Raw genomic sequence first — 57,671 nt, forward strand, 5'->3', positions numbered from 1 at the left:
TGAAGAGTCTGTCGAACATGTTGAACTTTAAGTTAAGATTAATTGGCTAATTTTATCATATTTTAACTTAATTAGAGGACATTTTACCTTGCAATGTTCTAAACTAATAAGGTCTTTTATTTCAAGAAAATAACTAAACTATGTCTGATAAAACACCTGTAGGCTTAGATTTAGAACAACAACTCGATAATGTACTTGCCTTCATAACCCAACCAGACACTGGTGGGGAGCCAGCAAAAAGTACAGACTCTGTTGAAAATGTACTAAATAAAGCTTTGTATTACTTAAAAAATGATCAGCCCCCTTTAGCAGCCAAATGGATGCGCCTTGCAGCGATGGCAGCGAATCAAAGAGCGCAATTTTATATGGGGCTATTTTTTATTAAAGGACAAGGTGTGCCCCATAGCGTTTTTCACGGTGCAGTATGGTTAACTCTGGCAAGTAGCCAAGGCTATGAACCAGCAACAGCGGCACTTAACGATTTGCGTAAGCACATCAGCACACGCCGCTTACATGATGCACAAAGCTATGCAGCTACCCTATATGAACAAATCCACCAGCAACAGTTTGCTCATTTGATTCCCCCGAGAACCTGACGCCATTTAACAGGCGTCAGCTTCTACAACACATTAATGCTGTCTTGTCAGTTTACTCTCAAATATGATGAGGCCAGCACCAATAAGACACCGATAAACTCAAGCCACACATGGCCTTTGTGGGGCTTGATAATAGGTGTTTTTGAAGTATGACTATACAAATGCCATCCAGTTCATCACCTTTCACTACATCATATGATTTGTACTCATAGAACGTTGTATTGAATAGCTTTTCTTGGTGCCCTAAATAAAACATGGCACAACCTAGCGCACTTAACAGCACGGCAACATAAAAGTAGATATACGAGATACGAGATACGAGATACGAGATACGAGATACGAGATACGAGATACGAGATACGAGATACGAGATACGAGATACGAGATACGAGATACGAGATACGAGATACGAGATACGAGATACGAGATACGTTGTCAGTATAAGGAAATAGTAAGGTGTAACGTAAAGATTTATTTAATCATCTGCTTGAGGAAAACAAATGGCGGAGTGGACGGGACTCGAACCCGCGACCCCCGGCGTGACAGGCCGGTATTCTAACCAACTGAACTACCACTCCGCAGTGGTATGTGCATGGGGTAATGCACTTAATTTGTTTATGACATCAAATGGCGGAGTGGACGGGACTCGAACCCGCGACCCCCGGCGTGACAGGCCGGTATTCTAACCAACTGAACTACCACTCCGCAGAGATATCATTGTTATTACTTAATTTGTTGGCGGAGTGGACGGGACTCGAACCCGCGACCCCCGGCGTGACAGGCCGGTATTCTAACCAACTGAACTACCACTCCGCGATACAAATTTTGTAATAAAATAGCGTTTAAATAGTGGCGGAGTGGACGGGACTCGAACCCGCGACCCCCGGCGTGACAGGCCGGTATTCTAACCAACTGAACTACCACTCCGCAGTATCTAAATGCTATTTATTTTTCCTATTGGCGGAGTGGACGGGACTCGAACCCGCGACCCCCGGCGTGACAGGCCGGTATTCTAACCAACTGAACTACCACTCCGCAAAGGAAAATGTTTTACAACCATAAGTTGTGTAAGTAATTGGCGGAGTGGACGGGACTCGAACCCGCGACCCCCGGCGTGACAGGCCGGTATTCTAACCAACTGAACTACCACTCCAGCGTATACTTACAGATTGTCGAAAATTGGCGGAGTGGACGGGACTCGAACCCGCGACCCCCGGCGTGACAGGCCGGTATTCTAACCAACTGAACTACCACTCCACATTTTCGTTGCTGAGAGAGTCTCCCCTGACAGCGGCGTGAATAATACGAATCACCCTCTAGTTCGTCAAGGGCTTTTTTGTTTTTTTACAGGTTTTTTAGTCATCTGACATCGAAAGGTTTAAAATTTCACCTGATTTATCATTTTTTGAGCCATTTTTGCCAACTTCTTTTTCACCGGCTGTCTGTTCGTCATTACTCGTTTGGTTTTTTTTCTTTAAAAATGGCAAAGAAAATTTAAATTTAAGCGGTTTCTTTTGTACAAAAACTCGAATTGCTAGCCAGCCTAACAACAAGACGGTTAAATTTCCAACAACAATTAACGTTATCATCAACATCGTTGACGCTCTTTGCTCTTCTTCGAGGATTCGTTGTTGCTCAGCTTGTGCTTCTAAATCAATTTCAGGGCGAACAATTTCAGGTACAACTTCGATTGGCCTATCAATCTCAAATTTATAGGTGGGCAATGTAGCCATAAATTCTCGATCATTTATATTGCTACCAAATACTGACAACTCAACACTGTATCGCCCCCAGTCATAATTTTTAATAGCGAGCTGACGTGTCTGAGATCCCTTCGCATCCATAGAAAACATCTGCTCTTCATTATTTGGGTAATAGATTTTCCCTTGGACTAATACCGTTTCAGGTTTAATCACCTCAGGATTAAGAGTTATAGTGAGCAAATGGTCATCTGCTTCATGCTCAGCCAGTGTCATCTCGTAACTAAATGGCGGTTCATGAATAACGATAGGTTTTTGTACTACTGTGCGTTTAAGGATAGGTGTTTCTATATAAAGTTCTGGTTGCCATTCTCCAGCCGGAAAGGATAACTGAAATTCACCCGTAAAGACGCCATCAAGAGGCCGCTCATCAAAGCCCCGCCCATCATCTTTAAAGTCGGTTATACTTTGCGTCCCCGCTCCAAAGTTAGCATAGTCACTATTATTTGTACTTACAAAGTCGACATGTAAGCTAATAACATCTCTAAATTGCCCGACTTCTATTGGCTCGCCATCGTTGAGTACACGCCCTGTCAGTTTTATTGTTTCACCACGAAATAATACAGGGGGAAGTGGATCCACGCTTAACTCAATTTCCCCCATCACAATAATCCGACTATCAGGTAAAATACTGCCAACAACCTGCCAAGGCCCAGGCATTGGATTTGCTATGGTGATTAGGTCATAGGTCATCTCATCATGCCAATCCAAATCATCATTGTTCAATGACTCGGTCACATGGTACTTGCTACCATCGGGTCTAACTAATACAACCGCGGGGGTTCCTCTTTCACGAAAGAAGAGTAAGGTAATTTTTTCGACTTTGTGATCAATGCGAAAACGATTTTCTAGCAGGGGGATCTCATTTTGAATCCCATCTCGTTCCAATGGCGTTATTTTATCTTGTTCCGCGCATATACCCATTAAGGGCAACGTACATAGCAATCCCGCTAGAAATAATTTTTTCATTTTATTACCTTATTCTGCCCGCCATAAACACTCACCGCCTTTAGCGACCAAGTCTAAACGTTCTTCATGAGCGGCATGTTCTTGCTCTGTAGCTCTTAATACAACTAAAGGGGCTCTGTCAGCACTTAAGCGTCTAATCCCCCCAGTTTGTTGCTCAGAACCTTCATCTTTATTCTGATTTAAGTTTAACTTAACTTGACCCCCTGTCATTGCTAAGTAAACATCCGCTAGGATCTCAGAATCCAGTAATGCGCCGTGTAAAGTACGTTTTGAGTTATCAATATCGTAACGACGGCAAAGTGCATCAAGGTTATTCTTTTGACCAGGGTGCAAGTCACGCGCCATTTTTAATGTATCAAGTACACTACATACATCGGCAGTATTCGGAAAACCTTGATTTAACAATGCAAACTCATTGTCCATGTGGCCGATATCGAACGCTGCGTTATGAATAACAAGCTCTGCACCACGAATATACTCTAAAAACTCATGGGCAATTTGGTGGTACAAAGGTTTATCACGCAAAAATTCATTGGTGATACCATGTACGTCTATTGCTTCTTCTTCTATTTCACGTTGCGGATTGATATACACATGAAAGTTGTTGCCAGTAAGACGGCGATTTACAAGTTCAACACAACCGATCTCAATGATGCGGTGGCCTTGCTTTGGGTCAATACCCGTGGTTTCTGTATCTAAAACTATTTGTCTATGTGCCATATCGTCTTAAGCCTGACTCTGGTATCTTTCTATATTCACTTTATTGTACACAATATCAAGGTAAAACAGTGCAGAAAACCGTAGAGATTTACACCGATGGATCATGTTTAGGAAATCCAGGGCCTGGAGGGTATGGCATCGTGATGCGATACAACGGCCACGAGAAGCAATTAAGTCAAGGCTATACCCTAACAACAAATAATCGGATGGAAATGCTCGCAGCTATCGTTGCACTAGAAACCCTCACCCGCTCTTGTCACGTCATTCTGACGACCGATAGCCAATATGTGAAACAAGGTATTGAGTCATGGGTTGAAAATTGGAAAAAACGTGGCTGGAAAACCGCGGCTAAAAAACCAGTTAAGAATGTCGATTTATGGAAACGACTCGATGCTGCCTGCCAACAACACAGCGTAGAATGGCGTTGGGTAAAAGGCCATAGCGGCAATAAATACAATGAGATTGTTGACGATCTTGCCCGCGAAGCAGCTGGCAGCGATCAATTACTTGAAGACACAGGTTACGACGGTAATTAAAGCCCCTTGAAATAAACTTGGCGCAGGTCGTTTTATATTTTTGTTATATGTTATAAGATTTGGCTATAAAGAAATATAAAGGATTCATTATGGCTCTGCGCATTCACTCTTTTTTTCATCAACAAAGTGCCACCCTCTGCTACTTAGTATGTTGCGAAAGCACTAAAAATTGCTTATTGATTGATACGCCAGCTGATTTTGATATGCCAAGTGGTGAATTAAGTTTTACCACCGCCAATGAGATCATCAGCTATATAAAGACCGAGCAGCTGACATTGCAATGGCTCCTTGAAACCCATGCCCATGCAGACCATATCACTGCAGCAAGTTATATAAAGCAGCAATTACAAGACACACATCCTTGTAAGCTCGGCACGGGTGAAGGCATCACTCAAGTGCAACAGCACTTTAGCCAGCTTTATAATCTTGATATGCCATGTAATGGTGAACCTTTTGATGTCTTATTTGCTGATAAAGCACAATTTCAGTTAGGTGATTACACGGTAGATGTGATTGCCACACCGGGCCACACCCCTGACAGCGTGTGTTTTCACATTGATGGCAATGTATTTGTTGGTGATACTTTCTTTATGCCAGACAGTGGCACAGCCCGTTGTGATTTCCCCGGCGGTAGCGCGAGTGAGCTATATGATTCACTACAACGAATTTTAGCGTTTCCTGACGATACGCTACTTTGGATGTGTCATGACTACCAACCTGATGGGCGCCCGCTGGCGAACAAAACCACGGTTAAAGAGCAGCGCGAGCAAAACATTCATTTAAAAGGCGATAAGCAACGTTTTATTGAAACTCGGGAAGGCCGCGATGCAACCTTAGCAGTACCAAAGCTGTTGCACCCTTCTATTCAATTAAATATTCGTGCAGGTCAGTACCCTAGCAAAACAGATAAGCAACACTATTTAGCCATCCCGCTCACAGTGCTGCTTTGATGTTTGCCTGAGCCCAGCTCCTTTTACCGGCGAAAATTGCGGCCTTGCATGCCATTTAGGTTTAATTGGTGTAAGCGGGGCCACACGTTTTCGAGCCACCAGCAAATACACACTGCCCATTGGCTTTAAATATTGTTGACCAAAACTTCGCCACGCAGCAAAACGCGATAAACGATTGCCTCTTGCAAGCGATGAATGGATAAATCGCTCATCCGAAATAATTTCAAAACCCAATAGATTCAACCAATCTTTTACTCGCGATGGTGTGAAAAAGCGCCCTGTCCACGGTAGCTTTTGGCGGCTAAAAGGTAATAACTGCGCCAAGCCACACAAGCTAAACGGATTAAAGCCTGTGATCACGATGTAACCACCGGGGATCAAAGTACGATGCGCTTCACGTAAGATATGGTGCGGATCAGAATGATATTCTAAGCAATGCGATAATATGCAAGCATCAACACTGTGCTCATAAAAAGGCAGCTCATCGACATCAGCAATTACACCGGTAAATAACCCCTGCTCTGCGACACAAACTTGATGCTTAATAGGACTTTCACTGGTGGCCAGCTCGCCACTTAAATTACCAAGTTTAAGCATGTGATAGCCAAACATACGTGGCAGCCATGGCGTTAGCTTACGTTCAATTTCAGCACGTAAATAGTCACCATGAGGGAACTGCTGCCAAGAGTATGGCTTAGGACCTTCTTGAAAACTAAGGGCTGGTTTCATTTTCTGAGCTCGTTATACTGTGTGTTAACTGTCACTTTATAGAGCAATTAAACATGGTGCAAGTTAAAGCAATTAAAGCCTTTTCTGATAATTACATTTGGTGTATCAGCAATGAAGCTGAGCAAACAGCCTGGGTCGTCGACCCCGGTCAAGCTGAACCCGTTTTAAACTATTTAAGCGAACATAACTTAACACTTCGCGGTATTTTGATAACCCATCATCACTATGATCACACCGATGGCGTGGCAGCACTGGTAAAAGCATTTCGTGATATTCCCGTTTACGGACCACAACACAGCCCTTTTAAAGGCATTACTCATGGTGTATCCGAGATAGATAAAGTCACTGTGTATGATTACACCTTTACCGTGCTTGCGACACCTGGCCATACCCTAGACCATGTTTGTTACATTAATGACGAATTAAGCTTTACTGGCGATACCTTATTTAGTGCTGGCTGCGGACGATTATTTGAAGGCAGCGCTGAGCAAATGTGGCACTCGCTCTGTAAATTAAGAGCTCTGCCCGATGAGTGTAAAATCTACTGCACTCATGAATACACGCAGGCTAACTTAGCTTTTGCAAAGGCCGTTGAACCAAATAACGAATACCTTCTCAGCTACAGTGATAAAGTAGATAGACTGCGAGAAAGCGGCAAAATAAGCTTGCCAACTCGATTAGGTGTTGAAAAACAAATAAATCCATTTTTACGTAGCAATATAGCAACAATCACCGATGAGCTTCCTGATGAGCTAAAAATTAATTTGGATCTGAATGAACCTTGGCAACGCTTTGCAGGTCTCAGAGCCTGGAAAGATAACTTTTAAAAAAACGTAAACGCCGGTAGTTACAATTTTGTATATTGAGATCAGCATCTTGCAATAATAAGCTGACATAAACTGGTCATAAAGTGGCAATATGTTCTCAGAGCAGGTAATATTCGCCGAGTTTTTTTACCTGATGTATGGGTATATATGTATAAGTCTCCTTTAGTTTTATCACTTGCGCTGATTTTAAGTGGCTGTCAATTAACAGCTTCTGATTCAGCAAGTACAGATGTTGCAAGCAATAATGTTGAGCAACAATTAGACGGCGCAAGTCCGAGCGATATCAATGATGCATTGATGATCAACGCTCAATATCAACAATTAACCGATATTGATGAGCCGCCTCCTGTATTTGATGATGTATGGGAACGTATTCGTTATCAGCTTTCGATTGATGTGCCACAAAACCGCCCAGTTGTTGCTGAGCGTAACTATTATGCGCGTCATCAGGCCTATTTAGATCGCATCTCTAAGCGTGCTGAGCCTTACTTATACTTTATTGTAGAAGAAGTCGAAAAGCGTCAAATGCCTATCGAAATTGCGCTTTTACCCATTGTTGAAAGTGCCTTTGACCCCTTTGGTTATTCACACCGCAGTGCTTCTGGCATCTGGCAATTTATGCCACAAACCGGTGAGCGTTTCGATTTAAAACAAAACTGGTGGTACGACGGTCGCCGTGACATTGTGCAATCGACGCGTGCAGCGCTTGATTACTTATCATATTTACACAAGACCTTGGAAGGTGATTGGTTAAATGCTATTGCCGCCTATAACTCAGGTGAAGGTCGTTTACTGCGTGCAATTAAAAAGAACCGCAAAAAACACTTACCTACCGATTTTTGGTCACTTGATTTACCGAGAGAAACCACTTCGTATGTACCAAAGCTCTTGGCTCTGTCTGATCTTGTAAAACGCAGTGACGAATTTGGTGTGAAATGGCAACCGATTATCAACGCGCAAGTAGTTGAAGCCGTTAATATCGGTAGCCAAATTGATTTAGCACTTGCCGCTGATATGGCTGATATTAGCTTAACTGAGCTGTACCGCTTAAACCCAGGCTTTAATCGCTGGGCAACGGATCCAAACGGTCCGCATTTTTTATTATTACCCTCTGATAAAGTTGAGTCTTTTACTGAGAAACTAGCAAAAACAGAGCAAAAAGATCGCCTACGTTGGCAGCAATATGTGGTTGCCCGTGGTGATAGCTTATCAGTGATAGCGAAAAAGTTTTCAACGAGCGCAAGCGCGATAAAAACGCTGAATAAGCTTTCATCAAATACTATTCGTGTTGGTCAGCAGTTACTTGTGCCACTCAGTGACGGTGAAATCAATAGCCAGCATTTACCAAAATCAGTACGTATGGCAGCGAATAAAGCAACACGTAAAAAGCTGAGTCATAAAGTCGCCAGTGGCGATACACTGTGGGATATCAGCCGTGAGTATGATGTGACCATTGCAGAGCTTGCAACATGGAATAAACTGAAAAAAGATTCAGTACTGCGTGTTGGTCACAAACTCACTGTATATAAACAAGAAAAGTCACAACTTGCTGCTACACAAAGCAAAGAACGCACCATTACTTATAAAGTGCGTCGTGGTGACTCGTTAGCGCGAATTGCTGCCAAGTTTAATGTTTCTGTAGAAGATATTGTTAAGTGGAACTCATTAGCAGGGCAAAAATACATTCAACCTGGGCAAAAACTTAAGTTAAAGGTTGATGTACGAAGCGCTTAATTGCTTCATCTAATATCAAAAAAAAGAGCGCCGAATGGCGCTCTTTGTCTCTCTCATTTAGTATTTGTGCTTCAAAGCCCACAAATGTAGTAACTCATTGGCAATGGTCGCTGCTGCAATCGCCGTTAACTCGCTTTGGTCATAGGATGGTGAGACTTCAACCACATCCATACCGACCATATTAATCCCTTTCAATGCTCGAAGTACTTTAAGTACTTTATCACTAGTTAAGCCACCACACACTGGTGTGCCTGTCCCTGGAGCGAATGCTGGATCAAGGCAGTCAATATCAAAGGTTAAATACACAGGTAAGTCACCCACGCGCGCTTTGATTTGCTCAGCGATATCTTGTGCAGGTAAATCATTTGCAGCCATTGCGTCAATCACTGCAAACTCATGTTTGCTCTGATCAAAGTCAGTACGAATACCGATTTGAATGCTGTGATCAACATCAATCAGCCCTTCCATCGGCGCATGATAAAACATGGTGCCGTGATCATAACGCGAACCATTGCTGTAAGTATCTGTGTGGGCATCAAAATGCACTAATGCCATTTTACCGTGTTGCTTAGCATGGGCACGCAGTAGCGGCAAAGTCACAAAGTGGTCGCCACCTAAACCTAATAATGTTTTACCTTGGCGAAGAATTTGCTCAGCGGCTAACTCTAACTGCGCTGTAAAATATTCAGGGTCGCCTACTGGGTAAGTAAAATCGCCTGCATCAGCTAATTTTAAACGCTCAAACAATGGAAACGTCCACGGGTACTTGGTTTCTTCCCATGCTAGGTGCACTGAGGCACGACGAATTGCGTCAGGGCCTAAACGTGCACCAGGGCGACCTGAGGTCGCCAAATCAAAGGGTAAACCTAACACCACTACATCGGCATCGATTGCTGTGATGTTCTGCACCATCGGCTGACGTAAAAACGTCATGCCGTTTGAATATAATGAATGATCTGTATGGTCAAACAATGTCGACATTGCTTATAACTCTTCTAAATAAGTGTAACCATTTAAGCCAGTTTGCAGCTCATCTAATACGCTTTGCTGTTCAGTTTCTGGTAGTTTTGCCGCCACCAGCTGGGCGTAAGATTGCTGGAAGCTTTCTACATCTAAATGTACGTAACGCATCATGTCAGCAACGGTATCACCTTCGTTGATTTCGGTGATTTGCGCTTGACCTTGCTCATCCATTTTCACAATTGCACTGTGCGTGTCGCCAAATAGGTTGTGCATATCACCTAAAATTTCTTGGTAAGCACCGACTAAGAAAAAGCCCATTAAATACGGTTTTTCTTCGCTAAATGCTGGCACAGGTAATGTGCTTTCAATACCTTGACCGTCTACATAATGCTCCATAGCACCGTCTGAATCGCAAGTAATATCAAGTAAAACGGCGCGTTTTTGTGGTGCTTCTGTTAAACCACTTAATGGTAGAACAGGAAACACTTGGTCAATACCCCATGCATCCGGTAATGACTGGAATAATGAAAAGTTCACAAAAAACTTATCTGCTAAACGCGCATTTAATTCATCAATAATCGGGCGATGAAAACGATTTTTGTTATCCATATGTTTGTTAAGTTCATAACATACACGTAAGTTAACTTGCTCCGCCCATGCTCGCTCTGTTAAATCTAACAAACCAAGTGCAAACTGATTATGTGCTTCGGCTAAATCGCCTTGGCTATCGTGATAAATTTCGATTAATGCACGGTCGTCATTGTCATCACTTAACTGTTGCCATGATGTCCACATGTTTTTTAATAATAGTGGTGCATCAGCGGCTGGCGCTTGAATGTCTTCTGGTACATAGCTTTCGGTGCCGATAACATTCGAAATCAATACAGCATGGTGCGCTGTTAACGCACGACCTGACTCAGAAATAATGCGCGGCATTGGCTGCTCATATAACTTACAGGTATCACCAATGGTGTATACGATGTTATTAGCGTATTCACTTAGGCTGTAGTTCATTGAGTTATGTGACTGGCTACGAGTACCGTCATAATCTACCGCTAAACCGCCACCCACATCTAAGCAATCAATTTGTGCACCTAACTTGCGTAACTCACAGTAAAAACGCGCAGCTTCACTCACACCTAAACGAACATCGCGGATGTTTGCCATTTGCGAGCCTAAGTGAAAGTGTACAAGTTGGATCAGATCGAGTTGATCAGACGCTTTTAAGCGATTAACCACACTGAGTACTTGCGATGCCGACAAACCAAATTTTGATTTTTCGCCACCACTTGCTTGCCACTTGCCCTTACCTTGCGACGCTAAACGTACACGAATACCAATGCGTGGCTTTACGTTTAACTCTTTAGCTTGGCTAAGTACCATGTCTAGCTCAGACAGTTTTTCGAGAACAATGTAAACCTTGTGGCCTAGCTTTTCGCCAATCAGTGCTAAACGAATGTATTCTTGGTCTTTGTAGCCATTACACACAATGACAGCACTGGTTTTTTCTGCCATTGCTAATACAGTCAATAGCTCAGGTTTACTGCCCGCTTCTAGACCCAATTGCTTCTTTTCAATATCAGCTTGGCTTGCAACAATTTCTTCAACAACTTCACGCTGTTGGTTTACTTTAATTGGGTAAACAAGCAAATAGTCTTTCGGATAACCATAATTTTCAATCGCCGTGTTAAATGCCTGACATAAGCTATGTACACGATGATGTAAAATTTGTGGAAAACGAACCAACGCAGGCAAGCTTAAGCCTTTGTCTTGTAATTGCTGTGCGATATCGATTAGTGCAATGGTTTGCTCTGGGGCATGGGCCTTTGGCGCAACATACACATCACCTTGATCATTAATACCAAAGAAACCTTGGCTCCAATGACGAACATTGTAACTCGTGCGAGCTTGTTCTAGTGATGTTGTCTCTTTCATCTATCTTTCTCTTTTATTTTAGTAGTGCCGAATTCGGCAAGGGTTGTTGCCGCGCATTAAAAGAAAAATAGTGATTCAAGTCCAACAAGAATTTTTACTCGTAACGAGTGATTTTTGATGTGTAAATTAAATGGTAAACCCACTTAAGGTGAGCCTTAGTAGTGGGTTAAAATGACAAGTAGCTGTAAAAATTTACTGATTAAGGCCTAATTCCATAAATAAACTTTGTGGATTTTCGCTGTAATTACCAAATGGACCACATCGACTAAAGCCTAAGTTTTCATACAAATTAATTGATTCTGTTTGTTTAGGGCCTGTTTCAAGTCGAATAAGGGGAATTTGTTGCTCACCGGCATAATGCAATAAAATTTGCATAATACGGCGAGATAATCCCTTTCCTCGATAGCTTGGTTTTACGTATAAACGACGAATCTCACCATATGGCGGATTCCCCTCTTGCATCACGATTGCGCCACACGCCACAATACCATCATCATTTTTTAACCCTATCGCATATACATTTGGCTCAGCGAGCTCTTCAACACTTAATGATTGAGCTGTGGCGACTGGATATAAAGAGTTTATAAGTCGGTCTATATCGGAAAACACGTGTACTACGTCAGGATCATGTGGATTTAAATCGACTAACTGCATAAAACTCCCATTTTCAAGATGTCGTTTTTGTTAATTATGTTAACAATAGTATAGGATCCTCAACTGATCCTCTAGTGCTGTTTTCATTATTCGTTTTTATAGGTACTTTCAGACCCTGCATCGTACCGCTTAGTTCAACACAACATCACTTAAAAACACTTTGTTACGGAAAAGGGCTGTTCAAACACGTTGAAAATCTTATACTGCTGACAATAAGTAATTATATGAGGTTATCTCGTGCAGTTTACTCAAGGTATGGAATACTTTTTTTCTGGCTTTAAACTTATTAGCCAAAAAGGGCTAAAACGTTTTGTACTTATTCCTTTATTAATCAATATTGTGCTTTTTGGTAGTTCATTATTTTTTTTATATGGCTGGCTAACTGACGGCTTCGCTTATATGAATTCACTACTTCCAGAATGGCTAAGTTGGTTAGAGTGGTTAATGTGGCCGATTGCCCTATTGGTTATTTTATTTAGCTATAGCATGCTCTTTACCGTTATTACTAACTTTATTGCTGCGCCATTTAATGGTTTACTCAGTGAAAAAGTTGAGCTGTATTTAACCGGTCAAAAAGTCAATGATGATGGCATTCTAGATACAATGAAAGATGTGCCACGCATGCTTGGCCGAGAATGGACAAAGCTTTGCTATTATCTACCAAGAGCGATAGGATTTTTCATTTTATTATGGATTTTACCTGTTATAGGTCAATTGCTTTGGATACTTTTTACCTGCTGGATGTACGCGGTTCAGTATGAGGATTATGCATTCGACAATCATAAAGTAAGCTTTAAAGATATGAAGGATGATTTAAAAGAAAAGCAAACGCTCTCTTACGGCTTTGGCTTGGCGGTTATGATTCTAACAGCCATCCCTTTTATTAACTTAATTGTTATGCCCGTCGCTGTGTGCGGTGGCACGCGCTTGTGGGTTGAAAATTACCGCAGCAAATATCGCCATTAACCCGCACTAAAAAGCCAGTGGATATGAACCCTACTGGCTTTTTAAAACACTGTAATGCAACTTTACAGATAAAGGCTCTGACAGCGCAAAATCAGCCCGCGGCTCTTCAAACTTTGTTATGACTGCCTCATAACGACTCTGCCCCATGATCACTTCAAAAGGCTGCTCAAGCTTGGTGATAATTTCAATGTCGGCGTGCTTATTTTCTAACTGTATTAAGCCATCCTCTCGACTGCGAACCAGCAAAAATTGGGCCCCCATTTCAAAAACGAGTCTCGCTTTATGGGCTTTTCTGTTCTGCGCTCGCCACTGCCCTTGCTGATAGATAGTACTTAGCTCTGTAACACCATCAGGCTCGTAGAGTCGCTCTTTTTTTATCTCACACGTATCGCAGCCTTTTATACGCTCAGCCTGCCAGTTAACTGGATAATCGTTATAATTCAAGCGTGTTGTCATCTGCCAGTGCGAATTATTTGCAGGGCCACACGCTTGCAAACTCACCAAGATAATTGCAAAAATCAGTCTCTTCATTGCTCAGCAGCCGCTTTTCTCACAGCTTGAATTTCATCGAGTATAAACAATGGCGGCGCTTCTTCTTTAATAATCCGCTGACGAATAGACGTGTTTGCGTTATTCACAGTGTTTAACTCTGTGAAATCTAAACCAAATCGATTACCAGAGAAATAACTGTAAAAACGAAGATCTATTAATGACCACTCATCAACATCGTTTAATATACTCGTGCTTGCATCGTCATTGGTATCCTGACTAAGTGTTTCTGTCAGGTTAAGATTACAATTATAATCGACAGCAACAGAACCTGGGTAACCCAAGCCATTAGCTTCTTCGATGGAGGTTTCATCCAAAGGTGCACCTAAACCATGCGAAAAAGACATAACAAAATTTTCAGGAGAACCCAATGGGCCATTCACTAACTCAGACGTTTCTACGCCACAATTTGGATTTGTTCTGTATCGACTTGAGTAATAGCGATCTCCTTCATTGTTGCCAATGGTTGGTAAGCCCCGAAGTTGATATAAGTAGTTCATAATACTTAAGTGGTTTGGCTTGTAGTTAATACTGTTATTGCCACCATGCTCTAGCCCAAGATTATGTCCAAGCTCATGCATTATCGTTGAAGCTTGATAGTTATATGTCAGATTACGTGAGGCTTCATTATCAAGCGAGAGGCCCCAATTTCCAAATGTTATCATTAAATCATTGCCATTCACTTCAGCCAGCCCTGCTGGACCAACACTCCCATCCTCATTAAGGCTGCTTGCCATTAACATATAATGAAAAATAGGTTTGCGGCGCATATCAAAATTAGCCATTTTATAATGGAATAAACCTTCTACACCTGCATTGAAATTATAAGGTGTATAGGGACGGAATATAACTTGTTCACCGCCACCTAAATCATGATTTTCAACTGATATACCTGTTGCTTGGTGATATAAATCACCGACATCAAAGTGAACAACAATATTCTCAGCGGCAAATGACGAGATAACTTTTTCAAGGGCTATCCTTTGCGGAATAATGCCTGCATCACTACTGTCCATATAGTCTACTTCAACAAAAAGATCTTTTTGATTAACTCTCGCTCCCCAATCATATAATGGAAGTCCCGCAAAGCTTGAGCCTGGCAGCTCTGCACAATCGGGTATACCGTCTTGATCAAGGTCGTCTTCACACGTTAAATCATTAGCACCAGCAGGTGTTGTGAAAAGGCTGTAAATCCAATCTGAAGGGCTGTCTGTATCTGTACTGTCTTTGTCACGCTTAATACTTGAGCCAGTGATATTATTTATACTTGGGGCTGCGCCAGTTGACCAATGCGCTGGCGAAGTTGGCTCAGTCGTATCATTGCCAAATCTGACAAAATCGATGGTGCTTGTTTCATCACCCGAGAGAAGTTCAACAAACCCATTTACAAACCAATATGGACGAATCGTAGAGCCAGCTTCACCAATAAATGCGATGTATTTATTTTGCTCTGCTGCATCATGAAAAAGCTCGTCTCCAAAGCGACCATGGATAACCGCATACTCACCAACCTCTATTAGTTGATTAGGTAAGTTAAACATTGTTGATGAGGTTATACTTCCATCACTCGAATTTCGGCTCTTTGTTCTAACCTTATAATCGGCTAAATTGATATCACTGCCAGTGCCATTGTAGACTTCAAACCAAGGAGCATCGGTTCCAAATCGGATTGCAACCACCTCCGTAATTACTAAATCACCACTGCCAGTGCTAAATTCAGTTATTTCTTGCGCATTGATGGCAGTATCATCAAAATTGACTAAATCTTCAGTTACTCTCAATTTATACGTTCTATTTTGCTGTAGTGCTGGTGAAAACGTCACGCCATTAAAATAGGTATTGGTATCTGACTCTGGGCCTGACAAATTTAAAGAGGTTATTGCTAAGCAAGAGCTAAAGTCATCATCCGATAATTGCAACGAGCCTACACACCCCCCTGCCGTTTCATTCACTGATAAGCTGCTCGTTTTCATCACATCAGAAAAATCAATCGACAAACTTGCGTTTACGCTCACAGCTTGGCTGTTATTTTGCGGATTAACATTGATAATTGTCGCAGCAGTACTATCTATAATTGCTACATTGATCGTTGCTTGTGTAGTGGCGATGCCATCCGACACACTCACGCTAATGGGTGCCTGTGAAATACGATTAATCGCAGATACATACTGGTAAGTAAAACTCGCTTCATCAACAACGGTTATCGTTGCACCATCAAGGTCTGATGCAAAACTCACCGTCAGCTCGTCATTATCTGGATCTTGTACGTTAAGCGTGAACTCAGTGCTTTGGTTAAACTCTGAGACAAAGTTAGTATCGTTAAGGATTGGTGCTTTATTAACATTCACAATCATAAAAGTGACCGACAGCTCAGACGATGCTCCCCTATCATCCGTTGCTGTAACTAAAAACTCAACTTCACTCGTACTGGGTACTTCAGGTGCTGTAAAATTTATTATCTGGCCATTTTGTGTAAAGTTAATAACAGGGCCACGCAGCTGCTGCCATTCAATCGATACAATACTGCCGTCACTATCTTCTGCACTTACTTGGATTGATGCTTCACTCAATTCAGTAATATCAGCTATCGGTTCACTACTAATTACAGGTGCCGCATTGGTATCATTTTGAATATTAATCGTATAGTTTGCCGAGGCTGAGGCCCCATCATTATCAGTTACCATCACCTGAAAAGTAATTGTCGTATCACTTTCAACATCTGGCGCAGTAAAGTTAAGTACAGCAGCATTAAAAGTGAAAATGCTAGTTGGGCCTTGTGTTTGCGACCAACTGTAATTTGCAATAGTGCCATCTGAGTCTGTGGCAGTTGCGCTAAGGGAACTTATTTGCCCTTCTTGGAGGTTTTGCTCTCCCGAAATTGAAACCTGAGGAGATTGATTGGTTGTGGGAGCTGGGGTAGTTGGCGTATCACTATCACCACCGCCGCCCCCGCAGGCTGTTAAGAAAATGGGAAATAAAACATACAAGCAGAGCGTTAATCGTTTATTACCCATTTTCTATCCTCTCTTTAACTGTATAAGCTTTGCGGCACCTTTATGACATTTAAATGTACAGTCACTTCTTCACGATCGTGATACAGATGCTTCGCTTGGAGTTCATAACTTACGCCGTATTTTTCAAGCTCTTCTTTAATCAACTTCAAGCATTCATAGACACTGTCAAAGCGCTTTTTCATTGGTAATTTCAGATTAAAAATAAGCTCTTTTGCGTAGGCATTTACCGCCCAATCAATCATAAGATTAGTAACTTTTACTGGCTTTTCCACCATATCGCAAACTAACCAGCTAATATTCCGCTTTTCGGGACGATACTTAAAACCATCAACACGGAAATGTTTAACTTGTCCCGTTTCCATTAGTTCATCATTCATTGGCCCATTATCGATAGCACTCACAAACATGCCTCGACGTACTAATTGATAGGTCCAACCACCTGGGCAAGCACCTAAATCAACACCTCGCATCCCCGCTTGCACACGATCCTCAGCTTCATGAGGTGGAATAAATACATTAAACGCTTCATCTAACTTGAGTGTAGAACGGCTTGGTGCATCACTTGGCATCCGTAAACGTGGTATCCCCATAAAAAAGGGCGAGTTATTGAATGTATATGAATAACCAACGTAAGCAGAATCATTTGTTAAAAACGCAACATGCATAACAGGCTTTTTATCTGCCAGCTCGCGTGTCACCTTCGAGCGCTTTTCAAGTGTTTTTTTAAGGGGAGTAGATATCTTCTTACAAAATTTAGACAGCTCTTTCCCTTCATTGGTATCGGGCGTTTCTACGCGTAAGTCTCCACATTCAGGAAAATCAACAGCAGCATCAACAATGGCACTAACACGATCTTCAAGTGGCATATTATCCACTAAGATGCCAGTAAACCATTGACGCGCAAAAACCATATTTTTGAAATCTACTTTTTTAATGATTTCATCGCCGTGGCTAGCATCAAAACATTCGTAAACAACAATCCCTGTATTTGGTTTCGTTTTTACGTAACCTGCAAATCCTTGTTCAGCAGCTTGAAAAGTAATTTCAGCAGCGGCATCATTTTCAAAACCACTGCGACAATAAATAACTACACTCGACATAGATAACCCTTAAAACTTATATCGTGCGGCTTGAACTAACAAAATAGCCCAACCAATAATAAAACAAACGCCGCCAATCGGGGTGATAGGGCCAAGCCATTTCATGCCCGTTAATGCGAGTAAATACAAACTACCGCTAAATAACACTGTACCCGCGATAAAAAAGCCACCAGCCCAATTTAAGTTCATACCCCACTTTATTAATATCGCAATGGCAATTAAAGCAAGACCATGTACCATTTGGTACTCAGCAGCCGTTTTAAAAATCCCAATTGCGTATTCTGAAACACGGCTTTTTAAACCATGTGCAGCAAAGGCACCAAGCATCACCGAAAGCATGCAAAATAAGCTGCCAATCATTAAATAGAGTTTGATCATTGCTCATCTCCTGCCACTAAATTCATAATAAACTGTGCTGCATAATCCGCAGCTTGTTGTAAATTTTCTTGTTCTGTAATACCACTTTTTTTACGTGGCTTTAATGAGTGGTCGCCATCTTTGAGAAATTTAATTTCTGGCGGGTTAACCATTTCAAGCTCAGCGAGTTCTTGCTGGTTACCAAACGTGTCTCGCTCTCCCTGCAGCACTAAAAACGGGCATGGTACATCTGCAAAATGTTCTGTGCGAAGTTTTTCAGGTTTACCCGGTGGGTGAAACGGGTAACCAAAAGCCACAACACCAGAGACTTTTGGAATGTTCTGTTCGGTGCACAGCATTGAAGCCATTCTGCCTCCCATCGATTTGCCACCAATAAATAGCGGCAATTCAGGCTGACGCTCAGCTAAAACTTCTGCAAAATATGCAAGCAGCTTGGGGGCACGATCCGGCGGTCTACGTTTGCCAGTCTCTTTAGCAATTTGCATGTATTGAAAATCAAATAACGCGACATCAATACCTTGTTGACTAATTAGCTTCGCCATTGTTTGCATAAATTCGCTATCACTGCCCGCACCGGCACCATGAGCAAATATAAATTGTGCGCAGGCTTTACTGCCTGTGCTTTTAAACCACTGCAACATGTTAATACTCTTGTTCTTGCTCAACTAAGCTCAGCATCCAATCTTTAAATGAGACAATTTTGCCGAGCTCTGTTTGAGATTCTCTTATAACTAAATAATAGGCATTTTTACTAACGATAGAGTGACTAAATGGAATAACCAAACGCCCTGCATCAATATCTGGTTTTGCAAGTACACTATTACCTATAGCTACACCTTGACCATGAACCGCTGCCTGTAAAACCATTGATGAGTGACTAAAGATCGGGCCCTGATTAACTTGCACATTACGTACCCCTGCCGTTTTCATCCATGTCTTCCAATTTTTACGAGTCGTATCATGAAGCAATGTATGATTTGCCAAATCACTTGGTTGATCAAGTGGCTTAGGGCCAGTTAAAAGCAGTGGGCTGCATAGAGGCACAAGGTATTCAGTATGAAGTTTATAGGTTTGCACTCCACTCCAGTGGCCACGACCGTAGTAGATAGCAATATCAACATCATCCGACAGAGAGTTCTCGTCTTGATCTTGTGCTTTAATCCGTACATCTATCTCAGGGTGTAACTCATTAAATAAACTAAGCCTTGGTACCAACCATTGAATAGCAAAACTTGGTGTCAAACTTACCGTAAGCGACCCTTTGGCCCCTCGTGCTAGTAGTTTCTCTGTTGCATCAATAAGTTGAGTAAAGATTTCTTTAATATCCAAGAAGTAGCCTTGGCCTTCTTCTGTTAAGAGTAAAGAGCGATTTTTACGGAGGAAGAGTTTTAAACCTAAATGTTCTTCAAGCGTTTTAATTTGATGACTGACTGCAGCTTGCGTTACATAGAGCTCTTCCGCAGCTTTGGTGAAGCTTAAATGGCGTGCAGCAGCTTCGAATGCTTTTAGTGCATTTAATGGAGGTAAACGACGAGACATAAACACCAAGCTTAGAATTAGTTTTTCTTATGCATCGATTATAGCGACACAAATAAAAAAAGGCGACCATAGTCGCCTTCTCATCAACTAATTAAATATTACAGGTCATTGGCACTGGTATCTAATGGTGCAAAGCTTTTAATAAGCTCATCCACAGCTTTCATTTGTGTTAAGTAGCCTTCTAGCTTACTTAATGCAAGTGCACAAGGGCCATCACATTTTGCTTCATTAGGATTAGGGTGCGCTTCAATGAAAAGACCCGCAAGACCGAGTGCCATGCCACTACGCGCAAGCTCTGCCGCCTGAGCACGACGCCCATCCGCCGAGTCAGCTCGACCACCAGGGCGCTGTAATGCATGCGTCGCATCAAAAATAACTGGCGCCATTGGCTTCATATCATCCATGCCAAGCATATCAACCACTAGGTTGTTATAGCCAAAGCTAGTGCCGCGCTCGCACAAGGCAACATTGTTATTACCCGCATCATTAAATTTCTTAATGATATGGCGCATTTCATGCGGTGCTAAAAACTGTGGTTTTTTCACATTGATAATGGCACCTGTTTTTGCCATTGCAACAACTAGGTCAGTTTGGCGGGCAAGGAATGCTGGTAACTGAATAATATCAACAACCTCAGCAACGGGTGCTGCTTGATGTGGTTCGTGTACATCAGTAATAAGTGGCACATTGAAAGTAGATTTAATCTCTTCAAAGATTTTTAAGCCTTCTTCCATACCTGGACCACGGTATGAATTAATTGACGAGCGATTCGCTTTATCAAAAGACGCTTTAAATACATATGGAATGTTCAGCTTTGAAGTTACTTCAACATAATGCTCAGCAATACGCATTGCTAAATCACGTGATTCAAGTACATTCATACCACCAAACAACACAAATGGTTTGTTGTTTGCTAATTCAATCTCGTTAATTTTAATTAACTGGTTGTTCATTTCTATTCCTTAAGGTGAAACAGCTTGTAGCATTAAACCACAAATATAAGCCATGTAAGTACCTACACCATAGCCCAAAACCGCAAGTAACACACCAACCGGTGCCAGCGATGGATGGAACGCAGAGGCAACCACAGGTGCTGATGCAGCACCACCAACATTAGCTTGTGAACCCACAGCCATATAAAACAGCGGTGCTTTGATTAATTTAGCCACAATCAACATCAAGCTTGCATGTGTTAGCATCCAAATCACACCTAGTACAAAGTACATAGGCGAGTCAAAAATGGCGGTAATATTCATGTGTAAACCAATTGAAGCAACAAGAATATATAAAAAGCTTGATGCAACCTTTGAGGCGCCAAATGCTTCAATATGACGTACTTTAGTAAACGATAGACTAATCCCGATAGTGGTCGAGATAACGATTAACCAAAAGAACTTACTATTTAAACTATACTCCTGTGCCCAAGGGAAGTTAGCACCGAAGTACGGTCCTAAAAAGTCAGCACAAAAATGCGCTAGGCCTGTAATACCAAAGGCTATGGCGATAATCGTCATATAATCATTAAGCGTAGGCATGCGCGCATGCTCAGCGTGATACTTTTCTACGCGCTCTTTTAAATCTTCAATTGCACGCGTATCTGCGCCAGTTTTAGCATCAATTGCCTTATGGTTTGCAGCCATTAATAACAGTACGGCCATCCATAAGTTCGCCACAATAACATCAACAGTCACCATAGCTGAGAAGATATCACCGCCTACTTCAAACATCTCTTTCATAGAGGCTTGGTTAGCACCGCCACCAATCCAGCTACCCGCAATGGTTGTCATGCCACGCCATACGGCATCAGGGCCATGCCCGCCAACCGCTTCAGGGTAAACTGCACTCATCACTAAAATAGCAAGAGGTCCGCCAATAACGATACCCATGGTCCCCGTTAAAAACATAATCAATGCTTTCGGACCAAGGTTAATAATAGCCTTTAGGTCGATACTGATGGTTAATAAAATTAAACAGGCTGGAAGTAAGTAACGAGATGCTACGTAGTAAACGTTTGATGAATGACCATCAACAATACCAAAGGTATTTAATAATGATGGTAAAAAGTAGCAAAGCAGTAAAGCGGGTACGTATTTATAAAATTTTTGACACGCTGCGTTGTTGCTATGCGAGGTTTTAAAAACAAACCCCAAAATAACGGCGAGTAAACCAAGTACGACTGCGTCATTGGTAATTAGCGCACTGTGGGCGTCAGTCATAAGTGTTCCTTAAAACTAGTGGTGTGTATTATTGTTGTCTTCTATTTCAGCAATTTGGTGCTGAATAATATCGATAGCGGGATCATCGGGGCATTCATTAACAAAATACTGTAGATCATCTCTGGCCATTTTTGGGCAATCTAACTGATTAAGTAGATAGCCACGGTCACGACGCTCATAAGGGTCATCGCCTAATAATTCCATCAGCATGTCAACGCAATGCAGCGCATGACCAAATTTACTTTCGCTAATGAATGACCATTTTTGCTGAGCTAAATAAAGTTTATATATCTCTTCATCAAACACCAGTTCAAGCGGCTCTTGCTCATCGCCATTCTCTTCACTGGCATTTTCAGGAATGATATACCAACTTTGCTGCCCTGTACTTGGCTCAATGAGATAACCTTCTTCATCACTTATGGCAACATGCACCTGCACTTCACCTTGACCTAAGGTCACCGAAGCATCCAAGTTAGCATGTTGTAATAAGTGACACAGTAAAATAGCCAGTGTTGTTTGCGTGCCACTACGCATGGTAATGGTATAACTAAAGCTGTTTAAAGTGTATTCAGGCACTTTTAAGCTAGAAGCACTGAAAAGCCATTGCTGATAAAAGGTATCAAGAAGTTTATCTAAGCGTTCATGAGGCTCTTTATGTTCAACACAAAGCACTGAAACCGCATGCTCAAATTCATTGAGTAATTTATAACAAGCCGTTAAATCTACTTGCGTATCCCACTTTAATTCGGCATCAATACAACGATAAAGCACTTTAGAAGAAAATGCATCGTAGGCCTCATCTTGATAGGATTCATTTTGATCTTCAAACCAAGGGGTGGTCATTTATACTGCTACATCTCTTTCAAAAACGAGGTGCTAGTTTACCTACTTTTACCCTAAGTTACCAATACTGAACGATGAGATATAAAAAAGCGGTACGACGGCACTCGCCATCAAAATACCGCTCAGAGATTCTTAGAGAAGAAGTGCAGTTTTAGCCGAAGCTAAGTAACCGATTGCTAATAAAATGAAGGTAGTTATAGCAAGCAATACTACTTTCGCACTCTGTGCGCTTTGCTTTGCAGCCACAACACCCAGTACGATATAAGCAATAACAAGTATAATTTTTTCTAATAACCATGATTGCTCTAATGGATTAAATCCTGCCATTACGATTAAAGCAATTGCCGAAACAAGCAATAGTGTATCAATACTATGACTTCCTATGAACACGACTTTATTTTTTGCTAGTGCGCCCGTTTTTAAACGTGAGAAAGAACGAACGTAGAATAATACAATACTCAACACGGCAAATAACATGTGAGTATGCTTTACTGCTAAATAATCCATATGCCCCAATACTACTTTTTTAATTAATCTGGATAACGTACGAGTACGTCTTCTATTTCTTTAACGCGTTGATTAAACACTTCTATTAACTTAGGGTCAAATTGTTTGCCCTGTTGTGCATTAATTTCCTTTACAACATCCTCAAGTGACCAAGGCTCTTTGTAACAGCGTTTATGGCGTAGTGCATCATATACATCAGCTAAGGCAACAATACGCCCTGCAATAGGAATGTCCTCACCTTTCAAGCCTTTAGGGTAACCGGTACCATCCCAACGTTCATGGTGAGACAATGCAATCACTGCGCCTGTATTGACAATTTCTCTCGATGAGTCCTTTAAGATAAGATGCCCTTTTTCAGCATGCTGCTGCATAATAGCCCACTCTTCATCCGTGAGCGGACCTGGTTTATTTAAAATGGCATCAGGAATACCCACTTTACCCACATCATGAAGCGGTGCGGCTAAGCGAATAAGTTCAGCTTCGCGTTTAGGTAAGCCATAACCTAAAGCGAGCTCATAACAAATATGCGAAACACGTTTTACATGGTTACCTGTTTCAGTTGAACGTTGCTCTAATGCTTCACTAAGTCTGAACACCAGCTCTTGCTGAGTTGCTTCTATTTCCGCTTGTAGCTGTACATTCTCATACGCCAATTGAACATTTTGCGAGAATATTTCAATTAAATGGCGCTGTGTGTCAGTTAAATGTTTTGGAATACCTGAGATAAACAACATTGAATTGTGGTTAAACTCACTACTGCAATACGCAAATAAATAATTCTCGCGATAAACAATCGTTTTATCTCTCAAAGCTTGTTGGCAGGCATTGAGCTGTTCATCATTGAGCACTTCTTCAATCGCTTTACCTTCACTGCGCTCAAACTCTCCTCGGCCTGAAAAAACCACTAGCTTTTTTTGATTATCAAGGGGGTTACTAGCAACTAAACTTGTCGCATACATGGCTTGCTCAACAGTGCCTAGCAAGGATGTAAGTTGCTGCATTACACCTTCAATGAAGTGCTCTAACGAATGGGTTGAAAAAATATCGCGCGACGCTTTAATTATTTTTTCAAGACCTTGACGTGATTGTTCAATAGATAAAATATCGCGATAAGAGCGTAAGCTCGACATCACCACCGTAAAAAGCTTCTGTGCGGTAAGTTCTGTTTTTGATTTATAATCGTTAATGTCATAGTTAACGATAACTTGTCGTTCAGGTGCTTGGCCTGGTTGACCTGTTCGCAAAATGATACGAATATGATTATTCTTCGCAGTTTCACGGATATACTTAGCGACTTTAAGACCCGCATCATCCGTTTCCATCACAACATCAAGTAAAACAATAGCAGCATCAGGGTGTTGTTCAATAACTTGCTTAGCCTCTTCTCCTGAATAGGCACTGATAAACTCAAGACGTTTGTCTTGGAATTCAAAGTCACTGAGTGCAAGCTTTGTTACGGCATGTACTTCTGGTTCATCATCAACAACGATGACTTTCCAACTACCTTGAACCACTTCATTCACTTCATCAAGTGCTTCATCCGAAAACAAAAATTCATCCATTGTTTGGGATCCTCAAAGGCTATGTATGCCCAGCAAAGCTTTCTATTTATGAGCCCACTGCGCTAACGTTACACGGTCATTACCGCCAAGATCTTTTACTGTAAGTATATGGCTATACGACATTTGTGCAAAAAATTCTTGGACTTTCACACTTTGTTGGTAACCATGTTCAATTAAAAGATAGCCATTTGTTGTCAAATAGTCACGCGCGATAGTAATAATTTGTTTAATATCAGCCATGCCGTCGTCATCGGCCACTAATGCAGACAGCGGCTCAAAGCGCACATCACCTTGGCTTAAGTGCTCATCATCGTGTTCGATATAGGGGGGATTGCTGACAATTAAGTTAAATTTTTCTTTTTTTACCGCACTAAACCAATTGCTCAAAGCAAAAGTGGCGTTGTTAATATCGAGTTGCTGTTGGTTTTCTTGGGCTAATGCGACGGCATCAGCCACTCTATCTACCCCTGTCACCTGCCAATTTGGCATTTCGCTGGCCAGCGCAAGTGCTATGGCTCCTGTGCCTGTGCCCAAATCAAGCACGTTTGCATTAACAGGTAAGTCAAGACCTAGCGCATATTCAACTAACGTTTCGGTATCAGGGCGTGGAATCAAGGTTGTTGGGTTTACCTTAAGTGGAAGGCTCCAAAATTCACGAAAACCGACAATATGAGCGACAGGTTCACCCTTTAAGCGGCGTTGGCATGCCTGTTCAAAATCAAGCTGTTGCTGTTCAGTAAGGTGTTTTTCTGGCCAGGTGAATAAGTAGCTACGAGGTTTATTTAGGATGGATAATAACAGGACCTGGGCGTCTAATTTTGCACTGTCGCTGCTAGGCGTTAGTAACGCCGTCGCAGCAACAACTGCTTGCTCTATGCTTTGTGGCACGATTATTCATCGCCCATCGCAGCAAGTAAGTCAGCTTGATGTTCTTGCATAAGTGGTTCGATTACACTGCCTAAATCACCTGCAACCACTTCATTCAAACGATAAAGAGTTAAGTTAATACGGTGATCGGTAATACGACCCTGCGGGTAGTTATAAGTACGAATACGCTCAGAACGGTCACCACTACCCACTAGATTACGACGCTCTGATGCTTCAGCAGCTTGGCGTTTTTCATCTTCAGCTTGTTGTAAACGTGCACCAAGCACAGACATCGCTTTGGCACGGTTTTTATGCTGTGAACGCTCATCCTGACACTCAACAACTACACCTGTTGGGATGTGAGTAATACGAATTGCTGAGTCAGTTTTATTTACGTGCTGACCACCGGCACCCGATGCACGGAACGTATCAACTTTGATATCTGCAGGGTTAATCTCAATTGCTTCTGCTTCAGGAATTTCAGCCATAACTGCAACTGTACAAGCTGATGTGTGAACACGGCCTTGCGACTCAGTCTCTGGTACACGTTGTACACGGTGTGCGCCTGATTCGAACTTCAGCTGACCATACACACCTTCACCAGAGATATGCGCAATGACTTCTTTATAACCGCCGTGCTCACCTTCGTTAGTACTTACTACTTCTACTTTCCACTTTTTGGTTTCAGCGTAACGGCTGTACATACGGAATAAGTCACCAGCGAAGATAGCGGCTTCATCACCACCGGTCCCCGCACGAACCTCTAAATAGACGTTATTATTGTCTTTAGGGTCTTTTGGTAGCATTAGAATTTGGATTTCGTCTTCTAATGCCGTTATTTGTGCTTTTGCTTCTTTATATTCTTCTTGCGCCATTTCACGCATATCAGGGTCTGAATCTTTTAGCATTTCTTCAGCTGTTGCTACATCATCCTGTGCTTGCTGATACGCTAAAAACGCTTTAACAATTTCTTCTAACTCTGAATACTCTTTAGATAAGGTACGAAAGCGATTTTGATCGCTGATCACAGAGGGGTCGCTTAGTAGCGCTTGCACTTCCTCATAACGCTCAACTAAGGTTTCTAATTTTCTATAAACAGACTCTTTCATTTAACGACTATTCCTGATCAATACCTAACATTTTCTTTAATTGACTTAACTCAGCAGCTTCGCCATTTTTTGCTGCATCTTGAATGGCACGGGTAGGTGCGTGCATCAAGCGGTTGGTCAGTTTATTTGCCAACTCGAGTATCACTTTTTCTGCCTCTTTACCTGTTTGCAACTGGCTAAGCGCCCTTTCAACAAGTTCAGATTTTATATCTTGGACGTCATTACGATAATGACGAATTAAATCCACTGAATCCAGTGAACGCAGCCACATAACGAACTCATTCGTACGTGCACTGATAATGTCTTGTGCCTGTTCGGCTGCTTGCTCACGAGCCGCGATATTCTCGCTTACTATGGCTTGTAAGTCATCAACTGAATATAAATAAGCTGCATCAAGTTCGCCTACTTGGCTTTCGATATCACGTGGAACGGCAATATCAATAAATAGCATAGGTTTGTGGCGGCGCTTTTTAAGTGCTTGTTCCACGACACCCTTACCAATAATTGGTAGCGTGCTGGCGGTGGAACTTATAACAATATCTGCATCATGTAACCGCTCCGGTAGCTGAGCCAACGCGATAACATCTGCATTGACCTCTGCTGCTAAGCTCTTCGCTCGCTCAATAGTACGATTCGCTACGGTTATTTTTTGTGGGTCATTTTGATATAAATGCTTGGCAACAAGCTCTATAGTTTCGCCCGCACCGATAAGCAGTACATTGGTTTTATCGAGTTTACCGTAAATATGTTTAGCTAGATTAACAGCGGCATAGGCAACCGAAACTGCACTGGCACCAATGTCCGTTTCAGTTCGAACTTGTTTCGCTACCGAAAAGGTTTTTTGGAATAAACGATCGAAGGTTACGCCAATAGCATCGTGTGTTTTGGCGTTATGATAAGCCTGTTTAATTTGCCCCAGAATTTGCGGCTCACCTAGCACCAAAGAATCAAGACCACACGACACTCGCATTAAATGATTAATTGCTTTATCACCTTCGTGGTAATAAGTATTATTGCTCAGTTCATGTTCATCCAAACCATGAAAACCTGCTAACCAACGTAACAAGGTTTGGGAATTACGCTCAGCAAGGCTACAATAGATTTCGGTTCTGTTGCAGGTCGAAACAATAACCGCTTCATTAAAATGCGCATGACCGCTTAATTGCTGTAACGCCTCAGCCATTTGCTCAGGTGAAAACGCGACTTTTTCACGTAATTCTACGGATGCGGTTTTGTGATTTATACCAAGTGCTACGATGGTCATATGTACCAAATATTGCTAAGCCCAGCTGTAAAGGCGTTAATTTTACCAAAAATCAGCGGAATATGGAAAGTAAGGAACGACATTTGATTAAACAATATTTGATTTTATTCATGTTTTTTTTATTTATCAGCGGTTGTGCGCAAAAAATGTCAACCGTTGATTACATTTATCCTGACTGGAAAAGCCGTTTAGAACAACAAGCTCAGTGGCAAGTACAGGGAAAAATGGCATTTATTAGTACAGAGCAGCGCCAATCTGCTAATTTAAATTGGCAACATGATGAGCTATACAGTGACATGGTACTCACCAGTTTTATTGGCACGCGTATTTTGTCTTTAAAACAAAATGCGCAAGGGGCCGAACTTGAATATGACGGTGATGTTTATACCGATCGTGATGCCGCTATGTTGTTATACCGTTTAACTGGCTTTTCGATTCCATTAGATAACGCCGCAAAGTGGCTAAAAGGCACTGTCGAAAACGACCAAGCCAGCTATGACGAGCAAGGCCGATTAAAAAATCTTATTTGGCAAGCACACAATGGCCAACAGTGGCAAATAACCTATTCAGATTACATTAAACAAGATGGCTATTGGCTTCCTGTAAAGTTAAGCCTTAAAAACCAAAAAATCCGTATCAAAATTCAACTTAATGATTGGCAGTTAAATTAATCATGACGCAAGTATCAACCGCCCCGCTAACGTTAATAGCGCCTGCAAAACTTAATTTATTTCTTCATATAAATGCGCGTCGTGATGACGGCTACCATGAGTTAGAAACCTTATTTACCTTTTTAGAATTTGGTGATGATTTAACGTTTACAGTGACCCATGACCCAGATATCAAAGTGACGGGTGATACAAACGGCATTGCATTAACAGACAACCTTATATATAAAGCGGCTCTCTTGTTACAACAACACTGTCGTTGCCAGCAAGGTGTTACTATCAAACTGTTAAAACGTTTGCCAATGGGCGGCGGTGTTGGTGGTGGCTCTTCCGATGCCGCCACAACTTTACTTGCGCTTAATAGATTATGGGACTGTCATTTATCTTTACACGAGTTAGCAAATTTAGGCGTGACCTTAGGCGCTGATGTCCCTGTGTTTATTAATGGCCACACCGCAATTGCGCACGGCATTGGTGAGCAACTTCATAACGTCGAGTTACCAAAGCGTTGGTATTGTGTGATCCACCCAGGGGAGCATGTAAGCACCGCGAAAATTTTTACTCACCCCGATTTAAAACGCGATACACCGAAACTAAAAGCAGACTGGCAAACAGAAAATTTACGCAATGATTGTGAGGCTTTAGTTAAAAAGCTCTGCCCCGAGGTTGAAAAAGCCCTGCAGTGGTTGCTAAAATACGCCCCGTCAAAGATGACTGGTACAGGCGCTTGCTGCTTTGCTGAGTTTTCAACCGAGGCACAAGCACAGCAAGTTTTAGCCGAATTACCAGAAAAATGGACAGGTTTTGTTGCAAGTAGTGCTACAATTTCTCCTGCTCATACAGCTTTAAATGCTCACTTTGAAATGAAGTAACGTACAAGTAAATGTTAACCTGCTTTGGTGCCTACCATAGCCTGTTAGTCCCAAAATTCAGTGCCTGAGGAACCCTACCGTGCCTGACATGAAGCTCTTCGCTGGTAACGCAACACCTGAGCTAGCTCAAAAAGTTGCAAAACGTTTGTATATTGAATTAGGCGATGCTGTTGTTGGCCGTTTTAGTGACGGTGAGATCAGTGTTCAAATTAATGAAAATGTTCGTGGTTCTGACGTTTTCATTGTTCAATCAACCTGTAACCCCACTAACGATAACCTGATGGAACTTATCGTTATGGTTGATGCCCTACGTCGTGCATCCGCTGGACGTATTACCGCAGTTATTCCTTATTTTGGTTATTCGCGTCAGGACCGCCGTGTGCGCTCTGCTCGTGTACCAATCACAGCTAAAGTAGTTGCAGATTTCTTATCAAGTGTTGGTGTTGACCGCGTATTAACTGTTGACCTACACGCAGAACAAATCCAAGGTTTCTTCGACGTACCGGTTGATAACGTGTTCGGTAGCCCTGTGCTATTAGAAGACATGAAAGAGCGCGACTTCGAAGACGTCGTGGTTGTTTCTCCTGATATCGGTGGTGTTGTTCGTGCTCGTGCAATCGCGAAGCTATTAAATGACACTGACCTTGCTATCATCGATAAACGTCGCCCACAAGCAAACGTATCACAAGTAATGCATATTATTGGTGACGTTGAAGGTCGTGACTGTATCATCGTTGATGACATGATTGATACGGGCGGTACTTTATGTAAAGCAGCTGCGGCGCTTAAAGAGCATGGTGCAAAACGTGTTTTTGCTTATGCAACCCACCCAGTTCTTTCAGGTAATGCAGCACAGAACATTCGTGAATCAGTTATTGACGAAGTGATTGTTACTGACTCAATACCACTTACTGACGAGCTTAAAGCACTTGATAACATCAAAGTACTTACGCTTGCAGATATGCTTGCTGAAACAATTCGTCGTATCAGCAACGAAGAATCAATCTCTGCGATGTTTGAGCATTAATCAACAGCGCATGATATTGAAAAAAGCACCATTTGGTGCTTTTTTTGTAGCCGTTATTTATTTTCCCCACAAGGGGTGGTATGATAGCGCGCCTTTTGGCTAGGGACCTTGGTCGCAAAGGCCCTACGACTATTAATTATTGGAGACATTATGTCAACTTATACATACAATGCAGAATTACGTACAGAAACAGGTACTGGTGCGAGCCGCCGCCTACGCCGTGAAGATAAAGTTCCTGCAATCCTTTACGGTGCTGACAAAGAAGCTGCATCTATCGTTCTTGCACACAAAGATATGATCAAAGCGCAAGAAGACGAAGGTTTCTACACGCACATCCTTACTTTAAACATCGGTGGCGAGTCAGTTGAAGCTATCCTTAAAGATATTCAACGTCACCCATTCAAGCCTAAGATCACTCACTTAGACTTCCAACGTGTAGATGCTTCTCACAAACTTCACACAAAAGTGCCAGTACACTTCATCGGTGAAGAGAAAGTAACTAAAGCAGGTAACACTGTTGTTCACCAATTAACTGAAATCGAAATCACGTGTCTTCCTAAGTCACTTCCTGAGTTCGTTGAAGTTAACGTTGCAGATTTAGTAGCTGGTGATTCAATCCACCTTTCTGACCTTAAGCTTCCTTCAGGTGTTTCATCTGTTGAGCTTGCTAAAGGTGCAGATCACGATCAGTCAGTTGTTACTGTTAAAGCTAACAAAGCTGCTCCTGCTGAAGAAGCTTCAGAAGACGCTGCAGAATAATTTTTAAGGTGTACACACCTTGAATTCTATTCAAATGCTTGTGGGCCTGGCTAATCCAGGCCCCGAATACGCAAACACACGCCATAATGCAGGTGCTTGGTTCATCGAAGAACTCGCTGCACGTTATAACTGCACTCTCAAACATGATCCTAAATATCACGGCCTCACTGGCAAAGTGATTATTCAAGGCCAAGAATTTAAACTACTGATCCCTACAACTTATATGAATTTAAGTGGTAAATCGGTGAGTAGTCTCGCTAATTTCTTTAAAATTCCTGTTGAAAACATTCTCGTTGCTCACGACGAAATGGACTTAGAACCAGGCATTGCTAAACTAAAAAAAGGTGGCGGCCACGGTGGTCACAATGGTTTAAAAGATATTATTGCGAAAATGGCAAACCAAAAAGATTTTATGCGCCTTCGTATTGGCATTGGACACCCTGGTCACCGAGAAATGGTAACAGGTTGGGTGCTAGGCAAAGCTGCGAAAGACGATCAAGAAAAAATGGATGCCGCAATCGACGAAGCAGTTCGTTGCATGGAAATTCTTGCAAAAGATGGTGTGTTAAAAGCACAAAACAGACTACATTCATTTAAACCTTAATCCGTTTTAATGAAATTACACAAGGTATCTTACTATGGGTTTTAAATGTGGCATCGTTGGCTTGCCAAACGTTGGTAAATCAACATTATTTAATGCACTAACTAAAGCGGGAATCGAAGCCGCTAACTTCCCTTTCTGTACTATTGAACCAAATACGGGTGTGGTGCCAGTTCCTGATGCGCGCTTAAATGCACTAGCTGAAATCGTAAATCCACAACGCATTTTACCAACAACGATGGAGTTCGTTGATATTGCAGGCCTTGTAAAAGGCGCTTCAAAAGGTGAAGGTCTAGGTAACCAGTTCCTTGCGAATATTCGTGAAACAGATGCAATTGGTCATGTTGTTCGTTGTTTTGAAGACGAAAATATCGTCCATGTTGCTGGTACTATCGATCCAGCTGACGATATTGATGTTATTAACACCGAATTAGTACTTGCAGATATGGATAGCGCAGATAAAGCGCTTGTTCGTAATGCCAAGAAAGCAAAAGGCGGCGATAAAGACGCGAAAGAGCAAAATGCTGTACTTGAGAAAGTAAAAGCGCATCTGGATGAAGGTTTAACATTACGTTCTTTAGAACTCACTAAAGAAGAAAAAGCGGCAATTAAAACGCTTAACTTTTTAACAATCAAACCAACGATGTACATTGCGAATGTAGCAGAAGATGGTTTTGAAAATAACCCTTACCTAGATAAAGTACGTGAAATTGCCGCTGCTGAAGACGCTGTTGTAATTCCTGTTTGTGCTGCTATCGAATCTGAGTTATCTGAACTTGAAGAAGAAGATAAATTAGAATTTATGGCTGACCTAGGTTTAGAAGAACCTGGCCTTAACTTAGTGATCCGTGGTGGTTACGAGTTACTTAAATTACAAACCTACTTTACTGCAGGTGTAAAAGAAGTACGCGCATGGACCATTCCAGTAGGTGCGACGGCACCACAAGCTGCTGGTAAAATCCACACAGACTTCGAACGTGGCTTTATCCGTGCTCAAACTATCGCTTTTGACGATTATATTGAGTTCAAAGGCGAAAGCGGTGCAAAAGAAGCTGGTAAAATGCGTCAAGAAGGTAAAGAGTACATCGTTAAAGACGGTGATGTCATGAACTTCTTATTTAACGTATAAGTTCTTAAGCAACTCTATTTAAAAGGCTCGTTATTACGAGCTTTTTTATTTTCTGGGTTTACATCACGATACGCATGCTATTTTTAGCACTGCAATAGCGCCATTTTATCTCCCTACTCTTCTACCCTATATAGCTGTAAATGCATTTATGAGTTAGAAAAACTCTCAACAAAATAGTTTTTAAATTTATAAACTTAATTTTTGTATGAAAATCAAACAGATTAAAAATGAGCTTTTATTAACAATAATACGTAACATACTTTTAGAGTCGTCTTTGACCGACAAAAAAACAGCAATTTAAGTAAAATTTAACCTGTTAGCTTAATTTTAATGCAAACAAACCCTGTTAAGTGTTTTTTTGCAAAAAAGGTGTTGACGGATTTAGGTCATATCAGCATAATACGCCCCGCACTCAGCGATGAAGTGTTAACAAAAAAAGATGGCTAAGTAGCTCAGTTGGTTAGAGCACATCACTCATAATGATGGGGTCACAGGTTCAAATCCCGTCTTAGCCACCATTCTTTTTGTTGCTCAATGAAGAGTTTAAAATAACTACCAGTACTTTAAGTACGAATGATGCGACAGTGGTGGAATTGGCCAATGTCTTGATTAAGACGCTGGATTTAGGTTCCTTTACTGCAAACGCAAAAGGTATGCGGGAGTGGCGGAATTGGTAGACGCGCTGGATTTAGGTTCCAGTAACTTCGGTTGTGAGAGTTCAAGTCTCTCCTTCCGCACCATGTTCTTGATAAGAACTCAAACTATCAAGCTTTTGTTGGGATATCGCCAAGCGGTAAGGCAGCAGGTTTTGATCCTGCCATTCCCAGGTTCAAATCCTGGTATCCCAGCCACAATGGCTAAGTAGCTCAGTTGGTTAGAGCACATCACTCATAATGATGGGGTCACAGGTTCAAATCCCGTCTTAGCCACCATTCTTTCTTTAGAATGGCTCTGCAGGAGTTAAAGCTGCCCTCAATGAAGAGTTTAAAATAACTACCAGTACTTTTAGTACGAATGATGCGGGAGTGGCGGAATTGGCCGATGTCTTGATTAAGACGCTGGATTTAGGTTCCCTTACTACAAACGCGAAAGGTATGCGGGAGTGGCGGAATTGGTAGACGCGCTGGATTTAGGTTCCAGTAACTTCGGTTGTGAGAGTTCAAGTCTCTCCTTCCGCACCATGTTCTTGATAAGAACTCAAACTATCAAGCTTTTGTTGGGATATCGCCAAGCGGTAAGGCAGCAGGTTTTGATCCTGCCATTCCCAGGTTCAAATCCTGGTATCCCAGCCACTTTCTCAAAGTGACAAAGAATACTCAATGAAGAGTCTAAAATAACTACCAGTACTTTATGTACGAATGATGCGGGAGTGGCGGAATTGGTAGACGCGCTGGATTTAGGTTCCAGTAACTTCGGTTGTGAGAGTTCAAGTCTCTCCTTCCGCACCATGTTCTTAAGTAGAACTAAAACTCTTCAAGTTTAGCGTTGGGATATCGCCAAGCGGTAAGGCAGCAGGTTTTGATCCTGCCATTCCCAGGTTCAAATCCTGGTATCCCAGCCAACTACTTCCCTGTCTAATTTCTAATTTCTAATTTCTAATTTCTAATTTCTAATTTCTAATTTCTAATTTCTAATTTCTCCAAAATTTAATTCATTTTTATTTAGCACAAAAAAACGGGCTAATTTTCATTAACCCGTGTTTAGTCTCTATCACTATGTGATTAACTTAATGTCCCGCTAATCGCATATTTTAAAACCCAGTTCTTTGCAGGGCCTGTGTTATTAGCAAGCTTTAAAAACTTACTGCGCACCCAGCTCAGTGGTTTTATCTCGTTTGAAAAACCAAAGTAACATGCATCCATCATGCTCATCATCAGTAAATTAGCGTGGCGGCGTTTTTTCTCGTAGCGTTTTAATAACGCTTGCTGACCCACATCAGGTTGATCTGCCAAAATATCTGCCAGTGCAACGACATCTTGAAAGCCTAAGTTCACACCTTGCCCAGCGAGCGGGTTAATTGTGTGCGCCGAGTCACCGACTAAAACTAAACGGCCGTGCGAATAATCATTGGCGTGTTGGCGTGCAAGTGGAAAAACAGCATGCTCAAGTAACTCAAAGTCGCCCGGTAGTTCAGGGAAATGCGCAATGAGCTTTGCTTTAAGTTGCTCATTCGACAATGTTTGCCACTGCTTTAAAACCGCAGCATCGTGATAACAAATTAAATTTGCATAAGGCGCCTGCATCGGTAAAAACGCGACTGGTCCGGTTGGCGTAAATTGTTGCCACGTTTTTACTTGCTGCGGGGCATCCAATTTGATTAACACGCCCATGCAATGCTGACCATATTGCCAACCCGTTACACCTAAGCCAGCTTTAGTTCGTAATTGTGACTGTCCACCGTCTGCTGCAACAACTAAATCGGCAGTATATTGGGTGTCACCAGACTGTAAGGTGATTGAATCAGCCGTTTGAGTAATATCCGTGATGGCTGAAGTTTGCTCTATCACTTCGATGTTGTACTTGGCGAATTGCTGCCAGAGACTTGCTTGAATTAAATTATTTTCGATTAAATGACCTAAATGCGTTTCGCCAATCTCATGGCAATCAAACAATAAATTCTCGCCTTGCTGCTGGTAGGCCTCTAGTTGTTGATAAGGTGCAATACGATTTTGTCTTAGTAACGGCATGGCACCGAGATCATCAAGTAAATTTTCTGAAAAACGATTAATAGCCGAAATGCGAATATCGACCTTATCTGAGCTAAGAATATGATCAGCATCGATAAGATGCTTTTCAATAACGGTGACATCCCTACCCTGCTTGGCCAGTTTTACAGCAGTAGCAGCACCTACCATGCCACCACCGACAACAATTACCTTATTTTTATTCATTTAGCATTCGCTCATTTGGCTATTTAAATACGCTGCAAATTGTAACGTAATTCAATAATCAGTGTCAGTGCATTTACTGCTTAAGAATTTCAAAACAGTGACTTGTTTGATTTCACACCACAAAGATAAAAACTATACTTGGATCTGTGCGGGTATCCAGCTAAAATACGCGTCCTTTAAGTCGGCATACTTGCCACTTAATCCTGTTTCTAACACATTTTTGTGTCACTACCGAATTGAAAACGAGGCTATATTTCAATGAGTAAAAAGCTGCATATTAAAACCTGGGGTTGTCAGATGAACGAGTACGACTCTCAGAAAATGGCTGATCTACTAGATGCGACTAACGGCTATCAGTTAACTGAAGAAGCTGAGGACGCTGACGTGATCTTACTCAATACCTGTTCAATCCGTGAAAAGGCACAAGAAAAAGTATTCCATCAGCTTGGCCGTTGGAAGCTATTAAAAGACGACAAACCAGAGTTAATCATTGGTGTTGGTGGTTGTGTTGCATCGCAAGAAGGTGACTCAATTCGCCAACGTGCGCCGTTTGTTGATGTAATTTTTGGCCCGCAAACATTACACCGCTTACCAGAAATGATTAAGCAAGTGCAAAGTGGTGACAGCAGCTCGGTAGTTGACGTTTCATTCCCTGAGATTGAAAAGTTCGATCGTTTACCTGAGCCAAAAGCGGAAGGCCCAACTGCATTCGTATCAATTATGGAAGGTTGCTCTAAATACTGTACATTCTGCGTAGTACCTTACACGCGTGGTGAAGAAGTAAGCCGCCCACTTGATGACGTATTACTTGAAGTTGCACAACTTGCAGAGCAAGGTGTTCGTGAAGTGAACCTACTTGGTCAAAACGTAAATGCCTATCGCGGTGAAACTCACGACGGTGAAATTTGTTACTTCTCTGATCTATTACGTTATGTGGCAGCGATTGACGGTATTGACCGTATTCGTTACACCACCTCGCACCCTGTTGAGTTTACGCCAGATATCATTGATGCGTATGCAGACGTGCCTGAGCTTGTTGATCACCTACACTTACCTGTACAAAGTGGTTCAGACCGCATTCTTAACCTTATGAAACGTGGCCATACTGCAATCGAGTACAAATCGACAATTCGTAAGTTACGTAAAATTCGCCCTAACCTAAGCATGTCATCAGATTTCATCATTGGTTTTCCTGGCGAAAGTAAAGCGGACTTTGAAGCAACCATGAACCTTATCAATGATATTGGTTTTGATATGAGCTTTAGTTTTATCTACAGTGCGCGCCCTGGTACGCCTGCTGCTGATTTACCTGATGATGTATCAGAGCAAGAGAAAAAAGAACGTTTATACCTGTTACAAAATCGTATTACGCAAATGGCGCAGCAAATCAGCCGTCAAATGTTTGATACAGAACAACGTATTTTAGTTGAAGGCCCTTCTAAGAAGAACCCAATGGAATTACGTGGTCGTACAGAGAACAACCGAGTTGTAAATTTTGAAGGTCCACACTCTGTGATCGGTCAATTCGTTGATGTACGTATTACTGAAGCATTGCCAAATTCTTTACGTGGTGAATTAATTCGTACAGAATCAGAGATGAACTTACGCCGTGATGTGGCACCATCATCTATTTTAAGTAAGGCAGCCGAGGCAGAAGCTGCACAAGCCCCTAACGAAATTGGCGTTGCTACTTTCGTCCCGTAGGGGAAAATTTGGTGCAGGCACCGCCTGCACCCATCAATAGGAAGCTATTTTGAGTAATCAATTAAAAACTTTAGAGATTTATTTAGAACCCGCCGACAATAAACGCCTTTCATCTTTATGTGGTCCGTTTGACGAAAATATCAAACAAATTGAGCGCCGATTAGGTGTAGAAATTGCTCATCGCGATAATTTTTTCAGAGTCACTGGTAAGCTTCACTGTGCTGCTGCGAGTGTCGAAATCTTAAAAAACCTTTATGTTGATACTCAACCTGTACGTGGCCAAATTGGTGAGATAGAACCTGAAGCGGTTCATTTAGCAATTAGCGAATCAAATGCCCTAGAGCAAGATGAAAATCCAGGCGTTTATGGCAAAGACATGGTGATTAAAACCCGCCGTGGCGTAATTAAACCGCGAAACGACAACCAAGGCGTGTACATTGCAAATATTCTGCATCACGATATTACCTTTGGTATTGGACCTGCTGGTACAGGTAAAACTTACCTCGCTGTTGCAGCCGCTGTTGATGCCCTTGAGCGTCAAGAAATTCGTCGCATTCTACTTACGCGCCCTGCCGTTGAAGCTGGTGAAAAACTGGGTTTCTTACCCGGTGATTTGAGTCAAAAAATCGACCCTTATTTGCGCCCTCTTTACGACGCATTATTTGAAATGCTTGGTTTTGAGCGCGTTGAAAAACTGATCGAAAAAAACATCATAGAAGTTGCCCCACTTGCATATATGCGTGGCCGTACATTGAATGATGCCTTTATCATCCTAGATGAAAGCCAAAACACCACAGCAGAACAAATGAAAATGTTCTTAACCCGTATTGGTTTTAATTCAAAAGCTGTAATCACTGGCGATATCACCCAAGTCGATTTACCGCGCGGTGCGCGCTCAGGCCTACGCCATGCAATTGAGGTGCTAAATGATGTTGAAGCAATTAGCTTTAACTTCTTCCAATCTCATGATGTTGTGCGTCACCCTGTCGTAGCTCGTATTGTAGAGGCCTACGAGCGTAATGATGAAGCTGAGCGTTTAAAGCGAGCTGAAAAGCAACGTATTAAAGAATCACAAGCAAACCAACAAGAAGCAAACTCGTGACCGAATTAGACCTACAAATAGCCTGTGAGTTTGATAACTTACCCAGCTTTGAACAATTCCAGCTTTGGGCTGATAAAGCCCTTAGCAATTATCGTGAAGACGCTGAACTGACTATTGTAATAAGTGATGAGGCGCAAAGCCAACAGCTTAATAATGACTATCGTGGTAAAGACAAGCCGACTAATGTCTTATCGTTTCCGTTTGAAGCACCACCTGGTATTGAGTTACCTTTAGTCGGTGACTTAATCATTTGTCCGGCGATTGTTTTAGCCGAGTCAATTGAACAAGAAAAGGCCTTTCACGACCATTTTGCCCATATGGTGATTCATGGATGCTTGCATTTACTTGGATTTGACCATATAAAGGACGAAGATGCACTTGAAATGGAAAGCATAGAAAAGCAGTTACTTGCCGATCTGAACATCGCTGACCCATATCGAGACGATATTTAAATTAACGGAGCAATTAGACGCAATGAGCGACGACAACTCGCAAACTAGCCAGGGTTCTTCTGGCAAAACTTGGTTGGGCCGTATAGCCCAAATGTTGCAAGGGGAACCCCAGAATAGAGAAGAGCTGGTAGAAGTAATTGCCGATGCGCAAGAACGCGACCTTATCGACCCTGAAACAAAAGATATGATTGAAGGGGTACTGGGTGTATCAGAGCTAAAAGTGCGCGATATAATGATACCGCGCTCACAAATGGTAACCCTAGAAGTCGATACACCTCTAGAACAGCTATTACCTATGATGGTCGATTCTACGCACTCACGCTTTCCTGTCGTATGCGAAGATAAAGACCATGTTGAAGGTATTTTATTAGCTAAAGACTTATTACCATTGATCATCAATAAAGATGAGCAACTGCCTTCGCTGCGTGATTATTTACGACCAGCCGTTGTGGTGCCAGAGAGCAAACGTGTTGACACGCTCCTTAATGAGTTTCGTCAACAGCGTTACCACATGGCCATTGTAATCGATGAATATGGCGGTGTATCTGGTCTTGTGACTATTGAAGATATTCTCGAAATCATCGTTGGTGAAATTGAAGATGAGCACGATGAAAGCGAAGACCAACAAGATATTCGTCAAGTTGCAAAGCATGTTTATGCCGTGCAAGCACTGACACCGGTCGACGACTTTAACGAATACTTTAAAACAGGTTACAGTACCTCAGATGCAGATACGATTGGTGGTACTGTATTGCATGCGTTTGGCCATATGCCGAGCCGTGGTGAAACCATTGACATTGATGGTTTACAATTTAAAGTCACCAATGCGGACAATCGTCGCATCTTGCAATTGCAAATAACTATCCCTAAGGCTGATGATAACGACAGTGAAGAAACTGCTAACTAACCTAAGCCTTCTTGCAAAAGATAAAAAAGCCTGGCTCGCACTTATTGCGGGCCTCTTTTTGACCCTTAGTTACGCCCCCTTTAACCTTTGGTATATTGCTTTTATATCACTCGGTGCCCTTCTTTACTGCATTAACCCCCTTGCAAGTGGTAAGGCCGCAGCAAAACAAAGCGCCAAATATGGCTTTATCTTTGGTTTGGGCTGGTTTGGTGCAGGTATTAGCTGGGTGCATGTTTCTATTGCGACTTTTGGCGGCATGCCACTGATTGCCTCTATTTCGCTTATGGTTTTACTGTGCGCATATTTAGCCCTGTATCCTGCATTAGCCGTTTGGCTCACTACACGTCTTGCTAACGGCCCCTATAGCTTTATTTGTTGGTTACTTGCTACCGTTGCTATTACAGAATATTTACGCGGCACTTTGCTTACCGGCTTTCCTTGGCTGAGCTTTGGTTACACCCAAACAGACAGCCCACTGAACTTTTTAGCCCCCGTGATTAGTGAGTTTGGTATCACGCTAATTTGCGTATTCATTGCCTTTTCGCTTTATCGCTTGATAAGCAAAGATATTAAACCGTTAATTATTTCTGTCGTAATACTTACAGGCTTATATTTTATCGCAAATAGCAGCCCTACAAAGTATCAAGATAAAACAATCAAAACAGTTCTCGTACAAGGTAATATTAAACAGCACTTACGCTTTGAGCCGTCAGAATTTTGGAATACCATGAGTAAATACCAAGACATGACCCGCCTGCATTGGAATGCTGATTTAATTGTTTGGCCTGAAGCCGCAGTCCCAGAGCTCGAAGCATTGGCTACTGACTATTTAACAGGTCTTGATAGCGCTGCCACATTTAATAATACGGCACTTATTACAGGTATCGTTGATTACCAATACGACACCCGTAACATTTTTAATACGCTAATTGTGCTTGGTAAAAAAGAGCTGGAAGATAGCGAAGGCCACTATCAGTATTTAGCTAAAAACCGCTATCAAAAGCATCAGTTATTGCCGATTGGTGAATTTGTGCCATTTCAAGAATTACTGCGCCCAATCGCGCCATTGTTTGATTTGCCTATGTCATCTTTTACCCGCGGCGATGAAGTGCAAAACAATTTACGGGCTAATGGCTTAAATATTTTACCGGCTATTTGCTATGAAATTGCTTTTTCTGAGTTGGTTCGTGGAAATTATCGCAGTGACTCTGACATTTTGTTCACGGTCAGTAACGATGCGTGGTTTGGTGATTCGCATGGCCCGCATCAGCATATGCAAATAGCGCGTATGCGCGCCCTTGAATTACAGCGCCCGCTAATTCGAGTAACCAACAATGGCATTAGCGCCATTTACGACCCTATTGCTAAATCGCAATTAGCTATGCCGCAATTTAAAGCCGATGTACTCGAGGCAAATATTACGCTTATCAAAGGCGATAGTATTTATAGCCAATACGGCAATTTGCCAGTATGGGTTGTGGTGATACTACTCAGTGCTGCTGGTGTGATTATAAGGTTCAAAAAGTAACCATTAAAAAAGGCTTCATGATGAAGCCTTTTTTGTGTTTTAAGATTCTATCTTTATCAACTCGACATCAAATATCAGTAATGAGCCAGCTGGAATACTACCAACGCGCTTACGCCCGTAAGCAAGCTGCGGCGGGATATAAAAGGTGAATTTATCCCCTTCGCTCATTAACTGTAAACCCTCAGTCCAACCGGCAATCACTTGGTTTAAACCAAAGCTAATTGGCGAGTTACGTACTACTGAGCTATCAAATACGCTACCATCCATAAGCGTGCCATGATAATGCACTTTAACCTTGCTAGTAGCATTGGGTTTTTCGTCATTCCCTGCACTTTGCTCTATTTTGTATTGCAAACCTGAAGCTGTTTCATGAACATCGTCGGCTTGACTATTGGTTGCTAAAAAATCAGCAGCGAGTTTTTCATTTTCAAGGGCTTGTAGCTTAGCCTTTTTGCTATTTTTAAAAATTAAGAAACAAAAAATACCAATAATCAGTAAAAGTATTAAATTAATCATTCCGCGTCCTTCTCATCATTATCGCCATTAACGATATCTGCAATATTGGCAAGCCTAGCAAGTGCCAGCGCATTGATAGAATCATCGGTATAGCCCTGCTCTGTCATTTCGCCAGCTTCTTTTTCCATTAATAAACTCAACGCTTGATCTACCGTTTCAACGGCATAAATATTAAAACGACCTTTTTCAACAGCGTCGAGCACTTCATTATCAAGCACTAAATTCACTTGGTTAGATTTAGGAATAATCACCCCTTGCTCACCGGTCAAGCCACGCATTTTACATAACTTAAAGAAGCCTTCGATCTTCTCGTTCACACCACCAATTGATTGCACGTCTCCGTGTTGGTTGATAGAGCCAGTTAATGCAATTGATTGGCTAATAGGTAGATTCGTTATTGCTGATATAAGCGCACACAACTCCGCCAGTGACGCGCTATCACCGTCGATATAGCCATAGCTTTGTTCGATTGCGATATTAGCACTGAGCGTCAAACTAAACTGCTGAGCGTATTTATTACCTAAGTAACCGGTTAATAGCATCACCCCTTTTGAGTGAATTGCTTTACCCAGCTCTGCTTCGCGTTCAACGTCAATCACACCATCAGCACCTGCATAAACAGTGGCTGTAATGCGTGCTGGTGTACCAAATGAAGTATCACCAATATGCAGCACAGTTAAACCATTCACTTTACCCACCGCATGACCTTCAGTGGCAATTAAAATTTGCCCCTCTTTGATGTCACTTAGCATGGTCTCAGAGATTTGCCCTGTGCGGTATTGTTTCCCAACAATAGCCTCATCAATATGATGAGCATCTATTACAGTTTGGCCATCCTGCTTTGCATAGAAGCTTGCTTCTGCCACTAATTCTAGTACATCAGCAAAACGCGCAGAGAGCTTGTTATGATGCTCTGCTTGACGGTAGCTAAACTTAAGCAAACGCGCCATAGCGGCTTCGTTTGTCGTGCAATGTAATGTTTGCTGACAGTATTCAGTCACCTTAGTAATGAACTGATATTGCAGTTTATCGCTACTTGGCAAGTAATAATCGAAGTCAGCAAGTACACGGAATAACTCTGCAAACTCTTCGTCATATTCACCAATGGTGTAATAAAGGTCTCGTGAGCCTAAAAGCACTATTTTTACATCAAGAGGAATAAGCTGCGGGCGTAACGTAAAGCTACTTCCTACGGAGCTGTCTTGATAGGGTAAGTCGTTTTTGATTTGATGCGTTTTTAAAGACAGTTTAAGTCCATCCCATACTTGCGGGTTAGCCATGACTTTCTCTGCATCCATAATCAAGTAACCGCCATTCGCACGGTGCAGTGCTCCTGGTTGGATTGAACGGTAACTGGTGATAAGCGAACCTTGTGAGGTTGCATATTCAATTTTGCCGAAAATATTGCCAAAGGTTGGATTCGGTTCATACACCACAGGGGCAGCATCACCTTCTTTGTACTCTACCAGAATATTTGGCGCAAAGAAGTCAGTTAGCATGCCTTTACGGTCAAAGTCTTCTTTGTTTTCATCGTTGTCATCATCGTCAAGCCACTCAAGTACCGCATCGATGATTTCTTCGCGAATGTCTTTTAAGTAACGCAGAACACCAATATGTGTAGCATATTTATGCTCAAGTGCTTTAATTAAGGGTTTAGTAGCAAGCTCTGCGGTTGATTTTTTTAAGTTACGTAATTTTTCTGAGGATTCACGTTTCCAGCGTGGTAGCTCAATTAGCGCTTCTATTAACGCATCTTCAAGCTTTTCAATGACCTCATAAAACTCGTCTCGAAGTGGCTCATCAAGGGATGAAAACTCTGTATCACTGAGCTGTTTGCCATTAACTAAAGGCGCAAAACCAACAACGCCATTTTCTTCAATCAACGCCACACTTTGCTCAAGAGCTGCAATTTCCACGGCAGTGATTGCGGCATCGTAAGTATCGGTAAATTCACGGTCGATTGATTTTTTTTTGCGCTGATAACCTGGATTGTCAAATGCAGCAGGAAATGTATCAAGTACTTCATCTATAAATGAATCTATATCATCAGCTAGTTGCTTGCTCTGCCCTGCTTGCATAAACATTGCTATTGGTTCGCGATGATCATCATAATTATTAACATACAGCCACTCATTAGGCGTTGGGCGCTCTTTAGAATGAGTTGTTAATTTGTCTTTAACAAGAGTAAATCGGCCAAGTGCGGCTTCCCCCATCACATACACATTGTAACCAGGTAACTCCATACCTAATGAGAAATCAAGCGCACTTTGAGCTCGTTGTTGACCAATAAACGTGAGTGTTTCTGGATAGGGGTTTTTCATGCAAGTGGCTACATGATTGTCGGCAATTTCAGGTGCCAATGCGCTAACAGGTAGAGGGATCAGTTTTTTTGTCATTCTAACTTCTTATTTCCCAGCGTTAGCTGGGCATTATAGGTAACGCCCAGCCCAAGCCTGCGTTACTGATTAAGGTTGTAATGCCTTACGGCTAAAGTAAATACCACCACACTCAATACATGGGGTAATTTGCGTAGCATGGTAAACATCGTAACTATGCTGGCAATTTTTACATACTAATGTGCCCATGGCTATCCATTCTCCCTGATGATAGACGCCATTGTGTTTAAAATCTTGATTTAGTGCATGCCATTCAAGTTGCGTTTTGTCTTCGATGTGCGATAACTCGTACCATAGAGACTCTTTTAATTCCATCCATGCCAAGGAATCATAATGGTGATCGTTTTCTTTGATGTGATCGATATCGCGCTTTAAATAGTCACGATATTGATGAAGTTTTTCTTGTCCGAGGTCTTTGAGTGCTTGCTCTGATTCAACAAACTTATCCATCGCATCTTTTAGCTCGTTGTCTTTAACATCCTTTAGCCATTCGCTTAAGTCTTTAAGCCATGATTTATAATCTGCCATCGTTTACTCCTTCAAAAATGATGAAAAATCAGTACTTACTATAGTCAAGTATAGGTTAACCTGCCCTGAAAGTGAGAATTTCATAAAAGCCCTTATTTGCCGCTGTGATTAGCGTGTATTTTGAGTTATCCTTATCGACAATTTTTTATTAATCTGCAAGAAGTCTGGAATCGTAGATGCAAGAGCAATATAACCCGCAAGACATAGAGTCAAAAGTACAAACCTACTGGGAAGAAAACCAAGTATTTAAAGTCACTGAAGATGAGAGCAAAGAAAAGTATTACTGCCTATCTATGTTCCCATACCCAAGCGGCCGACTCCACATGGGTCACGTTCGTAACTACACCATTGGTGACGTAGTATCTCGCTTCCAACGCTTGCAAGGCAAAAACGTAATGCAACCTATGGGTTGGGATGCGTTTGGCCTACCCGCTGAAAATGCAGCAATCAAAAACAACACTGCACCTGCAAAGTGGACGTATGAAAACATCGATTACATGCGTGACCAGTTAAAGCAATTGGGCTTTGGTTACGATTGGGATCGTGAAATCGCTACATGTCACCCAGAATATTACAAGTGGGAACAATGGTTCTTCACTAAGCTTTACGAAAAAGGCTTAGTATATAAAAAGATGTCAACAGTAAACTGGGATCCAGTTGACCAAACAGTACTTGCTAACGAACAAGTAATTGATGGTCGTGGTTGGCGTTCTGGTGCCATTGTTGAGCAAAAAGAAATTCCACAATGGTTCATCAAAATCACTGATTACGCACAAGAGCTATTAGACGATTTAGACAAACTTGATCACTGGCCTGAGCAAGTTAAAACCATGCAGCGTAACTGGATTGGTCGTTCTGAAGGCTTAGAAATCGAATTCAAGCGTGCTGACAACGAAGATACATTCAGTGTTTATACAACGCGCCCAGATACCTTTATGGGTGTGACGTATGTTGCTGTTGCAGCCGGTCACCCAATTGCACAAGAAGCCGCTAAAAACAGTGACGCTGTAGCAATGTTTGTTGATGAGTGTAAAAACACGAAAATCGCTGAAGCAGACATGGCAACCATGGACAAAAAAGGCATTGCAACTGGCTTTTATGCGATTCACCCATTAACAGGTAAGCAAGTACCTATTTGGGTTGCTAACTTTGTATTAATGGATTACGGCTCAGGCGCTGTAATGGCTGTTCCTGCACACGACCAACGTGACTTTGAATTCGCATCAGCGTATGGCCTTGAGATTGCTCAAGTAATCGCACCAGCTGCAGGTTCTGAAGAAACGGTTGATTTAGACAATCAAGCATTTACTGAAAAAGGCGTGTTAGTTAACTCGGGTGAGTTTGACGGTCTTGAGTTTGAAGCAGCGTTTAATGCCGTTGCAGACAAACTAGAAGCGCTGGGTGTAGGTGAGCGTAAAGTTAATTTCCGTCTACGTGACTGGGGTGTTAGCCGCCAACGTTACTGGGGGTCTCCAATCCCAATGTTAAGCGACGAAAATGGTGATGAGCTTGCAGCAACAGAAGACATGCTACCCGTTCGTTTACCAGAAGACGTAGTAATGAATGGTGTGACTTCACCAATCAAAGCTGATCCTGAGTGGGCTAAAACAACTGTAAATGGCGCGCCTGCATTCCACGAAACAGATACCTTCGATACCTTCATGGAGTCGTCTTGGTACTACGCGCGTTACTGTAGCCCACGTTTTGACGAAGGCATGATTGAACCAGGTGCTGCAAATTATTGGTTACCAGTAAACCAATACATTGGTGGTATTGAGCATGCGATCTTGCACTTACTTTACTCGCGTTTCTTCCACAAGTTATTACGTGACTTTGGCCTAGTAAACTCAGATGAGCCATTTGAGCGCTTACTATGTCAAGGCATGGTATTAGCTGATACTTTCTATCGTAAAGATGAGAAAGGCGGTGATATCTGGATTTCACCAACTGATGTACAAACTGAAACAGACGACAAAGGTCGTGTTGTTAAAGCGTGGCACAAAGAAGATGGTGAGCCGGTATTCTCTGCAGGCATGAGCAAAATGTCGAAATCGAAAAATAACGGTATCGACCCGCAACAAGTTATTGCCCAGTACGGTGCAGATACAGTGCGTTTATTCATGATGTTCACAGCACCACCAGAGCAAACTCTTGAGTGGTCTGATTCAGGTGTTGAAGGTGCAATGCGTTTCTTAAAACGTATTTGGAAATACGCGGTTGATGTTGAAACTGTGGGCTACCAAGCGCTTGATAAATCTGCATTAAATAGCGACCAAAAAGTGCTTCGTCGTGAACTACATAAAGCCATTGCAAAAGTGACTGATGACGTTGAGCGTCGTCAAACATTCAACACCGCAATTGCCGCAATCATGGAAATCTCGAACAAGTTACTTAAAGCACCACTTGCTGATAAGCAAGATGTGGCAATAGCTAACGAAGCACTTGAAGCATTACTTATCATGCTTGCGCCTATCACGCCGCATATGTGTCACCAGTTATGGCAAGATCTTGGCAAAGAAGGTGACATCTTAGATGCAGCTTGGCCAACAGTTGATGAGTCAGCACTTGTTGAAGATGAGAAGCTAATCATCGTACAGGTTAACGGTAAGCTACGTGCTAAGTTAACAGTGCCTGCAGATGCAACCAAAGAGCAAGTTGAAGCATTAGCATTTGCTGAAGAAAACGTGACTAAGTTCACAGATGGCGTAACAGTTCGTAAAGTTATTTACGTACCTGGTAAGCTACTTAACGTGGTTGCCAACTAAGATGGCAGCGCTTCATGCACTTAAAAACGGACTAGCCCTTGCGCTAGTCTGTTTGCTACTAACAAGTTGTGGCTTTCATTTAAAGAAAGCCTCAAACTTACCTGACGATTTAAAAGTCATTTCACTGGTGGGTGATGATGAAAAGTCGGCCTTATTCGAGTTAGTGGAAAAAGAGCTGATTGCCAGTAAAGTTGACCTTCAGCATGGCGATCGATTATTGCCGGAGCTAACAATTCACAGAGATCGCTTAGAACGTCAAATCCTATCGTTATTCGACAATGGCCAAGTTGCAGAATATGAACTGGCCTACAGTGTTAGTTACACACTTAAGCGACCAGGTCAGCAAGCTATTAATCAAAACTTCGAGCTGTATCGTAATTACCAAGACGACCCTGATAATGCTCTTGCAAAAGCGAAGGAGCTTGACTTGCTATTAAGCGAGATTCGTAAGCAAGCGAGTCGTCGAATTGTACGAGAGTTATCACAACTGTAATGCGTTGCTATGCAAACCAGCTACCTAGCCAGTTAAAAAAAGGCCTTGCGCCTTTTTACATGGTGTTTGGTGAAGAGCCCTATCAAATTACACAGTGCATCATGCAGATTCGTCAAACGGCCAAACAACAAGGCTTTGACGAAGTTATTAAATTTACGCTAATGCCTGGCTTTGATTGGCAAGAAATCATTGCCCAATATCAAAGTATGTCGTTATTTAGTGCTCGTACTTTAATCGAGTTTGACTTAAACGAGCAAAAGCCTGGAACACAAGGCAGCCAAATATTTAAACAGCTCGTAGAGCTTGTCAATCCAGACACTATTTTAGTGCTAAAAGGTGCTAAAGCCGGTCAAGACATTCAGCGTAGCGCGTGGTTTAAAGCACTTGATAAACAGGGTGTGTTTGTACCTTGCTACCCGCTGACGGGGAATCACTTAAGTCGCTGGCTAGATGAGCGGTGTGACAGTTTAAACCTAAACCTGCACAACAATGCAAAGCAAAGCTTAATTGATGCCACTGAAGGAAACCTGCTTGCTTGCCATCAAGAACTTGAAAAACTATCGCTACTTTATGGAAGTGATTTAGTCGATCAACAAGCTGTAATGCAAGGACTACTTAATCAATCTAAGTTTGATATTTTCGATTTAAGTCATGCTCTTTTACAAGGTCAGTCTGAACAAGTCGTTAAAATTATGAGCAAACTTGCTGATGACAACACGGAAGCCATGAGTATCTTTTGGGCTATTAATAAAGAAGCAGCAAGTCTATTGGCAATGCAACACGGGCGCTTAAATGGTGCCAATATGGCTGATTTATACAAACAGTTTAATATTTGGAAAAACCAACAAGCAACGACTCAACAAGCCCTAAATCGCCTTAATATTAAAGCCCTTGAACAAATCACTAAACATCTGGCGCAGTTTGATGCCGCTTATAAGCAAGGGAATCTAGTTGCACCTTATCAAGCATTAACACATATATGTTTAGTGTTTTGTCAGCCTGTCGAAATGGCACTACCTTGCCATCCAGCATTCGACTAAGCGTGGTGATTGATGATTGCTATTTTTGGTGGCACATTTGACCCAATCCATCTAGGTCATATTAATATGGCTGAGCAATGTGTTCAGCAATGCGGCTTAAATACGCTTTATTTTATGCCCTGTGCAATACCTGCCCACAAAGCTAAGCCAGGTATAAGCGATGAGCACCGCATTAATATGCTCAAACTCGCGATTGAAAACAATCCACATTTTGCCATTGATTACCGAGAACTTAATCGAGATGGTGCGTCTTATTCACTGTTGAGCTTGCAAGAGCTGCGTGCAGAAAATCCAGCAGCGCCAATTATGTTCTTAATTGGAATGGATTCATTCAATAACCTAGATAAATGGTTTAAATGGCAAGATATTGTCAAGCTATGTCATATTGTGGTCTACCAACGCCCTGGGCAACACTGCCAAGTAACCGGTGAACTGGCTGATTATAAAACACACGCTGAAACGGATGACCTTCACCAACTAGCGCATAACCATGCAGGTAAGCTGTTCTTTTTAAATGGCTTACAAGTTGATGCCGCATCCAGTAAAATCAGAAAAAAACTACTTTTAGATGATGACATGACGGAACTTTTACCACACAGCGTCAGTCAATACATTGCGCAGCATCATCTTTACCAAACAGATGAATAAATAGCGGTTGCGTGATAAAATAACAAATTACGATAATTTAATTTTGAGAAAACACTTTGGATTCTAAACAACTACTCGCCTTTGCCCTTGATAAAATCGACGATATGAAAGCTCGTGATGTGGTACAACTCGATGTTCGTGGTAAATCTGATATTACTGACTATATGTTAGTGTGCTCTGGTAACTCTAAGCGTCACGTACAATCAATTGCCGATCACGTTGCCAAAGAGGCGCGTCACGCGGGTGAAGAGCCGCTTGGTTATGAAGGCCAAAACGAAGGCGAATGGGTACTTGTTGACCTAGGTGATGTTGTTGTACACGTAATGCAAGATCAAACACGTGACTTCTATGATCTAGAGAAACTTTGGGGTTAACCCTTAGCAAGAACATAGGTACGCATTTTGAAGATACAATTGATTGCTGTTGGCACAAAAATGCCAGCATGGGTTGAAACCGGATTTACAGAGTATCAACGCCGTTTTCCGCGTGATATGCCACTTGAACTTGTTGAGATACCAGCAGGAAAGCGTGGTAAAAATGCGGATATCAAACGTATTTTACAACTCGAAGGTGAAAAAACCTTGGCGGCTATTCCAAAGGGTAACCGTATTGTTACTTTGGAAGTAACCGGTAAACCAATGGATACGCATCAACTCGCTAAGAGTATGGAGAAGTGGCAACTTGATGGACGTGATGTTAGCTTGTTAATTGGTGGCCCTGAAGGCTTAGCACCTGAATGTATCGCAGCCTCTGAACAAAAGTGGTCACTATCAAACCTAACACTACCGCACCCTTTAGTGCGTATTATTGTTGCCGAAAGCCTTTACCGTGGCTGGAGCTTGAATAACAACCACCCTTATCATCGCGAGTAGTAAAAACAATGCGAAAACACAGACCCACGATTCGAGACCACTCGGCTGAAGCAAACTTATTTGCTCGCCGAGCATTTGTGGGTTTTGTGTTTGTTACCCTGCTAATTGGTGTCTTATTATCAAATTTATATAACATACAGGTAATTGATCACCAAGATTACCAAACTCGTTCGAACGATAATCGTATTAAAGTCATTCCGATTGCGCCCAATCGTGGCCTTATCTATGATCGAAATGGGGTATTACTGGCCGAAAACAAACCAGTTTACAATCTTGAAGTGATCCCTGAAGATGTCGACGACCTCGATAAAGCGCTCACAGCTGTTCAACAGATTATCGATATCAGTGAACAACAAAAAGCTGACTTTTTAGATGATATAAAGCATAACCGTCGCTTTAAAAGCCAAGTACTAAAATCACGATTAAATGAAACCGAAGTAGCAAAGTTTTCGGTAAATCAGCATAAATTCCCAGGGTTTAGTATTGAAGCTCGCCTCGCTCGCTACTACCCATATGGTGATACCCTCACCCATGCCTTAGGTTATGTTGCTAAGCTTAATAAAAAAGAGCTTACAAAACTCGAGGCGGAGGATCAGGCGACTAACTACCGTGCAACGCACGACATTGGTAAGCTAGGTATCGAAAAGTATTACGAAGAACTCCTGCATGGTATGGTTGGCTCACAACGTGTTGAAGTAAATAACCGTGGTCGAGTAATTCGTACTCTTAGCCTTACCCCACCAGAACCTGGCCATGATTTAGTGCTTACCCTCGATATAGGTTTACAGCAAATTGCCCAACATGCCTTAAAAGATATGCGGGGTGCGGTTGTTGTGCTTGATGCCAAAGATGGCGGAGTATTGGCGCTATACTCAAATCCAAGCTACGACCCTAACTTGTTTGTGCATGGTATCAGTAGCAAAGATTACAAAGAATTACTAAACCCTGATCGACCACTTATAAATCGTACAACCCAAGGCCGATATGCCCCTGCATCAACAGTGAAGCCACACATGGCTATTTTGGCATTGGAAGAAGGGCTGGTCACCGAGCAAACAAAAATTTGGGACCCTGGCTTTTTTCAAATACCTAATGTTGAACACAAATGGCGTGACTGGAGACGTTGGGGCCATGGTCATGTCGATGTTTACAAAGCCATTGAAGAGTCATGTGATACCTACTTTTACGATGTAGCTTACCGATTAGGCATCACTAAAATCAGTGACTTTATGACTCAGTTTGGCTTTGGCGAGCTCTCTGGTATTGATATTCATGAAGAAACAACGGCAATTATGCCATCCAAAGAATGGAAAGAAGCCCGTTTCAGAGAATCGTGGTGGCGAGGCGATACAATTTCAGTGGGTATCGGACAAGGCTATTGGACTGCCACTCCGATGCAAATAGCCAATGCAACTAACATTTTGGTGAACCGTGGTTTGGACCACCCTCCTCATCTTGTTCAAGTAGCCAAAAAAGAAAACGAAGTAACGCAAATCAATAATGATGAAAAACCACCTGTGGTACTTAAAAATCCACATCACTGGCAAATTGCACTTGATGCTATGCACAACACCGTACATAAAGTAACAGGGACAGCCCATAAAGCATTTAAAGGGGCGACTTATGACCCTGCTGGCAAAACGGGAACCGCACAAGTTGTCAGTATTGCACAAGGTGAGCGTTATGACGCTAAGTCATTAAAAGAGCGCCAACGTGATAACGCGATTTATATTGGTTTTGCACCCTATAATGACCCACAAATTGTTGTTTCTGTGGTCGTAGAAAATACTGGTGGTGGTAGTACCGTTGGTGCGCCAATCGCCCGCCAGTTAATGGATTACTATTTTTCGGCTAACCCAATTCAAACAGCTCAAAGTGACGCGCCATGATCCCATTAAATAAAAAACGCTCTATTTGGCAGCGCCTTCACCTCGATTTACCACTTCTTATAGCCCTTATGGCTATGATGGTAGCGAGTCTTGCTATCGTATACAGCGCCAGTGGCCAAGACTCGGCGATGATGATTCGTCATGCAACCCGTATGTTTGGTGCAGTGCTAGGTATGTTTATTCTTGCTCAATTTTCACCTAATACATTAAAAAGCATGGTTATACCCCTTTATTGTGTGGGGCTTCTGATGCTGGTTGGTGTTTTGCTATTCGGCGTTAGCTCAAAAGGTGCTCAGCGTTGGCTTGATTTGGGGGTAACGCGATTTCAACCGTCTGAATTAATGAAAATAGCCGTTCCTATGATGGTTGCATGGTATATCGGGCGTAACCACTTACCACCGAGAGTCATCCACCTAATTATTGGTTTTGCGATCGTGATGGTACCAACCGTCTTAATAAAAGAGCAACCTGACTTAGGTACCTCGATTTTAATTGCCAGTTCTGGCATCTTTGTGTTGTTTTTGTCTGGTTTAAGTTGGCGCTTGATTGGTTTTTTTAGTGCAACCATCGCGCTCGCTGCATGGCCATTTTGGCATTACGGAATGCACGACTACCAACGCCAACGGGTGCTCACGTTTTTAGATCCTGAAAGTGACCCTCTTGGTTCTGGCTACCACATAATTCAGTCAAAAATAGCCATTGGTTCTGGTGGTATAGAAGGAAAAGGTTGGCTGCAAGGTACACAATCACAACTCGAGTTTTTACCAGAAAGGCACACTGACTTTATTTTTTCAGTACTCAGTGAAGAGTTTGGTCTTTTTGGTGTTTGCTTACTGCTTTGCATGTACCTATTTATCATAGGTCGCGGACTCTACATTGCTGTTAATGCCCAAGATGCATTTGGTAAACTTCTAGCGGGAGCGCTCACGTTAACCTTTTTTGTTTATGTATTTGTAAATATTGGCATGGTATCGGGTTTACTCCCTGTAGTGGGTGTTCCCTTACCATTAATTAGTTACGGTGGCACATCGATGGTAACCCTGATGGCCGGATTTGGTATTATTATGTCCATCGCTACCGATAAAAGGATGCTTTTAAAATAATGATAAACCGCGTGAACCTTCTATTTATTGTTTTAATGTGTGTGTTGCTAACAGCATGTAGCTCTTCTTCACAACGAGGCAGGTATGCAATGGAACATGATGCTGCTCCGCTGCGTAAGCCTACAGAGCTTGAAATGCAAGATGCCGTCGTCACACCTGTAGTGAAAAGTGCAAGTGCTGGTCGTCCTTATGAAGTACTAGGTAAACGCTACACACCTATGCTTGATGAAACCGGTTATTCTGAGGAAGGTATAGCGTCGTGGTACGGTCGAAAATTTCATAATTACCACACCTCTAACGGCGAAATATACGATATGTTTGCTATGTCTGCCGCTCATAAAACGCTGCCTTTACCCAGTTTTGCCCGTGTGACTAATTTAGATAATGGTAAATCGGTAATCGTACGAGTAAATGATCGCGGCCCTTTTCATGATGACAGGTTAATTGACCTGTCCTATTCAGCCGCTTACAAGCTAGGCTATTACACAAAAGGTACAGCGCGTGTTAAGGTTGAAGCAATTACACTTGCCGATTCTGCCCCACGTTTAAGTTACATACAGGTTGCTGCAGGCAGTACACTTGCTAACGTCGAAGCTCTCGCGTTTCAATTGCGTCAGCAATACCATGTACCAACAAATATTGTTGAAAAAGACGGAATTTATCGTTTGCGACTCGGTCCAATCAAAGATGCTGCAGAAGCACAAACTGTCTTGAACAAATTAAAACAAAACCAATTTCAGAACGCGTTCTTGCTTTACAGTGAGTAAGACCTTTAGAATAGGTTAACGCGACATGTTTAACTTTAACCATTAATGAGTATGATGAAATCTATAAAATATAAAATCTTAAGTGGCGTTTGTGGCCTTGTTTGCACTGCTAGCGTTTTCTCTGCAACAGCCCAAATCATCCCTGCCCCACCTCAAGTTAATGCGAAAGGTTACTTCTTGGTTGATTTCACCACCGGTAAAGTGATCGCAGAAGGCGAAGCCGATACCAAATTGGCGCCTGCAAGTTTAACCAAAATGATGACCAGTTATGTAATTGGTACTGAAATTAAAGCAGGTAACATATCACCTACAGATATGGTTACTGTAAGTGAAAAAGCGTGGGCAAAGAATTTCCCTGAATCATCAAAAATGTTTATCGAAGTTGGTAAACAGATCAGTGTTGACGATCTTAACCATGGCATCATCATTCAATCTGGTAACGATGCCTGTGTGGCAATGGCCGAGCATATTGCTGGTAGTGAAAGTGCATTTGCTGATTTAATGAATGCTCATGCTGAAAAATTAGGTATGACTAACAGCCACTTTATCAATAGCCATGGTTTAGATACAACTGAGCATTTTACAACTCCACGCGATATGGCGACACTGGGCGCTGCACTTATTCGTGACGTACCTGATGAATACGAAGTGTATGCTAAAAAATCATTCACTTATAATGGCATTAAACAATATAACCGTAACTCATTGTTATGGGATGAGAGCATGAATGTTGATGGCATCAAAACTGGCCACACATCAGAAGCGGGTTATAGCTTAGTGAGCTCTGCGACTAAAGACGATATGCGTTTAATTGCTGTCATTATGGGCGCAGAAAGTGAGCGCGCACGTAAAGTTGAAAGTAAAAAATTACTTAACTATGGCTTTCGCTTTTTCGAAACGATTACACCGTACAAAGCTGGCGATAGCTTCGCAGAGCAACGTATTTGGATGGGTAACAAAGAAAATGTATCTTTGGGTATTTTAGAAGATACACCGATTACGATCCCTCGTGGTCAACGTAAAAATTTAAAAGCAAACTTTGAGCTTGATAAAACCTTAGAAGCACCGCTTGAAAAAGGGACAAAAGTAGGTACTTTATTTTTACAGCTTGAAGGTGAAGAAATCGCGCAATATCCACTAGTTACACTAGAGGAAGTAGCAGAAGGTAGCTTCTTTAGCAAAATTTATGATTACCTACGTTTACAAATAATGTAATAACGAATAAAAGATTATAAACGCCTTGCATCGCAAGGCGTTTTTTTTTGCCTGAAAAATGATAGAATGCGCCCCATATCAGTCGCGCTGGGTCGAGTGCGTCATAACCTAGTTTGCTTAACGCCAAGAAATGGCCGAGAAAATCTCTATTAAGCACACTCACTGTTTGAGGAGTCACCGTCGTGGTTCAACCTGTTAAAAATACTAAGTTTGATGAGTATTTAGACTTCCCTTGCCCATTTACATTTAAAATCATGGGCTTAGCAAATGTAAACTTGACAGATCAAGTCTTAGAAAAGCTGCAACCTATTGCACCAGGTGATTACGCACCTAAAGTAAAGCCAAGCAGCAAAGGTAATTACGAATCAGTAACGCTTGTTGCAACGGTCACAAGCAAAGAGCACATTGAAGAAATCTATAACGTGATCAGCAACATCGATGACGTACGTCATATGCTATAGGCTGATTACGGAGTAAGTCGTGAGCGAAAGAGAATTAATCGTTCGTCAGTTAGGTCGTCAGCGTTACATGCCTACTTGGCAAAAAATGCAATCTTTTACTGATACTCGTGATGAACATACCGCGGATGAAATCTGGTTAGTAGAACACGAACCTGTATTTACACAAGGCCAAGCAGGTAAAGCAGAACACTTGCTAAACACGGGTGATATTGAAGTTATTCAAGTGGATCGTGGTGGCCAAGTTACCTATCACGGACCAGGTCAACAAATGATGTACGTGCTGTTTAATTTACGTCGTTTAAATATTGGTGTGCGTGAACTCGTCACTTGGTTAGAAGAGTGTATTATAGATACGCTTAAAGATTATGATATTGATGCTTACGCCAAAGCCGATGCACCAGGTGTCTACGTAAACGATAGTAAAGTGGCCTCACTTGGTCTTCGCGTTCGTCGCGGCTGCTCTTTCCACGGTTTAGCACTGAATGTAAACATGGATTTAGCGCCTTTTTTACGGATCAATCCATGCGGCTATGCAGGTATGAACATGGTGCAAACAACCGACTTACATGGCCCACAAAATCTCGAGCAAGCAGGTGCAGGGCTTGTAAAACACATGATTAAAAAGCTTAATGCTACTGTGGTTAAGCACACTGAAGGGTTTGAAAACGAATGAATAAACCAGTCAAAATGGAACCAGGCGTAAAACTGCGTGATGCAGAGAAAATGGCGCTGATCCCAGTTAAAGTTTTACCAACTGAAAAAAACGAGATGTTGCGTAAGCCAGAATGGCTAAAAATTCGCTTACCAAAATCAACCGAACGTATTGATGGCATTAAACAAGCTATGCGTAAGCATGGTTTACACTCAGTATGTGAAGAAGCATCGTGCCCTAACCTATCTGAATGTTTCAACCACGGTACTGCGACCTTTATGATTCTAGGTGCAATTTGTACACGTCGCTGTCCATTCTGTGATGTTGCACACGGCCGTCCATTAAAGCCAGATGCAGCAGAGCCAGAGAAACTGGCACTGACTATCAAAGATATGAAGC

At 42.0% G+C, this 57,671-nt stretch carries 55 protein-coding genes and 15 tRNA genes (2 of these 70 running past the window's edge); 38 read left to right on the forward strand and 32 right to left on the reverse strand.

Going from position 1 to position 57,671, the window contains the following annotated elements:
* Positions 1-19: the 5' portion of an NCS2 family permease gene (locus L3V38_RS10555; RefSeq protein ID WP_165381494.1), read on the reverse strand. It extends 1,274 nt beyond the left edge of the window; the window shows 19 of its 1,293 coding nt (coding positions 1-19); the start codon lies at positions 17-19; the stop codon falls past the left edge of the window.
* A 121-nt stretch (positions 20-140) separates the two neighbouring features.
* On the opposite strand from L3V38_RS10555, the gene L3V38_RS10560 reads away from it, so the two are divergent.
* Positions 141-596 carry a sel1 repeat family protein gene (locus tag L3V38_RS10560; protein ID WP_237119386.1) on the forward strand — a complete coding sequence of 152 codons (456 nt, stop codon included), beginning with the start codon at positions 141-143 and terminating at the stop codon, positions 594-596.
* A gap of 501 nt (positions 597-1,097) precedes the next feature.
* Here L3V38_RS10560 and L3V38_RS10565 read toward each other — a convergent pair.
* The 9 genes from L3V38_RS10565 to dnaQ form a co-directional block, all read right to left on the reverse strand.
* Positions 1,098-1,174: transfer RNA gene (locus L3V38_RS10565), tRNA-Asp, on the reverse strand.
* A 50-nt stretch (positions 1,175-1,224) separates the two neighbouring features.
* Positions 1,225-1,301: transfer RNA gene (locus L3V38_RS10570), tRNA-Asp, on the reverse strand.
* Between the two features lie 31 nt (positions 1,302-1,332).
* Positions 1,333-1,409 (reverse strand) — tRNA-Asp (locus L3V38_RS10575).
* Between the two features lie 37 nt (positions 1,410-1,446).
* Positions 1,447-1,523, reverse strand: a tRNA-Asp gene (locus L3V38_RS10580).
* A 31-nt stretch (positions 1,524-1,554) separates the two neighbouring features.
* Positions 1,555-1,631: transfer RNA gene (locus L3V38_RS10585), tRNA-Asp, on the reverse strand.
* A gap of 41 nt (positions 1,632-1,672) precedes the next feature.
* Positions 1,673-1,749 (reverse strand) — tRNA-Asp (locus L3V38_RS10590).
* A 27-nt stretch (positions 1,750-1,776) separates the two neighbouring features.
* Positions 1,777-1,853 (reverse strand) — tRNA-Asp (locus tag L3V38_RS10595).
* Positions 1,854-1,951: 98 nt separating this feature from the next.
* Positions 1,952-3,325 (reverse strand): TIGR03503 family protein, encoded by a 1,374-nt coding sequence (locus L3V38_RS10600; RefSeq protein WP_237119387.1) that lies wholly within the window; start codon positions 3,323-3,325, stop codon positions 1,952-1,954.
* A 9-nt stretch (positions 3,326-3,334) separates the two neighbouring features.
* Positions 3,335-4,045, reverse strand: coding sequence for a DNA polymerase III subunit epsilon (gene dnaQ, locus L3V38_RS10605; protein ID WP_130151375.1), 711 nt, complete (start codon positions 4,043-4,045; stop codon positions 3,335-3,337).
* Between the two features lie 68 nt (positions 4,046-4,113).
* Between dnaQ and rnhA the strand changes: the two genes are divergently transcribed.
* On the forward strand, positions 4,114-4,581 hold the full coding sequence (gene rnhA / locus L3V38_RS10610; protein ID WP_063706042.1) for a ribonuclease HI: 468 nt from the start codon (positions 4,114-4,116) through the stop codon (positions 4,579-4,581).
* A gap of 89 nt (positions 4,582-4,670) precedes the next feature.
* The gene (locus L3V38_RS10615) at positions 4,671-5,531 is read left to right on the forward strand and encodes an MBL fold metallo-hydrolase (protein WP_237119388.1); all 861 of its coding nucleotides are present in this window, start codon (positions 4,671-4,673) and stop codon (positions 5,529-5,531) included.
* On the opposite strand, the gene L3V38_RS10620 is transcribed toward L3V38_RS10615, so the two are convergent.
* Positions 5,502-6,260, reverse strand: a complete 759-nt coding sequence (locus tag L3V38_RS10620; RefSeq protein ID WP_119852048.1) for a class I SAM-dependent methyltransferase — start codon at positions 6,258-6,260, stop codon at positions 5,502-5,504. The two genes, L3V38_RS10615 and L3V38_RS10620, sit on opposite strands and share 30 nt — an antisense overlap.
* Before the next feature lie 53 nt (positions 6,261-6,313).
* Between L3V38_RS10620 and gloB the strand changes: the two genes are divergently transcribed.
* Entirely contained in the window at positions 6,314-7,087 is a 774-nt protein-coding gene (gene gloB / locus L3V38_RS10625) for a hydroxyacylglutathione hydrolase (RefSeq protein ID WP_237119389.1), read from the forward strand.
* 147 nt (positions 7,088-7,234) lie between these two features.
* The gene (locus L3V38_RS10630) at positions 7,235-8,821 is read left to right on the forward strand and encodes a LysM peptidoglycan-binding domain-containing protein (protein ID WP_237119390.1); all 1,587 of its coding nucleotides are present in this window, start codon (positions 7,235-7,237) and stop codon (positions 8,819-8,821) included.
* Positions 8,822-8,878: 57 nt separating this feature from the next.
* Here L3V38_RS10630 and speB read toward each other — a convergent pair whose 3' ends face one another.
* The 3 genes from speB to L3V38_RS10645 form a co-directional block, all read right to left on the reverse strand.
* The gene (gene speB, locus L3V38_RS10635) at positions 8,879-9,802 is read right to left on the reverse strand and encodes an agmatinase (RefSeq protein ID WP_063706052.1); all 924 of its coding nucleotides are present in this window, start codon (positions 9,800-9,802) and stop codon (positions 8,879-8,881) included.
* A gap of 3 nt (positions 9,803-9,805) precedes the next feature.
* Positions 9,806-11,719, reverse strand: coding sequence for a biosynthetic arginine decarboxylase (gene speA / locus L3V38_RS10640; protein WP_063706054.1), 1,914 nt, complete (start codon positions 11,717-11,719; stop codon positions 9,806-9,808).
* A gap of 192 nt (positions 11,720-11,911) precedes the next feature.
* Entirely contained in the window at positions 11,912-12,373 is a 462-nt protein-coding gene (locus tag L3V38_RS10645; protein WP_237119391.1) for a GNAT family N-acetyltransferase, read from the reverse strand.
* Between the two features lie 237 nt (positions 12,374-12,610).
* Between L3V38_RS10645 and cysZ the strand changes: the two genes are divergently transcribed.
* On the forward strand, positions 12,611-13,339 hold the full coding sequence (gene cysZ, locus L3V38_RS10650; protein ID WP_237119392.1) for a sulfate transporter CysZ: 729 nt from the start codon (positions 12,611-12,613) through the stop codon (positions 13,337-13,339).
* Positions 13,340-13,369: 30 nt separating this feature from the next.
* Here cysZ and L3V38_RS10655 read toward each other — a convergent pair whose 3' ends face one another.
* The 14 genes from L3V38_RS10655 to hemA form a co-directional block, all read right to left on the reverse strand.
* Complete coding sequence (locus L3V38_RS10655; RefSeq protein WP_237119393.1) at positions 13,370-13,870, reverse strand: hypothetical protein; 501 nt, start codon at positions 13,868-13,870, stop codon at positions 13,370-13,372.
* Positions 13,867-16,902, reverse strand: coding sequence for an Ig-like domain-containing protein (locus L3V38_RS10660; protein ID WP_237119394.1), 3,036 nt, complete (start codon positions 16,900-16,902; stop codon positions 13,867-13,869). Before L3V38_RS10660 ends, L3V38_RS10655 begins: the two co-directional genes overlap by 4 nt.
* 14 nt (positions 16,903-16,916) lie before the next feature.
* Positions 16,917-18,002 carry a 23S rRNA (cytidine(2498)-2'-O)-methyltransferase RlmM gene (rlmM, locus tag L3V38_RS10665; protein WP_237119395.1) on the reverse strand — a complete coding sequence of 362 codons (1,086 nt, stop codon included), beginning with the start codon at positions 18,000-18,002 and terminating at the stop codon, positions 16,917-16,919.
* A 9-nt stretch (positions 18,003-18,011) separates the two neighbouring features.
* Positions 18,012-18,380, reverse strand: a complete 369-nt coding sequence (locus tag L3V38_RS10670; protein WP_063706069.1) for a DUF423 domain-containing protein — start codon at positions 18,378-18,380, stop codon at positions 18,012-18,014.
* Positions 18,377-19,021, reverse strand: a complete 645-nt coding sequence (locus tag L3V38_RS10675) for an alpha/beta family hydrolase (protein ID WP_237119396.1) — start codon at positions 19,019-19,021, stop codon at positions 18,377-18,379. Before L3V38_RS10675 ends, L3V38_RS10670 begins: the two co-directional genes overlap by 4 nt.
* Before the next feature lies 1 nt (position 19,022).
* The gene (locus tag L3V38_RS10680) at positions 19,023-19,919 is read right to left on the reverse strand and encodes a transcriptional regulator GcvA (protein ID WP_130151361.1); all 897 of its coding nucleotides are present in this window, start codon (positions 19,917-19,919) and stop codon (positions 19,023-19,025) included.
* Between the two features lie 98 nt (positions 19,920-20,017).
* Positions 20,018-20,872 carry a 3-deoxy-8-phosphooctulonate synthase gene (kdsA, locus tag L3V38_RS10685; RefSeq protein WP_062570674.1) on the reverse strand — a complete coding sequence of 285 codons (855 nt, stop codon included), beginning with the start codon at positions 20,870-20,872 and terminating at the stop codon, positions 20,018-20,020.
* A gap of 9 nt (positions 20,873-20,881) precedes the next feature.
* The gene (locus L3V38_RS10690) at positions 20,882-22,135 is read right to left on the reverse strand and encodes a DUF819 family protein (RefSeq protein ID WP_130151359.1); all 1,254 of its coding nucleotides are present in this window, start codon (positions 22,133-22,135) and stop codon (positions 20,882-20,884) included.
* 15 nt (positions 22,136-22,150) lie between these two features.
* Positions 22,151-22,978: a tetratricopeptide repeat protein gene (locus L3V38_RS10695; RefSeq protein ID WP_237119397.1), complete on the reverse strand. Its 828-nt coding sequence runs from the start codon at positions 22,976-22,978 to the stop codon at positions 22,151-22,153.
* A 132-nt stretch (positions 22,979-23,110) separates the two neighbouring features.
* Positions 23,111-23,485 carry a SirB2 family protein gene (locus L3V38_RS10700; protein ID WP_237119398.1) on the reverse strand — a complete coding sequence of 125 codons (375 nt, stop codon included), beginning with the start codon at positions 23,483-23,485 and terminating at the stop codon, positions 23,111-23,113.
* A gap of 23 nt (positions 23,486-23,508) precedes the next feature.
* On the reverse strand, positions 23,509-25,047 hold the full coding sequence (locus L3V38_RS10705; RefSeq protein ID WP_237119399.1) for a response regulator: 1,539 nt from the start codon (positions 25,045-25,047) through the stop codon (positions 23,509-23,511).
* Between the two features lie 42 nt (positions 25,048-25,089).
* Positions 25,090-25,935: a peptide chain release factor N(5)-glutamine methyltransferase gene (gene prmC / locus L3V38_RS10710; RefSeq protein ID WP_237119400.1), complete on the reverse strand. Its 846-nt coding sequence runs from the start codon at positions 25,933-25,935 to the stop codon at positions 25,090-25,092.
* Between the two features lie 2 nt (positions 25,936-25,937).
* Positions 25,938-27,023, reverse strand: coding sequence for a peptide chain release factor 1 (gene prfA, locus L3V38_RS10715; RefSeq protein ID WP_062570668.1), 1,086 nt, complete (start codon positions 27,021-27,023; stop codon positions 25,938-25,940).
* A 7-nt stretch (positions 27,024-27,030) separates the two neighbouring features.
* Positions 27,031-28,287, reverse strand: coding sequence for a glutamyl-tRNA reductase (hemA, locus tag L3V38_RS10720; RefSeq protein ID WP_205989563.1), 1,257 nt, complete (start codon positions 28,285-28,287; stop codon positions 27,031-27,033).
* Positions 28,288-28,370: 83 nt separating this feature from the next.
* On the opposite strand from hemA, the gene lolB reads away from it, so the two are divergent.
* The 14 genes from lolB (at position 28,371) to L3V38_RS10790 (ending at position 34,904) form a co-directional block, all read left to right on the forward strand.
* The gene (lolB, locus tag L3V38_RS10725; protein WP_083515373.1) at positions 28,371-28,958 is read left to right on the forward strand and encodes a lipoprotein insertase outer membrane protein LolB; all 588 of its coding nucleotides are present in this window, start codon (positions 28,371-28,373) and stop codon (positions 28,956-28,958) included.
* Between the two features lie 2 nt (positions 28,959-28,960).
* On the forward strand, positions 28,961-29,827 hold the full coding sequence (gene ispE, locus L3V38_RS10730; protein ID WP_237119401.1) for a 4-(cytidine 5'-diphospho)-2-C-methyl-D-erythritol kinase: 867 nt from the start codon (positions 28,961-28,963) through the stop codon (positions 29,825-29,827).
* Between the two features lie 79 nt (positions 29,828-29,906).
* Positions 29,907-30,854 (forward strand): ribose-phosphate pyrophosphokinase, encoded by a 948-nt coding sequence (locus L3V38_RS10735; RefSeq protein ID WP_062570664.1) that lies wholly within the window; start codon positions 29,907-29,909, stop codon positions 30,852-30,854.
* Positions 30,855-31,004: 150 nt separating this feature from the next.
* Entirely contained in the window at positions 31,005-31,613 is a 609-nt protein-coding gene (locus tag L3V38_RS10740; protein WP_062570663.1) for a 50S ribosomal protein L25/general stress protein Ctc, read from the forward strand.
* Between the two features lie 19 nt (positions 31,614-31,632).
* A complete protein-coding gene (gene pth / locus L3V38_RS10745) occupies positions 31,633-32,217 on the forward strand; it encodes an aminoacyl-tRNA hydrolase (RefSeq protein ID WP_062570662.1) in 585 nt (194 codons plus the stop codon).
* A 34-nt stretch (positions 32,218-32,251) separates the two neighbouring features.
* Positions 32,252-33,343, forward strand: coding sequence for a redox-regulated ATPase YchF (gene ychF, locus L3V38_RS10750; protein WP_062570661.1), 1,092 nt, complete (start codon positions 32,252-32,254; stop codon positions 33,341-33,343).
* Positions 33,344-33,784: 441 nt separating this feature from the next.
* Positions 33,785-33,861: transfer RNA gene (locus L3V38_RS10755), tRNA-Met, on the forward strand.
* 137 nt (positions 33,862-33,998) lie between these two features.
* Positions 33,999-34,083, forward strand: a tRNA-Leu gene (locus L3V38_RS10760).
* 36 nt (positions 34,084-34,119) lie between these two features.
* Positions 34,120-34,194 (forward strand) — tRNA-Gln (locus L3V38_RS10765).
* Between the two features lie 4 nt (positions 34,195-34,198).
* Positions 34,199-34,275, forward strand: a tRNA-Met gene (locus tag L3V38_RS10770).
* Between the two features lie 164 nt (positions 34,276-34,439).
* Positions 34,440-34,524: transfer RNA gene (locus tag L3V38_RS10775), tRNA-Leu, on the forward strand.
* A gap of 36 nt (positions 34,525-34,560) precedes the next feature.
* Positions 34,561-34,635, forward strand: a tRNA-Gln gene (locus L3V38_RS10780).
* A 71-nt stretch (positions 34,636-34,706) separates the two neighbouring features.
* Positions 34,707-34,791: transfer RNA gene (locus tag L3V38_RS10785), tRNA-Leu, on the forward strand.
* A gap of 38 nt (positions 34,792-34,829) precedes the next feature.
* A tRNA-Gln gene (locus L3V38_RS10790) sits at positions 34,830-34,904 on the forward strand.
* A 160-nt stretch (positions 34,905-35,064) separates the two neighbouring features.
* Here the strand turns inward: L3V38_RS10790 and L3V38_RS10795 are convergent.
* Positions 35,065-36,234 carry an FAD-dependent oxidoreductase gene (locus L3V38_RS10795; protein WP_237119402.1) on the reverse strand — a complete coding sequence of 390 codons (1,170 nt, stop codon included), beginning with the start codon at positions 36,232-36,234 and terminating at the stop codon, positions 35,065-35,067.
* A 258-nt stretch (positions 36,235-36,492) separates the two neighbouring features.
* Here L3V38_RS10795 and miaB point away from each other — a divergent pair, with 258 nt between their 5' ends.
* The 5 genes from miaB to lnt are packed head-to-tail and all read left to right on the forward strand — an operon-like array spanning position 36,493 to position 41,927.
* Complete coding sequence (miaB, locus tag L3V38_RS10800; protein WP_130151350.1) at positions 36,493-37,938, forward strand: tRNA (N6-isopentenyl adenosine(37)-C2)-methylthiotransferase MiaB; 1,446 nt, start codon at positions 36,493-36,495, stop codon at positions 37,936-37,938.
* A 49-nt stretch (positions 37,939-37,987) separates the two neighbouring features.
* Positions 37,988-39,040 (forward strand): PhoH family protein, encoded by a 1,053-nt coding sequence (locus L3V38_RS10805; protein ID WP_237119403.1) that lies wholly within the window; start codon positions 37,988-37,990, stop codon positions 39,038-39,040.
* Complete coding sequence (ybeY, locus tag L3V38_RS10810; protein WP_062570657.1) at positions 39,037-39,492, forward strand: rRNA maturation RNase YbeY; 456 nt, start codon at positions 39,037-39,039, stop codon at positions 39,490-39,492. The genes L3V38_RS10805 and ybeY overlap by 4 nt, the downstream gene beginning before the upstream one ends.
* A 22-nt stretch (positions 39,493-39,514) precedes the next feature.
* Positions 39,515-40,399, forward strand: a complete 885-nt coding sequence (gene corC / locus L3V38_RS10815) for a CNNM family magnesium/cobalt transport protein CorC (RefSeq protein ID WP_130151348.1) — start codon at positions 39,515-39,517, stop codon at positions 40,397-40,399.
* Complete coding sequence (gene lnt / locus L3V38_RS10820) at positions 40,380-41,927, forward strand: apolipoprotein N-acyltransferase (protein ID WP_237119404.1); 1,548 nt, start codon at positions 40,380-40,382, stop codon at positions 41,925-41,927. The genes corC and lnt overlap by 20 nt, the downstream gene beginning before the upstream one ends.
* A gap of 39 nt (positions 41,928-41,966) precedes the next feature.
* On the opposite strand, the gene L3V38_RS10825 is transcribed toward lnt, so the two are convergent.
* The 3 genes from L3V38_RS10825 to L3V38_RS10835 all read right to left on the reverse strand — a co-directional run bounded on the left by L3V38_RS10825 (position 41,967) and on the right by L3V38_RS10835 (position 45,367).
* Positions 41,967-42,443 carry an FKBP-type peptidyl-prolyl cis-trans isomerase gene (locus L3V38_RS10825; RefSeq protein WP_237115086.1) on the reverse strand — a complete coding sequence of 159 codons (477 nt, stop codon included), beginning with the start codon at positions 42,441-42,443 and terminating at the stop codon, positions 41,967-41,969.
* A complete protein-coding gene (locus L3V38_RS10830) occupies positions 42,440-44,839 on the reverse strand; it encodes an ATP-binding protein (RefSeq protein ID WP_130151345.1) in 2,400 nt (799 codons plus the stop codon). The genes L3V38_RS10825 and L3V38_RS10830 overlap by 4 nt, the downstream gene beginning before the upstream one ends.
* Positions 44,840-44,908: 69 nt before the next feature.
* A complete protein-coding gene (locus tag L3V38_RS10835) occupies positions 44,909-45,367 on the reverse strand; it encodes a zinc ribbon-containing protein (RefSeq protein WP_130151344.1) in 459 nt (152 codons plus the stop codon).
* Positions 45,368-45,543: 176 nt separating this feature from the next.
* On the opposite strand from L3V38_RS10835, the gene leuS reads away from it, so the two are divergent.
* The 13 genes from leuS to lipA form a co-directional block, all read left to right on the forward strand.
* Complete coding sequence (leuS, locus tag L3V38_RS10840) at positions 45,544-48,132, forward strand: leucine--tRNA ligase (RefSeq protein ID WP_237119405.1); 2,589 nt, start codon at positions 45,544-45,546, stop codon at positions 48,130-48,132.
* Between the two features lies 1 nt (position 48,133).
* Positions 48,134-48,625, forward strand: coding sequence for an LPS assembly lipoprotein LptE (lptE, locus tag L3V38_RS10845; RefSeq protein ID WP_130151342.1), 492 nt, complete (start codon positions 48,134-48,136; stop codon positions 48,623-48,625).
* Positions 48,625-49,665, forward strand: coding sequence for a DNA polymerase III subunit delta (gene holA, locus L3V38_RS10850; protein WP_237119406.1), 1,041 nt, complete (start codon positions 48,625-48,627; stop codon positions 49,663-49,665). Before lptE ends, holA begins: the two co-directional genes overlap by 1 nt.
* A 12-nt stretch (positions 49,666-49,677) precedes the next feature.
* Positions 49,678-50,313 carry a nicotinate-nucleotide adenylyltransferase gene (gene nadD / locus L3V38_RS10855; RefSeq protein ID WP_237119407.1) on the forward strand — a complete coding sequence of 212 codons (636 nt, stop codon included), beginning with the start codon at positions 49,678-49,680 and terminating at the stop codon, positions 50,311-50,313.
* Between the two features lie 56 nt (positions 50,314-50,369).
* Positions 50,370-50,687, forward strand: a complete 318-nt coding sequence (rsfS, locus tag L3V38_RS10860) for a ribosome silencing factor (RefSeq protein ID WP_062570647.1) — start codon at positions 50,370-50,372, stop codon at positions 50,685-50,687.
* Between the two features lie 27 nt (positions 50,688-50,714).
* A complete protein-coding gene (rlmH, locus tag L3V38_RS10865; RefSeq protein WP_062570646.1) occupies positions 50,715-51,185 on the forward strand; it encodes a 23S rRNA (pseudouridine(1915)-N(3))-methyltransferase RlmH in 471 nt (156 codons plus the stop codon).
* A gap of 8 nt (positions 51,186-51,193) precedes the next feature.
* Entirely contained in the window at positions 51,194-53,074 is a 1,881-nt protein-coding gene (gene mrdA, locus L3V38_RS10870) for a penicillin-binding protein 2 (protein ID WP_237119408.1), read from the forward strand.
* Positions 53,071-54,177, forward strand: coding sequence for a rod shape-determining protein RodA (gene rodA / locus L3V38_RS10875; protein WP_130151338.1), 1,107 nt, complete (start codon positions 53,071-53,073; stop codon positions 54,175-54,177). Before mrdA ends, rodA begins: the two co-directional genes overlap by 4 nt.
* Complete coding sequence (locus tag L3V38_RS10880) at positions 54,177-54,944, forward strand: septal ring lytic transglycosylase RlpA family protein (protein WP_130151337.1); 768 nt, start codon at positions 54,177-54,179, stop codon at positions 54,942-54,944. The genes rodA and L3V38_RS10880 overlap by 1 nt, the downstream gene beginning before the upstream one ends.
* A 54-nt stretch (positions 54,945-54,998) precedes the next feature.
* Positions 54,999-56,159: a serine hydrolase gene (locus tag L3V38_RS10885; protein ID WP_062570808.1), complete on the forward strand. Its 1,161-nt coding sequence runs from the start codon at positions 54,999-55,001 to the stop codon at positions 56,157-56,159.
* A 182-nt stretch (positions 56,160-56,341) separates the two neighbouring features.
* Positions 56,342-56,620, forward strand: a complete 279-nt coding sequence (gene ybeD, locus L3V38_RS10890) for a DUF493 family protein YbeD (protein ID WP_062570642.1) — start codon at positions 56,342-56,344, stop codon at positions 56,618-56,620.
* A gap of 19 nt (positions 56,621-56,639) precedes the next feature.
* Complete coding sequence (gene lipB, locus L3V38_RS10895; protein ID WP_237119409.1) at positions 56,640-57,293, forward strand: lipoyl(octanoyl) transferase LipB; 654 nt, start codon at positions 56,640-56,642, stop codon at positions 57,291-57,293.
* Positions 57,290-57,671, forward strand: the start of a protein-coding gene (gene lipA / locus L3V38_RS10900) for a lipoyl synthase (RefSeq protein ID WP_130151335.1). The gene runs 584 nt beyond the window's last position; the window shows 382 of its 966 coding nt (coding positions 1-382); it begins with the start codon at positions 57,290-57,292; the stop codon falls past the right edge of the window. Before lipB ends, lipA begins: the two co-directional genes overlap by 4 nt.

Origin of the sequence: Pseudoalteromonas sp. L1 (genome assembly GCF_021728095.1) — a bacterium.
Classification (GTDB): Bacteria; Pseudomonadota; Gammaproteobacteria; order Enterobacterales; family Alteromonadaceae; genus Pseudoalteromonas.

What these genes read in the sequence shown, in the direction of transcription:
- L3V38_RS10560 (WP_237119386.1), top strand. Translation starts at nt 141, where the DNA reads ATGTCTGATAAAACACCTGTAGGCTTAGATTTAGAACAACAACTCGAT.
- L3V38_RS10600 (WP_237119387.1), bottom strand. Translation starts at nt 3,325, where the DNA reads ATGAAAAAATTATTTCTAGCGGGATTGCTATGTACGTTGCCCTTAATG.
- dnaQ (WP_130151375.1), bottom strand. Translation starts at nt 4,045, where the DNA reads ATGGCACATAGACAAATAGTTTTAGATACAGAAACCACGGGTATTGAC.
- L3V38_RS10615 (WP_237119388.1), top strand. Translation starts at nt 4,671, where the DNA reads ATGGCTCTGCGCATTCACTCTTTTTTTCATCAACAAAGTGCCACCCTC.
- L3V38_RS10620 (WP_119852048.1), bottom strand. Translation starts at nt 6,260, where the DNA reads ATGAAACCAGCCCTTAGTTTTCAAGAAGGTCCTAAGCCATACTCTTGG.
- gloB (WP_237119389.1), top strand. Translation starts at nt 6,314, where the DNA reads ATGGTGCAAGTTAAAGCAATTAAAGCCTTTTCTGATAATTACATTTGG.
- L3V38_RS10630 (WP_237119390.1), top strand. Translation starts at nt 7,235, where the DNA reads ATGTATAAGTCTCCTTTAGTTTTATCACTTGCGCTGATTTTAAGTGGC.
- speB (WP_063706052.1), bottom strand. Translation starts at nt 9,802, where the DNA reads ATGTCGACATTGTTTGACCATACAGATCATTCATTATATTCAAACGGC.
- speA (WP_063706054.1), bottom strand. Translation starts at nt 11,719, where the DNA reads ATGAAAGAGACAACATCACTAGAACAAGCTCGCACGAGTTACAATGTT.
- L3V38_RS10645 (WP_237119391.1), bottom strand. Translation starts at nt 12,373, where the DNA reads ATGCAGTTAGTCGATTTAAATCCACATGATCCTGACGTAGTACACGTG.
- L3V38_RS10655 (WP_237119393.1), bottom strand. Translation starts at nt 13,870, where the DNA reads ATGAAGAGACTGATTTTTGCAATTATCTTGGTGAGTTTGCAAGCGTGT.
- L3V38_RS10660 (WP_237119394.1), bottom strand. Translation starts at nt 16,902, where the DNA reads ATGGGTAATAAACGATTAACGCTCTGCTTGTATGTTTTATTTCCCATT.
- rlmM (WP_237119395.1), bottom strand. Translation starts at nt 18,002, where the DNA reads ATGTCGAGTGTAGTTATTTATTGTCGCAGTGGTTTTGAAAATGATGCC.
- L3V38_RS10670 (WP_063706069.1), bottom strand. Translation starts at nt 18,380, where the DNA reads ATGATCAAACTCTATTTAATGATTGGCAGCTTATTTTGCATGCTTTCG.
- L3V38_RS10675 (WP_237119396.1), bottom strand. Translation starts at nt 19,021, where the DNA reads ATGTTGCAGTGGTTTAAAAGCACAGGCAGTAAAGCCTGCGCACAATTT.
- L3V38_RS10680 (WP_130151361.1), bottom strand. Translation starts at nt 19,919, where the DNA reads ATGTCTCGTCGTTTACCTCCATTAAATGCACTAAAAGCATTCGAAGCT.
- kdsA (WP_062570674.1), bottom strand. Translation starts at nt 20,872, where the DNA reads ATGAACAACCAGTTAATTAAAATTAACGAGATTGAATTAGCAAACAAC.
- L3V38_RS10690 (WP_130151359.1), bottom strand. Translation starts at nt 22,135, where the DNA reads ATGACTGACGCCCACAGTGCGCTAATTACCAATGACGCAGTCGTACTT.
- L3V38_RS10695 (WP_237119397.1), bottom strand. Translation starts at nt 22,978, where the DNA reads ATGACCACCCCTTGGTTTGAAGATCAAAATGAATCCTATCAAGATGAG.
- L3V38_RS10700 (WP_237119398.1), bottom strand. Translation starts at nt 23,485, where the DNA reads ATGGATTATTTAGCAGTAAAGCATACTCACATGTTATTTGCCGTGTTG.
- L3V38_RS10705 (WP_237119399.1), bottom strand. Translation starts at nt 25,047, where the DNA reads ATGGATGAATTTTTGTTTTCGGATGAAGCACTTGATGAAGTGAATGAA.
- prfA (WP_062570668.1), bottom strand. Translation starts at nt 27,023, where the DNA reads ATGAAAGAGTCTGTTTATAGAAAATTAGAAACCTTAGTTGAGCGTTAT.
- hemA (WP_205989563.1), bottom strand. Translation starts at nt 28,287, where the DNA reads ATGACCATCGTAGCACTTGGTATAAATCACAAAACCGCATCCGTAGAA.
- ispE (WP_237119401.1), top strand. Translation starts at nt 28,961, where the DNA reads ATGACGCAAGTATCAACCGCCCCGCTAACGTTAATAGCGCCTGCAAAA.
- L3V38_RS10740 (WP_062570663.1), top strand. Translation starts at nt 31,005, where the DNA reads ATGTCAACTTATACATACAATGCAGAATTACGTACAGAAACAGGTACT.
- ychF (WP_062570661.1), top strand. Translation starts at nt 32,252, where the DNA reads ATGGGTTTTAAATGTGGCATCGTTGGCTTGCCAAACGTTGGTAAATCA.
- L3V38_RS10795 (WP_237119402.1), bottom strand. Translation starts at nt 36,234, where the DNA reads ATGAATAAAAATAAGGTAATTGTTGTCGGTGGTGGCATGGTAGGTGCT.
- miaB (WP_130151350.1), top strand. Translation starts at nt 36,493, where the DNA reads ATGAGTAAAAAGCTGCATATTAAAACCTGGGGTTGTCAGATGAACGAG.
- corC (WP_130151348.1), top strand. Translation starts at nt 39,515, where the DNA reads ATGAGCGACGACAACTCGCAAACTAGCCAGGGTTCTTCTGGCAAAACT.
- L3V38_RS10825 (WP_237115086.1), bottom strand. Translation starts at nt 42,443, where the DNA reads ATGATTAATTTAATACTTTTACTGATTATTGGTATTTTTTGTTTCTTA.
- L3V38_RS10830 (WP_130151345.1), bottom strand. Translation starts at nt 44,839, where the DNA reads ATGACAAAAAAACTGATCCCTCTACCTGTTAGCGCATTGGCACCTGAA.
- L3V38_RS10835 (WP_130151344.1), bottom strand. Translation starts at nt 45,367, where the DNA reads ATGGCAGATTATAAATCATGGCTTAAAGACTTAAGCGAATGGCTAAAG.
- leuS (WP_237119405.1), top strand. Translation starts at nt 45,544, where the DNA reads ATGCAAGAGCAATATAACCCGCAAGACATAGAGTCAAAAGTACAAACC.
- lptE (WP_130151342.1), top strand. Translation starts at nt 48,134, where the DNA reads ATGGCAGCGCTTCATGCACTTAAAAACGGACTAGCCCTTGCGCTAGTC.
- holA (WP_237119406.1), top strand. Translation starts at nt 48,625, where the DNA reads ATGCGTTGCTATGCAAACCAGCTACCTAGCCAGTTAAAAAAAGGCCTT.
- nadD (WP_237119407.1), top strand. Translation starts at nt 49,678, where the DNA reads ATGATTGCTATTTTTGGTGGCACATTTGACCCAATCCATCTAGGTCAT.
- mrdA (WP_237119408.1), top strand. Translation starts at nt 51,194, where the DNA reads ATGCGAAAACACAGACCCACGATTCGAGACCACTCGGCTGAAGCAAAC.
- rodA (WP_130151338.1), top strand. Translation starts at nt 53,071, where the DNA reads ATGATCCCATTAAATAAAAAACGCTCTATTTGGCAGCGCCTTCACCTC.
- L3V38_RS10880 (WP_130151337.1), top strand. Translation starts at nt 54,177, where the DNA reads ATGATAAACCGCGTGAACCTTCTATTTATTGTTTTAATGTGTGTGTTG.
- L3V38_RS10885 (WP_062570808.1), top strand. Translation starts at nt 54,999, where the DNA reads ATGAAATCTATAAAATATAAAATCTTAAGTGGCGTTTGTGGCCTTGTT.